Here is a 48,524-nt window from a genome sequence, read left to right as displayed (position 1 = left end):
GGGATGACCTGTCGAAGATATTTCATATCGGCACCAAAAACATTCCCTGCCAACATACCCCACAAGACATTCATGAATGGTCCAGAGAGTATCTGAACCATTGCAGCGAAGTCCTGGCCACACCGACCCCGGACACCCGACTCGCGGAACGCCTGGCAGGCGAGCTGATTTGGCTGCCGAAACCTGCATGCCTACCGGAAGGCTCTCTGGCAAACACCCTGATTGACCGAAAAACCTGTCGAACCTTCACAGGTAATTCCCTCTCACCTGAAGAGGTCAGCGCACTGCTCTACTTGTCCCTGGGCTACTTGCGCGAACGGGAAGATGACGTCGATGAAAGCATCGCTGAAGGACTTGGCGCCCGGCGTACCAGTCCATCCGGGGGCGGGCTGAACGCCTGTGAAGGGTTCCTGTTTGTACAAAATGTCAGCGGCCTGGAACCCGGGCTCTATGCCTACCATCCCACCGAGCATGCGTTGAGCTTCGTCAATCCACTGCCCAGCAGGCCGTTGGGGCAACTGCTGTGCGGGCAACACTTCATTAATAACCTGCCGGTGGGCCTGTTCATCACCAGTCGATTCGACAAGCTGTGGTGGAAATATGAACACTCTCGCGCCTATCGGATGGCCTACGTTGAAGCCGGGCATATTTCCCAGACCTTCCAGTTGGTGGCCACCGCACTGGGATTGAATACCTGGCTGACCGGAGCGCTAACGGACGATCAGGTCGAAACGCTGCTGGGCCTTAATGACAGCGCAGAACAGCCTTTGTTTTTTGTCGGTTGCGGCAAGAGCAACGGCGACGTGATGTGCAAGGAGCTCAAAGCGCTGCTGAGCCCTCAAGACTTACGACCATGACCGGCTCACTTATTGACCAGGTATCGCATCCCGACGGATGGGCCGAGCGTTTCACCCTCGGTGACTGGAATAGCCGGGCGACCGTGCGAACCAGCAAGCACACCTATTTATTAGCGCCGGATGTTGAACAGCAACTGGAAACCCGGCACTGGTTTCCGCCAGCCTTCCTGCCGTATCTGAATCATCCGGCAGTCAAGGAAGCCGGCCGGGAAATCGCTCATCGCCTGTCGGCCAATCATCTGGTGTATTTCCTCGACTACACCACCTTGCTCGAACACCGCATCGTCAACCGGTCTGTCGAAACCATCGTCCATGGCGAACTCGGCGTGTGCATTCCCCAACGGATGAAAAAGGCCGCGCTGCAGTTGTACACCGACGAGGGGTATCACGCGCTGTTTTCCAATAGCCTCGCCGAGCAGATTGCCGCTCACTACGGCATGGTCGATCGGCCGGTCATGCCGCAGCGAATCACCCGACTGAACGCCCTGCTCGACCCTACGCCCGACAGGCACAAGCCACTGGCCTGGTTCCTCATCGGCTTCGTCTCCGAGACGATCATTGCCAAGGATTTGCTCGAAATCTGTCGAGACGCTTTGGTGCGCGGCGTTCAGGAAATGCTCAGGGACCACCTCACCGACGAGGCGCGACACAGTCGCTATTTTTCCGAGGTTTTTCATCATCTTTGGCTGCACCTGAACAGCGCCCAACGCCTGTTCTGCGCCGGACTGCTGCCGGAGATCATTCGGGTCTTCTTTGAGGTCGATGAGCGTTGGTTGAGGGCAAGCTTTCGCAGTGTCGGCCTCAGGGAGACAGCCTGCGCAGAAATCATCCAAGGGCTGTCCGAGACGCAAGCCTGCATGCAACGCGCCCGCTCCGGTGCCAGCGCCACGCTGAGCGCCTTGAATAAAGCAGGGTTCTTCGATCTGCCCACCAACCGGCAACTCTTCACCAAGGCAGGATTTTTTGATGAATGAAGGACACGATGCAACCCACAGCAATAAACCTCGGGTCATGGTCATTCTGTTGATGACCATGACGCTCTTGGGTGTTTTCCCCCTCGATGTGGTGCTGCCATCCTTTCCCGATCTGGCTGACTACTTTCAGACCTCGGCGTCCGCAATTGCCCTGTCTGTCAGCGTGTTCGCCATCGGTCTGGCAATGGCTGTGGTGCTGGTCGGGCCATTGTCGGACAGCTGGGGGCGCAAGAGGCTGCTGCTGGCAGGCATCGCCATAGCGGTGTTTGGTGCGGTGGGTTGCCTGGTTTCCAGCGAATACAGCTGGTTTCTGTTCTTTCGCGTGATCCAGGCGGTGGGATGCGGGTCTTTCGTATTGTCGCAGGCACTGGTTCAGGATTTGTTCGTCGGCAAAGAACAGGAACGTATCCGCATCTGGATGGTGACGGGCGGCGGGGTGTTCATTTCTATTTCGCCCCTGCTGGGGACCTGGTTGCAGTTGCAATTTGGCTGGCAAGGCAGCTTTTATGTGTTTATCACACTGGCTGTCATTGTCTGGCTTAAGGTTTTTTTTCTGCTCAAGGACAACTCGAAACGTCATACGGCATCGCAAGGACATTTTTTCAGCGCTTATTGGCGGGTGTGTTCGGATCTGCGCTTCATGGGTTATTGGCTCATTTCAGCCTTGGCCTTTGCCTGCCATTTTTCGTTCATCGTCGTTTCACCGATCATTTTCATAGAGCGTCTGGGGCTTTCCCCCTACGAATTTGCCTGGGCACTATTGTTGTATGGCGTGGCCTACGTGATTGGGGGGATCATCGCCAGCGCCCTGCATCGGTGCTTGCAGGCCAACACACAGATTGTGATTGGTTTGGGGCTGATCGCCTTATCAGGCCTGGTCATGCTGTGGTTGGCAGAGCAATTCGGTCTTTCTGCTGTCGCGGTGCTGATCCCCATGCTGATTTGCACGGCAGGCACCACCATTGCCAGGCCTATCGCCAATTCCAAAGCCATGACTCTCTACCCACAGAACGCCGGAACATCGACCTCGGTCGGCGGCGTGCTGATTTTCCTGTGCGGTGGCGTGATCAGCGTGGTGATCAATCTCGCGCACGACGACCTGACCACGGCGCTTGCCTTGTGCTTCCTATCCTTGAGTGCCGTGGGTCTTGGCTTGAATGGCGTGATCACACGGCGCCATCTGGCGCTGAAGGTGGATTGACACCTGCCAGTCGTCATCTCGCCTGCTCCGTCTGTACCGGATCAACGCTTCCCGGCATTCCCTCCTGACGCCAGCCGTGTAGAATCGCGACATTCATCGCCAGTCATCCCCCGGCGGGTTTATGAGCTCAAGCTGAAGCGCGCGGCGATCCCGCAAAGTTATCGGCAACTTCCGGACACACGGCCATTTCTGAGTGTTCCAGACGTCAATAGAAGCTCACTTCCCTTTTGATACCTGATTAGCCGCCCGGAGTGCTTCATGCCTGATTACCGCTCGAAAACATCCACCCACGGCCGCAACATGGCCGGTGCCCGCGCATTGTGGCGCGCCACGGGGATGAAAGATGACGACTTCAAAAAGCCGATCATCGCCATTGCCAACTCGTTCACCCAGTTCGTACCGGGCCACGTCCACCTCAAGGACCTGGGCCAACTGGTCGCCCGCGAAATCGAACGCGCTGGCGGTGTCGCCAAAGAATTCAACACCATCGCCGTGGATGACGGCATTGCCATGGGCCACGACGGCATGCTGTATTCACTACCGAGTCGCGAGATCATCGCCGACTCCGTCGAGTACATGGTCAACGCCCACTGCGCCGATGCCATCGTCTGCATCTCCAACTGCGACAAGATCACCCCTGGCATGTTGATGGCCGCTCTGCGCCTGAACATTCCGGTGATCTTCGTCTCCGGCGGCCCGATGGAAGCCGGCAAGACCAAACTGGCCAGCCACGGTCTCGACCTCGTCGACGCCATGGTCATCGCCGCCGACTCCAGCGCTTCTGACGAGAAAGTCGCTGAGTACGAGCGCAGTGCGTGCCCGACATGCGGTTCGTGCTCTGGCATGTTCACCGCTAACTCAATGAACTGCCTGGTCGAAGCCCTGGGCCTGGCATTGCCGGGTAACGGTTCGACCCTGGCCACCCATAGCGACCGCGAGCAATTGTTCCTGCAAGCCGGCCGCACCATCGTCGAGCTGTGCAAGCGTTACTACGGCGAGAACGACGAGTCGGTACTGCCGCGCAACATTGCCAACTTCAAGGCGTTCGAAAACGCCATGACGCTGGACATCGCCATGGGCGGCTCCACAAACACCATCCTGCACTTGCTGGCTGCGGCCCAGGAAGCCGAGATCGATTTCGACCTGCGCGACATCGACCGTCTGTCCCGTCACGTTCCGCAACTGTGCAAAGTCGCGCCGAACATTCAGAAGTACCACATGGAAGACGTGCACCGCGCCGGCGGGATCTTCAGCATCCTCGGCTCGCTGGCCCGTGGCGGCCTGCTGCACACCGACCTGCCGACCGTGCACAGCAAGACCCTGGCCGAAGGCATCGCCAAGTGGGACATCACCCAGACTGACGACGAAGCCGTGCATCACTTCTTCAAGGCTGGGCCGGCAGGCATTCCGACGCAAACCGCGTTCAGCCAGTCGACTCGCTATGAAACCCTGGACGACGACCGTGAAAACGGCTGCATCCGCAGTGTCGAGCACGCTTATTCGAAAGAAGGCGGCCTGGCCGTTCTGTACGGCAACATCGCGCTGGACGGCTGTGTGGTGAAAACCGCTGGCGTCGACGAATCGATCCACATCTTCGAAGGCAACGCGAAGATCTTCGAAAGCCAGGACAGCGCCGTGCGCGGCATCCTTGCCGACGAAGTGAAGGCCGGCGACATCGTGATCATCCGTTACGAAGGCCCGAAAGGCGGCCCGGGCATGCAGGAAATGCTGTACCCGACGTCCTACCTGAAATCCAAAGGCCTGGGCAAAGCCTGCGCCCTGCTCACCGACGGCCGCTTCTCTGGCGGCACCTCGGGCCTGTCCATCGGCCACGCTTCGCCAGAAGCAGCTGCCGGCGGCGCAATTGGCCTGGTGCAGGACGGCGACAAAGTGCTGATCGACATTCCGAACCGCTCGATCAACCTGTTGATCAGCGACGAAGAAATGGCTGGGCGTCGTGCCGAGCAGGATCAGAAAGGCTGGAAGCCTGTGGAAAAACGTCCACGCAAGGTGACCACCGCACTGAAAGCCTACGCCCTGCTGGCGACCAGCGCCGACAAGGGTGCCGTGCGTAACAAGGCGATGCTCGACGGGCTGTAAGCGTCAATCGCAGAAATAAAAATGCCCCGCCAAGTGCGGGGCATTTTTTTGACCATAATCCCCCAAACACTGGAGATCAACTGTGGGAGCGAGCCTGCTCGCGATGGCGCAGGGTCAGTCAACATCAATGCTGAATGACACACCGCATTCGCGAGCAGGCTCGCTCCCACATTTGGATTTTTGGTGTTTACTGGATTTCTTCCGGCTTCACGATCACCCAGTTCTTGTCCGCCGTAACTTCCAGCCCTTCCTGGGCCTGGGCCGCAGCGTTCTTGGCCATCATGCCGTTAATCTGGGTCATGTATTTGTCTTTGCGGTTAACCCACAAGTGGATGCCGCCCTTTTTCACGTCGACGCTGTGGAACAGCATGTAGCCGTCGCTGCTCGGGGTGTCGCCGCCGACCAGCACCGGCTTTTTCCACTGATCGATGTAGGTCAGGATCGCCGCCTGTTTACCAGCCATCCAGGTCGCCGGGGTCCACAGGTACGGGGTCAGTTCGAGGCCAAGGTTAGCCTTCTCGTCATACTTGCCCGCGGTGATCTGTTTGCGCGCGGTGGTCAGCTCGCCGGACTTCGGGTCCTTGAGCAACAGGCTCACGCCGATGACGTTCTGCGGTTTGACGTTGTAGCCGTACTTAGGATCGGAGGCGACCATACGCACCAGTTCTTCGGAGGCGGCGGTCATCACGTAGACCTCGATGCCGTTCTCCATCAGTTTGTTGTACAGCTCGGTCTGGCCGGTGAAGACTTTCGGCGGGTTGACGTCGAGTTTTTTGACCACGTCGCCTTCGTAATAAGTGGCCGGTACCGGTTTGCCTGACGCCATCAACTCGTCGACATAACCTTTGAGCTCCTTGAGCGTGAAGCCGGAAAACACTTGGGCGACCCATGGGTAGCACACCATGTCGTCGAGTTCGCAGAGGCGGTAGTAGTAACTGAACAGGCTTTCCTTGTGGTCGGCGGTGTCTTTGAACGGAATCAGTTTCAAGGAGGGGTCGAGCTTCTCGCGGGTGATCAGGCCCTTGTTTTCCATGAACGGCAGCAACGACTCTTCCAGGTCGTAGCGGTAACTGGTGTTGTCCATGTCGAACACCGCGTAGTTACCTTTGTTGGCGTTGGCGGCAATCATCGCGTCCAGCGCCTTGGCCTGATCGGCCGGCCAGTGTTTCAAGTCGGTGGCGAATGCCTGGCCGGCAAGACCCAGGCAAAGTGCTGCAGCCAGTAATTTCGGTGCGAATTTCATCGACATGTTTCTCCTTATTAAAAGTCCCTGAATGTGAATGACATCCACGCTAACAAATCAGTGTGACAAGCCTCGCCTGCCAGCGACCGCTACCGTACCTATCGCGCCAGCCGCATCCCTGACAGCGACACCGGCTTATTCCAAAAACGACAGACATCCTCTGTTTTTGATATTAATTCATTAGATATCAAGCTGTTAGGCTTGCCGGCTCGCGGCTGCCCCAGAAGGTAGCTGGCACATGTCTGATCGGAGTTTTTATGAATCTGCCGCTGATCCTCAATCTGCTGGTGTTCCTTGCCCTGCTGTTTGGCCTGGCAAAAACCCGCCACACCACATGGAGCCTGGCGAAAAAAGTCCTGCTCGCGCTGGTGCTGGGCGTAGTGTTTGGTGTGGCGCTGCACACCGTTTATGGCACCGGCAATCCGGTATTGAAAGCCTCGATCAGCTGGTTTGATCTGGTGGGCAACGGTTACGTGCAGTTGCTGCAAATGATCGTGATCCCGCTGGTGTTCGCCTCGATCCTCAGCGCCGTGGCCCGACTACACAACGCATCGTCCTTGGGAAAAATCAGCTTCCTGACCATCGGCACACTGCTGTTCACCACCACCCTGGCGGCGTTGATCGGCATCGGTTTGACCAACCTGTTTGGCTTGACCGCTGAAGGCCTGGTGGCCGGCACCCAGGAACTGGCGCGCCTGCAAACCATTCAGTCTGATTACGCCGGCAAGGTCGCCGACCTGAACGTGCCGCAGCTGCTGCTCTCGTTCATTCCGCAAAACCCGTTTGCCGATCTGGCTCGCGCCAAGCCGACCTCGATCATCAGCGTGGTGATTTTTGCTGCGTTCCTCGGGGTCGCTGCCTTGCAATTGCTGAAGGATGACGTCGAGAAAGGTCAGAAAGTGATCAACGCCATCGACACCCTGCAAGCCTGGGTGATGCGTCTGGTGCGTCTGGTGATGAAGCTGACCCCGTATGGCGTACTGGCACTGATGACCAAAGTGGTCGCGGGCTCCAACCTGCAAGACATCATCAAACTCGGCAGTTTCGTGGTGGTGTCCTACCTCGGTCTTGGCCTGATGTTTGTGGTTCATGGCGTGTTGGTGTCGGCTGCCGGGATCAATCCGCTGCGCTTCTTCCGTAAGGTCTGGCCGGTGCTGACGTTTGCCTTCACCAGTCGTTCTAGCGCGGCGACGATTCCGTTGAGTATCGAAGCGCAGACCAGCCGTTTGGGCATCCCTCAGTCCATCGCGAGTTTCGCCGCGTCGTTCGGCGCGACCATTGGCCAGAACGGTTGTGCCGGTTTGTATCCGGCGATGTTGGCGGTGATGGTGGCTCCGACCGTGGGCATTAACCCGATGGACCCGCTGTGGATTGCGACGCTGGTGGCGATTGTGACGCTGAGCTCGGCCGGTGTGGCGGGTGTGGGCGGTGGCGCAACGTTTGCCGCGTTGATCGTACTGCCGGCCATGGGGCTGCCGGTGTCACTGGTGGCGTTGCTGATTTCGGTCGAGCCGCTGATTGATATGGGGCGTACGGCGCTGAACGTCAGTGGTTCGATGACGGCCGGGGCGATTACCAGCCAGATCATGCAGCAGACGGATAAAGAACTTCTGGGTGCGGATGAGCATGCGGAGTTGGCTCACGCTTAAATTCTTTAGCGTCTGATCTGGCCTCATCGCCAGCAGGCTGGCTCCCACAGGGGATTTGGGTGATTACACAATCCGTGTTTCACCTCAAACTCACAATGGGAGCCAGCCTGCTGGCGAAGCTTTTAGGCTTTTTCCCAGACTTCGAAATTGTACGCCGGCTTATCGCCTTCAGCCGGATTCGGCACATTCGACACCAGTTTCCACTGGTTCAAATCAAACTCCGGAAACCAAGCATCCCCTTCCGGGCTCAGCGCCACGCGCGTCAGGTACAACCGATCCGCCTGAGCCATCCCCTGCGCATACAACTGCGCGCCGCCAATCAGCATCAGCTCATCCACGCCCTGCTCCTTCGCCCAGGCTTCGGCGCGAACCACGGCTGCTTCCAGCGACGGATAGACTTCCGCGCCTTCCAGCATCAGGCCCACCTGACGGCTGACCACGATGTTCAACCGGCCCGGCAGCGGTCGCCCGAGGGAATCCCAGGTCTTGCGACCCATGATGATCGGCTTGCCAAGGGTGGTAGCCTTGAAGTATTTGAAATCCCCCGGCAAGTGCCAGGGCATGCTGTTGTCGACGCCGATCACACGGTTTTCACCGAGGGCTGCGATCAGGCTGAGGGGGAGTGATTTAGTCATGCCGACGAGGATACCAGAGCCATCCGTACCCCGATAAGCGCCACAGCGGTTATGCTCACAGCTCAATGGAGCGACGGGATGGCGCGTGACTGAACTGACTGGATTGCAAAACCTCTGGCTGACCGAAACCGTGCGCCTGCGTGAAGAGCACGCCGGTCCCCTGGAAGATCTGGAAGCCAACCGGCTGGCCCGCAGCGCCGGCGGTGACCTGCCGACGCGGATTCAACGTCGGGCCGTGTGGCTGGCCGAACGCGATGGTTTGGCCAACGCCCTCCAGCATTGGTTACAAGGCGCGCGTTTGGCGCTGCTCGTGATGGCGGTGCTGGCCGTGGTCAGCGGCGCCGGTCTGGCCTTTGCCGCGATGGGCGACGGACAGTTCCCGGTGAACGTATTCTGGGCCTTGGGCAGCCTGCTCGGGCTGAACCTCATTCTGTTGCTGAGCTGGGCGTTGGGCCTGGTCCTCGCCGGCGAACAGGGCGCCACCCTCGGGCGCTTATGGTTGTGGCTCAGCGAAAAACTCGCCCGCGATGCCAAAGCCGCGCAACTGGCCCCGGCGCTGCTGCTGTTGTTGCAACGACAGAAACTCAATCGCTGGGCCATCGGCACGCTGGTCAACGGCCTGTGGCTGCTGGTGATGCTCAGCGCCCTGGCGATTCTGCTGACGTTGATGGCCACCCGGCGTTACGGCTTCGTCTGGGAAACCACCATTCTGAGCGCTGACACCTTCGTCGCCATGACTCAGGCCCTCGGCGCGCTGCCAGCCCTGCTCGGCTTCAGTGTGCCCACCGTGGAGATGATCCGCGCCAGCGGCGATGCCGCGCTCAACATCGAAAGTGCCCGACAGGCCTGGGCTGCATGGCTGGTGGGTGTCCTGCTGATCTACGGGGTACTGCCGCGTCTGCTGCTGATGCTGTTTTGCCGATGGCGTTGGAAAACCGGCCAGGCGAAACTGCATCTGGATCTGAACCTGCCCGGCTATGCGCAACTGCGCGAACGATTGATGCCCACCAGTGAACGCCTCGGCATCAGTGATGCTGCGCCGCAGGAGCTGCATCGTGTGGAACGCGGTGTCACTGATCAGCAAAGCGACGGAGCGCTGCTGGTCGCCGTCGAACTGGATGACCAACGTCCGTGGCCGCCGCAACTGCCGAAAACCGTGAGCAACGCCGGCGTTCTCGACAGCCGTGAATCGCGCAATCGACTCCTCGAACAGTTGACCCGCTTTCCACCCGCGCGCCTGGTCATCGCTTGCGACCCCCGTCGCTCACCGGACCGTGGCAGCCTCGCGCTGATCGCCGAACTGGCGCGCAATGCAGCGGCCACCCGCGTCTGGCTGCTGCAAGCACCACCCGGCGAAGCGCTGGATGCCGAACGGTTGGGCGACTGGCATATAGCGTTGCAAAACCTGGAGCTGCCGTTCGCCGATTGTGCGCCGCTGAACTGGCTGGAGAGCGGTCATGACTAATGCCTGGAAGGCACCGTTGAAGCTGGCCGTGGTCGGCCACACCAACGTCGGCAAAACCTCATTGCTGCGCACGTTGACCCGTGATGTCGGTTTCGGCGAAGTGTCCCATCGCCCCAGCACCACCCGCCACGTCGAAGGCGCGCGATTGTCGGTGGATGGCGAGCCGTTGCTCGACCTCTTTGACACACCCGGCCTCGAAGACGCCATCGCCCTGCTCGACTACCTCGAACGCCTGGAACGTCCGGGCGAGCGCCTCGACGGCCCGGCCCGCCTGGCCAGGTTCCTTGAGGGCACTGAAGCCCGGCAACGCTTTGAGCAGGAAGCCAAAGTGTTGCGGCAACTGCTCACCTGCGACGCCGGCCTCTACGTGATCGATGCCCGCGAACCCGTGCTGGCCAAGTACCGCGATGAATTGGAAGTGCTGGCCAGTTGCGGCAAGCCGCTGCTGCCGGTGCTTAATTTCGTCAGCAGCGCCAACCACCGCGAGCCGGATTGGCGTGAAGCGTTGGCGCGTCTGGGCCTGCATGCACTGGTGCGCTTCGACAGCGTCGCGCCGCCGGAAGATGGCGAACGTCGCCTCTATGAAAGCCTCGCTTTGTTGCTGGAAAATTCCCGTGAACAGCTTGAGCGTTTGATCGCCGATCAACAGGCTCAGCGCCTGGCCCGCCAGCAAAGCGCGGTGCGGCTGATTGCCGAGTTGCTGATTGATTGCGCCGCCTGCCGACGCAGCGTGGCCAGCGAAGCTGCGCAGGAACAGCACGCCATCAGCGAACTGCACAAAGCCGTGCGCCAACGGGAACAACGTTGCGTTGAAGCGCTGCTCAAGCTGTACGCGTTTCGCCCGCAAGATGCCGCGACCAGTGATCTGCCGCTGCTCGATGGCCGCTGGGGTGATGATCTGTTCAACCCGGAAACCTTGAAGCAGCTTGGTGTACGGGTCGGCAGCGGGATCGCTGCCGGCGCGGCAGCCGGGGCCGGGGTCGACTTGCTGGTGGGCGGCCTGACCCTGGGTGCGGCAGCACTTGCCGGCGCGATTGCCGGCGGCGCACTGCAAACCGCACGCAGCTATGGCAGTCGATTAATGGGCAAGATCAAAGGCCAACGAGAACTGACCATTGATGACAGCGTGCTGAGGTTGTTGGCATTACGTCAGCGCCAACTTCTACAGGCGCTGAATGCGCGCGGGCACGCGGCAATGGACAGCATTCAGGTCGCCACACCGCAGGACAAGACCTGGCGCGAAGGCAAGCTGCCTGAAGCCCTGAACAAGGCTCGGGCGCATCCGCAGTGGTCGTCGCTGAATTCGCAGGCGAAGTTGAATCAGGCGGAAAGGCAGGAGCAGATTGAGGTGTTGGCGCAGCAGTTGTAAAGCCTGGAGCCTTGCGTTGATTGCACTTGCCCCATCGTCGGAACGCCGCCCGGAGCCGGCTCGCTCCCACATTGGATTTGTGCACGATGCATATCCCTGTGGGAGCGAGCCTGCTCGCGAAGGCCACGACTCGATCTCAAGCTTCGATCACCACCAGCCAACCTTCAAAAACTCGCGCACCAACGAACTGACCCGTCTTCGATCCGTGCGATTCCCCCGGCCATCGTTGTCCACGTCAGAACTCAACACCACCTCATACGCCCCGTCGTTATCCAAGTCGTGAACGGCCGCCTTATACGCAATCTTTTCCCCGTCATGGAAGTGCAGCCTCACGGTTTCCGGAGTGCCGTCACCAGAGCGGTTATCCGCGAAAATCCGCAGATGTCGCTCCTCACCATCCCCCACGTTGAACCAGGTACATTTCAAGTACGTCTTGCCGAAGTTACTGAGCCATCGGCGCTCCGTGTCCGTGGCTTCACGCAACCAGCGATCGTTCTGGAAAAACCGGTAAAGCATGGTTCCGGCCTGCCCTTGACCCGTCAGGTCCTGCGCAATCACTTTCAAGTAACGCGCCCGGGGGCTTACTTCCATTTGAACTTGAGGTAGGTACCACTCAGCAACGACACCAGTTCACGGTCTACAGCATCCACGTCGCCATCGTTATCCACATCGAAGTGAATCGACCAGTCGAGGGTGCCGTTGTTATCGGTGTCGTAGGCAGACGCGGTGTAAGCCAGGGTCTTGTCCGTCGGTTTTCCAGTCCCTTCGTGAAAGTGCAAACGTACGGTATCCGAACTGCCATCCCCTGCGAAATCTTCAGCGAAGATCTTCAGATACCGTTTCGTCGAAGCGCCGGGATTGAACCAGTCAAGCCTGAGGCAGGCATTGGCGAAGGTCTTCAGCAGGCGCTGGTCCACGCTGTTCTCTTTACCGTCGTTTGTGACGTCGCCCATTTTGTAATCGACTTTGCCATCGGCATCGAAATCCAGGGCGAAGGCCTTGTTGATCAGGACATCGTCGCCAGGCGTGCAAGCTGTTTCATAGAACTGCAGCAAAACCGAGTCGGCTCGACCGTTGCCGACCCGGTCCTGAACGGTGACTTTCAAATAGCGCATGAGCATTCCTTGGCAATAAAAGAAGCTCAAACACTAGCGGCTCGAAAACCTCATAGCCATGGCGCAACTTCGCCGCAGCCAGTAGGGATTTTCGCTAAACACCCGCAGCAAGGAGTGTCTCTGTTGAAGGAAACTTGCTCTTGGCTAGCAGCACCGAGGCTTTAGTCTTCAACACCTCAAGATCAATCACCGGCACCCCACTCTCCTTCGCCAGCTCATCCCACTGGCGCATGCGCAAACTGACATCGCACAACGGATCACGCTCGAAGGCTTCAGCCTCGGCAGGCGCCATCACGCCGCCCTGATACTCCAACGTGCGGCGGCTGGCTTCGCTCAATCGCGCGTAGTACCCAGGCTCCTTCAACGTCAGATAACGCTTGGCCTGCACGTGGTACTCCACCAGTCGCGCCATGCGTTCGCTGAAACCGGCGCGGCGCAAGTAGTCAGCGCCCAGGCGCTCGTGGCTGACCACGCCGAAGCCGCCCATGTTCTCGGCACCGTCTGCGCAGATGTGTCCGATGTCATGAAAGAACGCGGCCAGCACCACTTCATCATCGAAGTCTTCGGCCATCGCCCGTTGCGCCGCCTGGGACATGTGTTCGATCTGTGACACTGGTTCGCCGATGTAGTCGCTGGCGCCAAAGCGTTCATATAGACCGAACACCTCGGCAATCACCTGTTCGTGGTTGCCCATCAACGCTCTCCCAGCAAAGTCGCGACGTTACGCTCGGCCATTGCCGGCCCGACGCTCATGCCGACACCGGTGTGCATCAGAGCAATACTGACACCCGGCATCGGGCGCAGGAACGAAAACGGCCCCGGGCCCCGTGAGCCATAAACCCCCTGCCAGCGTTCGAGCACTTGCACCTTGCAGCCCAGCGTCTGCTCGGCCAGTTCAATCATCCAGTTGTCCACTTGCTCGGCGTTGAACGGCGAGGCATCGCTGCCGTAGTGGTGGGAGTCGCCGATGATCAATTCGCCATAGGGTGTCGGGCTGATCAGCAAGTGAATACCGTTGTCATGCAGATGCGGCTCGTCTCGCAGAATCTGCGCCTGCACCGCCGCCGCTTCCGGCAGATCGGCAAAGGCGCCGTAGTGCACGCAGCTCAAACCGGTGAGCAACGCATGTTGCAGGTCGAGGTTGATCTGCGGGCGGGCGCGTAGCATTTGTAGACGACAGATTTGCGGGTTGAGCGCGGCAATCGGCTCGGCCAGCAACGTCTGATAATCGTGGCCGGAGCACACGATGATTTGCTCGGCACTGAAGGTGCCGGCGGTACTGTGCAAGCAGCCCGGTTCGATGTCGCGGACCAGCGTCGAAAAATGAAAGGTCACGTCGAGTTCGCGGCGCAGGTAGTCGATCAGCTCCGGAATCGCCTCGCGGGAATACAGTTGCTGATCGTCCATCCCGTGCAGTGCGGCCCGGTGATGGCTGAACTGGCCGCCGTACAGATCACGCAGAGCAGCACCGCGCAGCAACTCGACACGGTAACCGTGCTCCACGGCGCGGCCGGCGCAAAACGCCTCCAGCAGCTGTTCTTCCGCTTCGGTGCGGGCAAACAGGTACGAACCGTTGCGTTTGAGTTTCAGGCCGGCGAGTTGCGCCCATTGGCCCCAGATCTCTCGGCTGGCCTTGGCCAGTTCAAGCATCGGGCCCGGTGGCTGGCCGGTGACGAGCGCTTGGCCGAAGTTGCGCACCGAGGCGCCCAAGGACGTTTCGCTGCGTTCGAAAACGGTTACTTTGAGACCGCGCCTTGCGGCGGCGTAAGCGTGGGACAGACCGAGGATGCCGGCGCCTACGATCAGCAGGTCGTTGTGTTGTGTCATGAAGTTACCCCAATGATCGTTCCCACGCTCCGCGTGGGAACGATCGGTGTCAGTTACTTGGCAGCCACTTTCTCGGACTTGCCGTCATAGCGCTTGCGCCATTCAGTGAGGATTTCGTCGCGGTTCTTGGAGGCCCAGGCAAAGTCGTTCTTGATCAAACGCTGCTCATAATCGGCAGGCAATTCGGTCTGCGGCTTGGCGATACCTGGCTGGGCGAGTACAGCGAAGTTCTCTTTGTAGAGCTCCATTGCCGCCGGGCTTGCCGAGAAGTCAGCCAGTTTCTTCGCCGCGTCTTCATGCGGTGTGCCTTTGATCACGGCAGTCGCTTCGATCTCCCAGCCCAAGCCTTCTTTCGGCAGGATGATGTCCAGCGGCGCGCCCTGGCGCTTCAACTGAACGGCTGGGTATTCAAAGGAAATACCGATCGGGAATTCGCCGGCAGCCGCCAGTTTGCAAGGCTTGGAACCGGAGTGAACGTACTGGCCGATGTTCTGGTGCAGACCGTCCATGTACGCCCAGCCCTGCTTCTCGCCGAAGGTTTGCAGCCAGGCGCTGACATCGAGGAAACCGGTGCCAGACGAGGCAGGGTTGGGCATGACGATCTTGCCTTTGTATTCAGGCTTGGTCAGGTCTTGCCAGCTCACCGGTTTGGTCAAACCCTGCTTCTCGGCTTCGACAGTGTTGAAGCAAATAGTCGCGGCCCAGACGTCCATGCCAACCCACGCTGGCGGGTTGGCGGCATCGCGGTAGTTGCCGCCGATTTTACCGAGGTCCTTCGGCGCGTAGCTTTGCAGCATGCCTTGCTGGTCAAGAATCGCCAGGCTCGAAGCGGCCAGGCCCCAGACGGCGTCGGCTTGCGGGCGGGCTTTTTCGGCCAGCAGCTTGGCGGTGATGATGCCGGTGGAATCGCGCACCCACTTGATCTCGACGTCCGGGTTGGCCTTTTCGAAGGCTTCTTTGTAGGTCTTCAGTTGCTCGGCTTCGAGGGCGGTGTACACCGTCAACTCGGTTGGCGCCGCGAAGGCGTTCAGGCTGAAAGCGGTGAGAACAGCAGCGGCCAGGGCCAGGGGCTTGAACATGATCTTTTCCTGTTTTTGAGTTGAAGGACTTTCGGTTTTAGGAGCAGCGAATCAATTGCCGGGCGCTGTTTGCCGCCAGGCCTGGGAGCGGCGCAGCAAACCGCGCGAAGCCCAGGCCAGCAGCAGCGACACGCCCGCCGAGGTGATCAGAATCAGGGTCGACATCGCCGCCGCGCCGCCGACGTTGCCGGCGTCGTCCATGTTCAGCACCGCCACCGCCGCGAGGATGGTGTCGGGGCTGTAGAGGAAGATCGCCGCCGAGACGGTGGTCATGGCCGAGACGAACAGGTAGCGCACGATGTCCAGCAGCGCCGGCAGGCAGATCGGCACGGTGACCCGCAGGTAATGCCGGTACAGCGGCGCCTTGAGCGACAGCGCGGCGGCTTCGAACTCGGCGTCGAGTTGACGCAGCGCGGTGGTGGCGGTCATTTGCGCGGTGGTCAAATAGTGAGCAATGGTGCAGACCACCAGCAGGGTCATGGTCCCGTAGAGCACATGCAGCGGGTTGCCGCTGAGGTTGAAGAAGAAGACGTAACCCAGGCCCAGCACCAGTCCTGGTACCGCCATCGGTACGAAACTGAGCATGCGCAGTGTCAGATTCAGTCCACGCTGGCCCTTGGTTTTTTCCATCAGGTACGCGCCGGTGAAGATCAGCACGCTGCCGATCAGCGCCGTGCACAGGGCCATCTTCACGCTGTTGCCATAGGCCAGCCAGCCGCCGCCTGCCGTGTCGTTGAACTGGTAATGGTTGAGCGACAGCGACAGGTTGTACGGCCAGAACTTGACCAGCGAAGAAAATATCGCCATGCCGAACACCAGCAGCAACGCCGCGCAGATCAACAACACGATGCCCAGATAGCAGCCATCGCGCAGCTTTGATGGAGCGGGATTGAAGACTTGGGCACGGCCGCTCATGGAATCGCCCTGACGTCGACGCAACCACGCATCAACGCCGAAGCTGAACAGCGCCGGAAGCAGCAGGACCATGCCGATCAACGCACCACGACCGAATTGCTGCTGACCGACCACGGCTTTGTAGGCTTCCAGCGCCAGCACTTGATAATCGCCACCGACCACCACGGGCACGCCGAAGTCGGTGATAGTCAGGGTGAACACCAGGCAGAACGCGGCGAACACGGCCTGGCGCGTCGCCGGCCAGGTGATGCTGCGAAAGGCTTTCGCCGGACTCGCACCCATGCTGGACGCGGCATCGAACAGCCTCGCATCCGCCAGGGACAGCGCCGACAGCAGAATCATCAAGGCGTGTGGAAAGGTGTAGATCACCTCGCCCAGCACAATGCCCCAGAAGCCGTAGATATTGTCTGAGAGCAGACCGCGCAACATGCCCTGGTTGCCAAACAGGTAAACCAGCGCAATCCCCGGCAGCATCGACGGCGCCATCAATGGCAGCAGCGAAATCCCGCGCCAGATGCCCTTTCCCGGAATCAACGTGCGCTGCAGGGCGTAGGCAAACAGATAAGCCAGCGGTACGACAATTGCCGCAACGCTGAGGGAAACCTTGAGACTGTTACCCAACAGCCAGTGAAAGTTCTCGCTGGTCACCAACTCTCGCGCCGCAACCAGACCGCCGCCCTGCCCGGCTTCTGAACTGAACCCACGCCAGAAGATCGCCAGCAATGGCATCAACACGGCGACGCCAAGCAATACCAGCAACAGGACTTTGCCGCCCACCACGAACACCCGGTCGCCGATTTCAGCGCGGGAGGTCTGCCGAACCTGCTTGTGCGGTATCGGCAGCGCGATGTTCGCGCCCATCAGGCAAACACCTGCAGGCTGCGCGGCGGCAAGGCGACCATGATCTGCTGGGCGCCGAGGCGCGGCATGGCTTCAGGTGCCAACTCCGCCAGCAAGGCGTGACCCGGCAGTTGATCGAGTTCGAAGCTCATGCGGCAACGGTTGCCAAGGAAGGTGATCTCGCGAACCTTGGCCGGGAATAGGTTTTCCTCATGCACCAGCGGATTGACGTTGATCGCCTCCGGGCGGCAGAACAAACGGCCCGACGCGGTTTTCGCGCTGCCATCGGCCAGGCGCATGTTCAGCCCGCCGACCTGGGCGTGGCTGTCGCTGCTGCGCTGGAACGGCAACCAGTTGCCCTGGCCGACGAACTCCGCCACAAAGGGTGTTGCCGGGCGGTCGTAGATTTCCTGCGGTGTGGCGTACTGCTCGACCTTGCCGTTGTTCATCACGGCGATGCGGTCGGCCATCAGCATGGCCTCGTCCTGATTGTGCGTGACCATCAGGGTAGTGATGCCGAGGTTGCGCTGCAGTTGGCGCAACTCGGTGCACAGATGCTCGCGAACCCGGGCGTCGAGCGCCGACATTGGTTCGTCCAGCAGCAGTAACGAAGGCGCTGGTGCCAAGGCTCGGGCCAGGGCGACCCGTTGCTGTTGCCCACCAGACAATTGGCCAGGATATTTTTTCTCACTGCCAATCAGGCCGACCAGCTCCAGCATCTGACCGACACGCTTGCGCACTTCGTCACGACCACTGCCAGCGAGGCCGTAGGCAATGTTCGCTTCAACAGTGAGATTGGGAAAGAGCGCGTAGGACTGAAAGAGAATGCCGTAGTCCCGCGCCTGAGGTGCGAGGTGGGAAACGTCGCGATCCCCGAAGCACAACTCGCCGCTGTCCTGCTTTTCCAGTCCGGCGATGCACCTCAGCAAGGTAGTCTTGCCACAACCCGATGGGCCCAGCAGACACACCAGCTCTCCGGCCGCCACGTCGAGGGAAACGTTATCCAGCGCGGTAAAGGCGCCAAAGCGTTTCTGCACGCCGCGCACCTTCATCGGGGCGCCGGGGTTGGTCAGGGCAGTTGCGATCAAGTGGTTCATGGACAGGCCTCATCAAGCAGATGAAGGCCATCCTAGGGATGTAATGAGTCCGTCATGTGGCAGTGAGGCAAAAACCGCTGATAGTGGTATTCAGGGATTTGGGTTCGAGTTTTGTGTTGTTTGATCTGGCGCCTTCGCGAGCAAGCCCGCTCCCACATTTGACCGAGTCTTTGGATAAGAACACGGTTGAATGTGGGAGCGGGCTTGCTCGCGAAGAGGCCAGAACAATCAGCACACATCTCAGGCCGGAGCCATTTCCTGCGCCAACCCCAGAAACGCCGCCGGCAACCGCGCGCCTTTGCGCTCCTTGAGGCAATACAGGTACTCGGGAATCTGCGGCGCATTCTCGATGGTCAGCACCCGCAGTTGCGGATCATGCGGTACTTCCTGCCGGGCAATGATGCTGATACCGATGTTGCGCAGCACCGCCTCTCGAATCGATTCACGGCTGCCAATTTCCAGCAGCGGCCCGAAACTCACCCCGGCGCTGGCCAGCAACTCTTCGGTCAATCGGCGCGTGGTCGAGCCCGATTCACGCATCAACAACGTATGCCCGGCCAACGCACTGAGCGGTACATGGTCATGAACCGCCAGCGGATGATTGCGATGCACGGCCAGCACCAGCGGATCGCTGCCAAGCACCCGGCGAATCAGTCGCGCATCGTCCAGCAACTGCGACGACGCCGCGACATCCACCCGGTAATCCTCCAGCGCTTCGAGCACTTGCTGGGAGTTGCCGATTTCTACCGACACTTCCACCTGCGGCAAGCGCTCGCGGAAGGTCTTCACCAGATCAAGGATGTAATACGGCGCCGTGGCCGCGATGCGCAACGTGCCCTGGACCTGACCGCTGTTGCGCAGGAAAAACTCGATGTCGGCTTCCTGCTGCAACAGTGCCTTGACCATCGGCATCAGCCGCGCGCCTTCATCGCTGACGCTGAGCCGGCGGCCGCCCCGGTAGAACAGCTCAACTGAGTACTGACTTTCCAGGTTGCGGATCTGCGTCGTCACCGTGGGCTGGCTCAGGCCGAGCTTCTTCGCCGCCAGGGTAATGCTGCCCAGACGGGCCACCATGTAAAACGCCTTCAGCTCGGCACTCAGCACACCCGCTCCTCATCGCTTATTTGCGCAGCAGGCGCAAACCGTTGAACACCACCAACAGGCTCACGCCCATGTCGGCGAACACCGCCATCCACATGGTGGCGATCCCGGCGAAGGTTACCCCAAGAAAGATCGCCTTGATGACCAAAGCGAGAGCGATGTTCTGTTTCAGGATGCTGGAGGTCTGGCGCGACAAGCGGATGAACGCCGGAATCTTGCGCAGATCGTCGTCCATCAGGGCGACATCGGCGGTTTCGATGGCGGTGTCGGTGCCCGCCGCAGCCATGGCGAAACCGATTTCGGCCCGGGCCAGTGCCGGTGCGTCGTTGATGCCGTCACCGACCATGCCAACGTTATGACCCTTAGCATAAAGGGCTTCGATGGCTTGCAGTTTGTCGGTTGGCAACAGATCGCCTCTGGCCTCGTCGATGCCGACTTGCGCGGCAATTGCTTGAGCGGTGTGGACGTTGTCGCCGGTGAGCATCAGGGTTTTGATGCCCAGATCGTGCAGTTGCTGGATCGCTTCGCGGCTGGACTCCTTGACTGTGTCCGCCACGGCGAATAGTGCCAACGGGCCGGAGTGATCGAGCAGCAACACCACGGACTTACCCTGTTTTTCCAGGGCAAACAGTTTCTCTTCCAGCGCCGGCGAGCAGAGGTTCAGTTCTTCCACCAGGCGATGGTTACCCAAGTGGTAAGTCTGGCCATTGATGTCGCCGCGCACACCGCGACCGGCCAGCGCTTCGAAGTTATCCACAATCAGCGGTGCAAGTTGTTTATCCACAGCCGCGTTGGCGATGGCCAGCGATACCGGGTGATCCGAACGACCGGCAAGTGCAGCGGCAATCGCTGGGGCGGATTCGTCAGCCATGGGGTCGAGCGATAAATAATCGGTCTGCACCGGTTTACCGTGGGTGATCGTGCCGGTCTTGTCCAAGGCCAGGTAATCGAGCTTGTAACCGCCCTCCAGATAAACGCCGCCCTTCACCAGAATCCCTTTGCGCGCCGCTGCCGCGAGGCCGCTGACGATGGTCACCGGGGTTGAAATCACCAATGCACACGGGCATGCGACCACCAGCAACACCAGCGCACGGTAGATCCAGTCGAACCAGGCGGCCCCCATGAACAGCGGAGGAATCACCGCGACGGCAAGGGCCAGGATGAATACCGCTGGCGTGTAGATTTTCGAGAAGCTATCAACGAAACGCTGGGTCGGTGCCCGCGCGCCTTGGGCCTGTTCTACGGCATGGATGATCCGCGCCAGCGTCGAATTGTTGGCGGCCGCGGTCACGGCATATTCCAGAGACCCAGCCTGATTGATGGTACCGGCGAACACCTTGTCGCCAACGGTTTTCTCCACCGGCAGGCTTTCGCCAGTGATCGGCGCCTGATCGATGGTCGAACTGCCCGAGACCACTTCACCGTCCAGACCGATCCGCTCACCGGGCCGTACGCGCACCCGCGCACCGAGTTCGATGGCTTTGACGTCTTGTGCGGCCCAACTGCCGTCAGCCAACTGCGCCGTGGCCTGTTCCGGAGTCATCTGCATCAAGCCGCTGATGGCATTACGCGCACGGTCCAGGGATTTGGCTTCGATCAACTCGGCCACGGTAAACAGAAACATCACCATCGCCGCTTCCGGCCACTGCCCGATCAGGATCGCGCCGGTCACAGCGATGCTCATCAGCGCGTTGATGTTCAGGTTGAGGTTTTTCAGGGCGATCCAGCCCTTTTTGTACGTACTCAGCCCGCCGCTGAGGATCGAGACCAGCGCAATGATCGCCACCACCCAATTGGGCGCGAAATGGGTGAAGTGGATCACTTCGGCGGCCAACGCCCCCACACCGGACAGCGCCAGTGGCCACCACGGTTTTCTCTCCGGCGCTGGAGCGGGCGCTTCAACGCCCTGCTCCAGCGGCTCGGCAACCATGCCCAGCGACTTGATCGCCTCGATGATCGGCGCCGTACTCGGCAGATCGTGGGTCACGCCCAATACCCGGTTGATCAGGTTGAATTCCAGTTGCTGCACACCCGCGAGCTTGCCGAGTTTGTTCTGGATCAGCGTCTGCTCGGTCGGGCAGTCCATCGCGTCGATGCGAAAACTGTTCAGCCGCGCACCTGCGGTTGGCGTTTCGCTCAACGTTATCAGCGACGGCGCCGCCACTTTGGCAGAACAGCAGGAATCACCGTGGCCGCCATGCTCATGCTTCTGTAAAGGCTGCAGCTTGTGGCTGTGATCGTGCTCAGCCTTGGGAATGTGAGTGTGTCGGGAATCGCTCATCAGGTCGCGTCCATGAAGGTGCCTGTTGCCAAGTAAAGACCCTGTAGCCACTATAGGGTCAAGCACCTATTGGGAGATTGCCGTCATGAAGATTGGAGAACTGGCCAGACTCACCGACTGCGCCGTGGAAACCATCCGCTACTACGAGCGCGAAAACCTGCTGCCAGAACCGGCCCGCAGCGACGGCAACTACCGCGTCTACACCCAGGCCCACGCCGAACGCCTGACCTTCATCCGCAACTGCCGCACGCTCGACATGACGCTGGAAGAGATCCGCAGCTTGCTGGCCTTGCGCGACAGCCCGCAGGATCAGTGCGAAAGCGTAAATGCGCTGATCGACGAACATATCCACCACGTCAAAGCGCGGATCGATGGATTATTGGCGTTGCAGACACAACTGCTCGACCTGCGCCAACGCTGTGGCGAAGGGCCGGATATTGATCAGTGCGGGATTTTGCAGCGGCTGGAAGTGAGTGGTGGGGTTGTGGCGACGGAAGTTGAGCATTCCCATGTCGGCAGGAGTCATGGGCATTGAGTCAGTCGCCCACTCAGGCGCTTATATCAATTTAAGTTCCAGGGTGCCTCGGGAACCCATGCCGTAGGCAATCCCCGGCACCATACCTGAACCCAGAAAAACGCTGCAGAACAAGTGAATCGAATGACCACGATGCGCCTGATAGACAGAAGGCTCAATCCGAAACTTCAGCGGTGATTCCGGGCTGACTGCCAATTTGCGCTGATAGTCTCTACAAGGACCGACATGTGCATCTGTCCAATCACTGCGCGAGGTCATTTCGATGGCGTTGTTGGTTCGAAGGTTTTCAATGTGAGGGATGGTCAGGATGATGCCGTCGGGATGTTGATCGATCTTCAAAACTCCCTCCGATACACCTTCAATAAAAATCGGGCTGGTTTGAATCAGTGTCGGGGCCAACGTCATGAACAACGAGCCAGAAGGCAAAGCGCTCGCCCCTCTTTCGATCACAAAAATAACCTCGACCGTCTCCTCCCCTTCAAACCGGCGGGCAATCTCATCAGAAATCACATAATACAAATTGGTGAATTCCACTACTGACCGGGATGGCGATGTGTAACGCTTCCCTGTATCGCCTAGCGCCTGCCATTGCACCCGAACCTTGTCACCGATCTTGAAATCAAATTCGTTTACTGCCACAACCACGCGAAGCGAATCGACGAAGATGGGGGCTCCCGAAAGTAACTCCATGGGCACCACACATCCCCATGGGGCGAGGCTCGGAATGAAATGAATGAGGCCAGACCGCGCTTCACAACAAATCAGCGGGGGGTTCAAAACGGTGCTTGATCGCTTGCTCGGAAGGCCTGATTGTTTCTCGCAGAAGCCCGCCGTTCCATTGGGCAATGTAATCGTCATGAAGAGACTCCAGAATAAAAAAAGGGTGTTGGCTGACCCAAGCCTAAATGGCCTCGTGATCAGTCAAACACCCTCTCGCTTATTCACCTACTGTCATAAATGACAGTCAGCTAGACCTTTTTCTAATCAAAAATGCCCACTGGCCAAACTATCAAACCGCCATTGGCGCGGTCATTGGCGCGTGATGCTGATAACCCTCAAGCGAGAAATCGCCCGGCTCGATCAACTCCAGCCATTCCGGCTGATATTCACCCGTCTTGGCAAACTCCGGCACACGGTCGCTGATCACCAGTTTCGGCATCGGGAACGGCTCGCGCTTGAGCTGTTCGTTGAGCATGTCCAGGTGGTTTTCGTAGACGTGGGCGTCACCGATGAAATAGGTGAACCAGCGCGGCGTGTAGCCGGTCAGGCGACCGATCAGGCTCAGCAGTGCGGCGCCTTCAGTGAGGTTGAACGGAGTGCCAAGGCCCAGGTCATTGGAGCGGATGTAGAGGGTCAGGGAAATTTCCTTGGTCTCGACATTCGGGTGGAACTGGTACAGCAAGTGGCACGGCGGCAGGGCCATTTCATCGAGTTGGGCGACGTTCCAGCCGTGGAACAGAATGCGGCGGCTGCCCGGGTCCTTGATGATGGTGTCGACGCACTGACGGATCTGGTCGATTGCCTTGTACAGCACCACGTAGGCCTGACCGTCTTCTTCGCCCTCAGCGATCTGGCGGTAGCCTTGGCTCAGTGTCTGCTCGATGGCGGCCTGGTTGCTGACCGGGATCTGCTTGTACGCCGGCCACTTGCGCCATTGCACGCCGTAGATCTCGCCGAGGTCGTCGTCGCCCTGACGGAACGGGTTGGCCAGCCACTGCGCATTTTCGTTGGCGTTCTGATCCCAGACCTTGCAGCCCAGCGCGCGGAATTCGGCGGCGTTGTTCACCCCACGCAGGAAACCACACATCTCGCCGATGGCCGATTTGAAGGCCATCTTGCGCGTGGTGATCGCCGGGAACCCTTCCTTCAGGTCATAACGCAGCATCGCGCCCGGAAAGCTGATGGTGTTCACGCCGGTGCGGTTGGCTTGCTTGGTGCCGTTCTTGATGACGTGGGCGACCAGTTCGAGATATTGCTTCATGAGTTACCTGTGTCCTTGAACCCGAGGCCCAAGCCCCGGGATCGAATTTTATACTGCCGTCGCGGGTGCCGCCGGGGCGCGGTGATACGCCAGCCAGATCAGGAACAGCCCACCGACGATCATCGGTACGCAGAGCACTTGGCCCATGGTCAGCCAGTTCCAGGCCAGATAGCCCAGTTGCGCGTCGGGTACGCGGACGAATTCGACGATGAAACGGAAGATGCCGTAGAACAGCGCGAACATCCCGGACACCGCCATGGTTGGCCGCGGCTTGCGCGAGAACAGCCAGAGAATGGCGAACAGCGCTACGCCTTCGAGGGCGAACTGATATAGCTGCGACGGATGGCGTGCCAGTTGTGCCGGATCGGTCGGGAAGACCATTGCCCACGGCACGTCAGTCGCCTTGCCCCACAACTCGGCGTTGATGAAATTACCGATACGCCCGGCGCCCAGGCCAATCGGCACCATTGGCGCGACAAAGTCCATCAGCTGGAAGAACGACTTGTTGTTCTTTTTACCAAACCACAGCGCCGCCAGCATTACACCGATGAAGCCGCCGTGGAACGACATGCCGCCCTTCCACACTTCGAAAATCAGCGCCGGACTGGCCAGGTAGGCGTGCAGATCGTAGAACAGCACGTAACCCAGACGGCCGCCGACAATGACGCCCATCGACATCCAGAAGACCATGTCGGAAAGTTTCTCCTTGGTCCAGGTCGGGTCGAACCGGTTCAACCGGCGAGACGCCAGCAGCCAGGCGCCGCCAATGCCGATCAGGTACATCAAACCGTACCAGTGGATTTTCAGCGGACCGATGGCCAGGGCCACCGGGTCGATCTGCGGGTAAGGCAGCATTGCGACTCCTCGTTAGTTGAAACCAAAATTCCCGGGCGACGCTGCCACCTCAGGATTAAGCCAGGATTGCGCCGTGCGTCAGAGCAAGAAGTTCAAGCCAACGCAGAACAGCAAAGCGGCAAACAGTCTTTTCAGCAACTTCGGCGACAGCTTATGGGCCAATCGCGCACCGAAGCGGGCGAAGACCATGCTGGTCAGGGCAATGCCCAACAGCGCCGGCAAATAAATAAAACCGAGACTAAGGGCCGGCAACAACGGATCGTGCCAGCCCAGAATCATGAAACTTAATGCACTGGCCAACGCGATGGGCAGACCACAGGCCGATGAGGTGGCCACTGCTTGCTGCATCGGCACACTGCGCCAGGTCAAAAACGGCACGGTCAACGAGCCGCCGCCAATCCCGAAAATCGCCGAGGCCCAGCCAATCACGCTGCCCGCCACGGTCAGCCCGAGTTTACCCGGTACCGTTCGGCTGGCTTTGGGTTTGACGTCGAGCGCCAGTTGCGCGGCGATGATCAAGGCAAAGACGCCGATGATCTTCTGCAAATTCGGGCCGGAGATCGCTTCGGCGGTCAGCGCACCGAAACCGGCGCCGATCAGAATGCCGACAGTCATCCAGGCGAAAATCGGCCAACGTACCGCGCCACGACGCTGGTGCTCGCGGACAGCGTTGATCGACGTAAAGATAATCGTCGCCAGGGACGTGCCGACCGCCAAGTGGGTCAGGATCGACGTGTCAAAGCCCTGCAAGGTGAAACTGAATACCAACACGGGGACGATGATGATCCCGCCACCCACCCCGAACAGCCCGGCCAACACACCTGCGCAGGCGCCCAGCGCCAGATAGAGCAGAAATTCCATGCCTGCATTCCACTCTTCACCCAAAACCGGAGCGGCATGGTAACGGATGCATGGCCTCGGGCTCCACTGGATGGCGATGGATACCCGCGCGATGTCTGCGTAGAGTGGGCAAAAAACACACAGGGACCACCTTATGTGCCTGATTGTCTTCGCCTGGCGACCCGGCCACGCCCAGCCCTTGGTCGTGGCGGCCAACCGCGACGAGTTCTACGCCCGCCCGAGCCTGCCTCTGGCGCAATGGCCCGAAGCGCCACAGGTTTATGCCGGCCGAGACCAGGAAGCCGGCGGCACCTGGCTCGGTATCGGCGCCAACGGGCGCTTCGCCGCGCTGACCAACATCCGTGACCCGCATCAACCGCCGTCGCGTAAATCGCGGGGGGAGTTGGTGGCAGGGTATTTGTTGGGCGACCAATCGATAAATGACTATTTGAACGACGTTGTCGGACGTTCACTGGAATATGCCGGGTTTAATCTGTTGATCGGCAATGCCAGCGAACTGTGGCATTTCAATGCACGAGAGTCGGAGGCGGTGATGCTGACACCCGGTGTTTATGGGCTGTCGAATGCCGGCCTGGATACACCGTGGCCGAAATTGCTCAAGGCACGGGCGGCGCTGGAGGAAGTGTTCGGAGACCCACAGCCCCAGGCGTTGCTGGCGTTATTGGCGGACTCGCAGACGGCGCCGTTTACCGAACTGCCGGACACCGGGGTTGGGCTGGCGACCGAGACGTTGTTGTCGAGTGTGTTTATTGCCAGCCAGAGTTATGGGACGCGGGCGAGTACAGCTTTGATTGTTCAGGCGGATGGGTCGCGGCATATGGTCGAAAGGAGTTTCGGGCCGTATGGGGGGCATCTTGGGGAAGTGGAGATCAGGGTTTAGTTTTGTGTTGTATGGACTGGCCCCATCGCGAGCAGGCTCACTCCCACAGGGGATTTGCGTCGATCACAGATCCAATGTGGGAGCGAGCCTGCTCGCGATGGGGGCATCAGCCTTTTAGAGGGTCTTGGCCGAAGCCGGATTGATCATCCGCGCCAAACCAAGATTCTTCAGCGCCAGTTGCAGCGAGCTGTGGATAACTTGCGGATTGTCGATGGTCATCAATTCCGCGAGCAAATCCTTGGCCTTGCTCAGGTTGATCTGACGCAGCATCCACTTCACTTTCGGCAGGTTGGTGGCGTTCATCGACAGGCTGTCGAAGCCCATCGCCATCAACAGCACCGCCGCTGCCGGGTCGCCGGCCATTTCACCGCAGATACTCACAGGCTTGCCTTCGGCATGCGCATCACGCACCACGTTCTGCAACGCCTGAAGCACCGCCGGGTGCAGGTAGTCGTAAAGGTCGGCCACCCGCGGGTTGTTACGGTCCACGGCCAGCAGGTACTGGGTCAGGTCGTTGGAGCCGACTGACAGGAAGTCCACTTGCCGCGCCAGTTCCTTGGTCTGATACACAGCAGCGGGAATCTCGATCATCACGCCAATCGGCGGCATCGGCACGTCACAGCCTTCGTCGCGCACTTCACCCCAGGCCCGGTGGATCAGGTGCAGCGCCTCTTCCAGTTCATGAGTACCGGAGATCATCGGCAGCAGAATGCGCAGGTTGTTCAGGCCTTCGCTGGCCTTGAGCATCGCGCGGGTCTGCACCAGGAAGATTTCCGGGTGGTCGAGGGTGACGCGAATGCCGCGCCAGCCGAGGAACGGGTTGTCTTCCTTGATCGGGAAGTACGACAGTGACTTGTCGCCGCCGATGTCCAGGGTACGCATGGTCACCGGTTGCGGATGGAAAGCGGCCAATTGCTCACGGTAGATCGCCAGCTGTTCCTTTTCGCTCGGGAAGCGCTGGTTGATCATGAACGGAACTTCGGTGCGGTACAGCCCGACGCCTTCGGCACCGCGCTTCTGCGCTCGCGCTACGTCCGCCAGCAGGCCGGTGTTGACCCATAACGGCATGCGGTGACCATCGACGGTGATACACGGCAGATCGCGCAGTGCATCCAGCCCGAGGGACAGTTGTTTTTCTTCCTCGACCACTTCAGCGAACTGCTTGCACAGCACTTCACTCGGGTTGGTGTAGACCTCGCCGTGGTAGCCGTCGACGATCATCTGGATGCCGTCGACTTTCGAATACGGCAAGTCGACCAGGCCCATCACCGTAGGGATGCCCATGGCGCGCGCCAGGATGGCCACGTGGGAGTTGCCGGAACCGAGGACCGACACCAGACCCACCAGCTTGCCTTCCGGCACCTCGCCGAGCATCGCCGGCGTCAGTTCTTCGCTGATCAGAATAGTGTTGTCGGGGTAAACCAGGGTTTGCTGACGCTCTTCCTGCAAATAGGCAAGCAAGCGGCGACCGAGGTCTTTGACGTCCGAGGCGCGCTCACGCAAGTAGGCGTCATCCATCAGTTCGAAACGGTTGACGTGTTCGGTGACCACCTGACGCAACGCACCCTGAGCCCACTGACCGGTCTTGATGACGGTGGTGATTTCGCTGCCGAGCGAGGCATCGTCGAGCATCATCAGATAAACATCGAACAGCGCACGCTCTTCAGGCCGCAACTGGTTTGCCAGCTTGGCGGACAAGGCACGCATGTCGGCGCGCACGCCTTCGATGGCGGTCTTGAACAGCCCGAGTTCAGCTTCGATGTCGACGATGGTTTTATCGGGCACCACGTCCAGATCGGCAGGGGGCAGCATGACCACCGCCGTACCGACCGCCGCACCCGGCGAACCCGGGACGCCGACGAACTTGGCTTCCTGAATGCCCTTGCCTTGACGGCCCAGGCCCCGGATCGAACCAGTGGCCTCGGCGTGGGCGATTACGCCGGCGAGCTGCGCGCTCATGGTCACGAGGAAGGCTTCTTCACCTTCATCGAACTGGCGGCGTTCTTTTTGCTGAATAACCAACACGCCGACGACGCGACGGTGGTGAATGATCGGCGCCCCGAGGAAGGAGGCGTAGCGCTCTTCGCCAGTCTCGGCGAAGTAACGGTAGCGCGGGTGATCCGCGGCATTTTCGAGGTTCAGGGGTTCTTCACGCGTGCCGACCAAGCCGACCAGACCTTCATTGGGTGCCATGCTGACTTTGCCGATCGAGCGCTTGTTCAAGCCCTCAGTGGCCATCAGCACGAAGCGGTTGGTCTCAGGGTCCAGCAGGTAGACCGAGCAGACCTGGCTGCCCATGGCCTCTTTGACGCGCAACACAATAATCCCCAACGCCGCCTTGAGATCCTTGGCGGAGTTAACTTCCTGGACGATCTTGCGCAGCGTATTGAGCATGGCTCGGGGTCGAACTCCGTCGTCAGTCGCGCGTTAAAAGGCGCGGGGCAAGCTCTTTGAGAGCGCGTCGATACACCTCGCGCTTGAATGTCACCACCTGGCCCAACGGATACCAATAGCTGACCCAGCGCCAGCCATCGAATTCCGGTTTACCGGTCAAATCCATCCGCACCCGCTGCTCGTTGGAGATCAGGCGCAGGAGAAACCATTTCTGTTTCTGGCCGATGCACAGCGGTTGGCTGTGGGTACGGACCAGTCGTTGCGGCAAACGATAGCGCAACCAGCCCCGGGTGCAGGCGAGAATTTCAACATCTTCGCGCTCAAGACCCACTTCTTCGTTCAACTCGCGGTACAAGGCGTCTTCCGGCGTCTCCTGGGGGTTGATCCCACCCTGAGGAAACTGCCACGCATCTTGATTGATACGGCGAGCCCATAGCACCTGTCCGGCATCATTCGTGAGAATGATCCCGACATTGGGGCGGAAACCATCGGGGTCGATCACGGCAACAACCTCGCAAACGCATGTCGCCGCATTGTTCCACAAAGGTTGTGAAAGCAGCAACGCGCCGACCGACCTTATGTGCACTCTTGTGAAAAGTCCGTATTCTGGGCGCCTTTCTACAGACTTTTCAGCGAGTAACTGCAATGCGTCTGGCTTTATTCGACTTGGACAACACGCTGCTGGGCGGCGACAGTGACCACGCCTGGGGCGATTACCTGTGTGAGCGTGGCTTTCTCGACGCCGTCGCCTACAAGGCACGCAACGACGCGTTCTATCAGGAATACCTGGCCGGCAAGCTGGATAACGCCGCCTACCTGAACTTCTGCCTGGAAGTTCTCGGCCGCACCGAGATGGCCACACTGGATCAATGGCACCTGGATTACATGCGCGATTGCATCGAGCCGATCGTGTTGCCCAAGGCCTTGGCGCTGCTGGCCAAACACCGCGAGGCAGGCGACAAACTGGTGATCATCACCGCGACCAACCGCTTCGTGACCGGGCCGATTGCCCAGCGTTTGGGGGTTGAGACCTTGATCGCCACCGAGTGCGAGATGGTCGATGGCCGTTATACCGGGCGCAGCACGGATGTTCCGTGCTTCCGGGAAGGCAAGGTCACAAGGTTGAATAGTTGGCTGGAAGAGACCGGGTATTCGCTGGAGGACAGTTATTTCTATAGCGACTCGATGAATGATTTGCCGTTGTTGGAGCAGGTGACTCATGCCGTGGCGGTGGATCCGGACCCGAATTTGCGCGCTGAAGCCGAGAAGCGTGGCTGGCCGGTGATTTCGTTGCGCGACTGATATCGCCTGTAGCAGCTGCCGAGGTACGAGGCTGCGTTGCGGTCCGCAGGACCGCCCATGGGGCCGCTTCGCAGCCCATCGCAGCCTCGTACCTCGGCAGCTGCTACAGATTCCGCGCTAAACCGGCTTGGCACCCATCAACCCCGCAATGGCGACAAAGCAGACAAAACTGAACAACGCCAAGGCAAAGGTAAATTTCCCCACCCCACCCGGCACCTTGCGCAACCTATTAAGCCGCACCAACAGCCAAAACCACGCCAGCGCCGCCACCGTATAAAGCACACTCGAAGCCAGCAACCACGTCTGCCCCAACGACCAGCCCACCAGATGCACCATCCACCAACCCGTGAACGGCATGCTTAGCAACGCAAGGCCCATCAGCAGCCAAACGAACACCCGTGGCCGCTGCAGCGTGCGTGCCCCGGCAGTCGCATCGCCACTACGCCGCGTTTGCCAAACCCATATTCCCAAGCCCAGCGCACAGCCCAACAATATTGCCGTCGCCGCGGTGTGTGCCATTTTCAGGGCAGCTAACGTTTCCATTGTCCGATTTCCTTATGACCTGCCCATCAGCTTAGCCACTCAGCCAAGAAACAGCTTATAGGCCGGGTTGTCGCTTTCGTCCCAGTACGGGTAGCCAATTTCTTCCAGCGCCGCCGGCACCAGATGACGTTCGTCGTGCGGTACTTGCAGGCCCGCGACCACTCGACCGTCCGCCGCACCATGGTTGCGGTAATGGAACATCGAGATATTCCAGCGCCCGCCCAACTTGTTGAGGAAGTTGAACAACGCACCCGGACGCTCAGGGAATTCGAAGCGCAGGATGACTTCATCGACCACGTGGGCCGCACGACCACCGACCATGTGGCGGATGTGCAGCTTGGCGAGTTCGTTGTCGGTCAGGTCCAGCACCGGGAAGCCCTGCTCTGTCAGGCTCGCCAGCAGCGCACTGCGCGGATCGGTTTCCGGGTGCGTCTGCACGCCCACGAAGATGTGCGCTTCGCTGCCGGTGTTGTAGCGGTAGTTGAATTCGGTGATCTGGCGCTTGCCGATGGCTTCGCAGAAGGCCTTGAAGCTCCCCGGTTTCTCGGGGATGGTCACGGCGATGATTGCTTCGCGCCCCTCACCCAGTTCGGCGCGTTCGGCGACGTGGCGCAAACGGTCGAAGTTGACGTTGGCACCGGAGTCGATGGCCACGAAGGTATGGCCGGTGATGCCGTTTTGTTCAACGTACTTCTTGATCCCGGCCACACCCAGTGCGCCGGCCGGTTCGGTGATCGAGCGGGTATCGTCGTAGATATCCTTGATCGCCGCACAGATCTCGTCGGTGCTGACGGTGATCACGTCATCGACATGGTCTTTGCAGATGTCGAAGGTGTGCTGACCGATCTGCGCCACTGCCACGCCGTCGGCGAAGAGGCCCACGGTCGGCAATACCACGCGCTCACCCGCCGCCATGGCGGCTTGCAGGCAATTGGAATCGTCCGGCTCCACACCGATGATCTTGATTTCCGGGCGCAGGTATTTCACATAGGCCGCGATGCCGGCGATCAGCCCGCCGCCGCCCACCGGAACGAAGATCGCATCCAGGCGCCCGGGGTGCTGACGCAGAATCTCCATGGCCACCGTGCCCTGCCCGGCAATGGTGTGGGGATCGTCGTAAGGGTGGATGTAGACGTAGCCTTTTTCGTCGACCAGTTTCAGCGAGTAGGCCAAGGCTTCCGGGAACGAATCTCCGTGCAGCACCACTTTGCCACCGCGCGAACGCACGCCTTCGACTTTGATTTCCGGGGTGGTCTTGGGCATGACGATGGTGGCTTTGACACCCAGCACTTTCGCCGCCAGGGCCAGGCCTTGCGCATGGTTGCCCGCTGAAGCCGTCACCACGCCGCGAGCACGTTCTTCATCGCTCAACTGGGTCAACTTGTTGTAAGCGCCGCGTATCTTGAACGAGAACACGGGCTGCAAGTCTTCACGCTTGAGCCAGATACTGTTGCCCAGCCGCTCGGAGAGCTGGCGGGCAGTCTGCAATGGGGTTTCTACGGCAACGTCATAAACGCGCGATGTGAGGATCTTTTTGACGTACTGTTCGAGCATCGGAAAGCATCACTGAGCGGGTTGGGCAGGGCCAAGGAGTCTAACCCGGCTTTTAGGCGGGCGACCACACTAAACAGGTGGTTTTAACCCTCCACAGGCGATGGAGATCCATTGTGGTGAGGGGCTTGTCGGAATGCCGCACCACCCGTTCGGCTGCGAAGCAGTCGTAAAATCTGCTGATGAGGTCTGTCTGAAAGAATGCAGGGGGAGCGCTTCGCGCTCCAACGGGGGCAAGCCCCCTCGCCACAGGCAAGCCCCCTCGCCACAAAATCCCGTTCTCACTGACATACCGTCGCACCGGCCAATCGGACAATGACCTTCCCCGCCCCGAAGCCTATAATGCCGGCCTTTCGTCCCTCTTCGGCACCTCGGAGCCCGCATGAACCAGGATCAACTCAAACAGGCAGTGGCTCAGGCCGCCGTCGACTTCATCCTCCCGAAACTCGACGACAAGAGCATCGTTGGGGTCGGCACCGGCTCCACTGCTAACTGTTTCATTGACGCCCTGGCCAAGCACAAAGGCGCGTTCGACGGTGCGGTCGCCAGCTCGGAAGCCACTGCCGCCCGTCTCAAGGGCCACGGCATTCCGGTGTATGAGCTGAACACCGTCAGCGACCTGGAGTTCTACGTCGACGGCGCCGATGAAAGCGACGAGCACCTGAACCTGATCAAGGGCGGTGGCGCAGCCCTGACCCGCGAGAAGATTGTTGCCGCCGTGGCCAAGACCTTCATCTGCATCGCCGACGCCAGCAAACTGGTGCCGGTGCTCGGTGAGTTCCCGCTGCCGATCGAAGTGATCCCGATGGCCCGCAGCCACGTGGCCCGCGAGCTGGTGAAGCTGGGCGGCGACCCGGTTTACCGCGAAGGCGTGCTGACCGACAACGGCAACATCATCCTCGACGTGTTCAACATGCAGATCACCAACCCGGTTGAACTGGAAAGCCAGATCAACGCGATTGTTGGCGTGGTCACCAACGGTCTGTTCGCGGCGCGTCCGGCGGATCTGCTGTTGCTGGGCACCAGCGAAGGCGTAAAAACCCTGCGCGCTGAATAAACCAGACACAACGCAAAACCTGTGGGAGCGAGCCTGCTCGCGATGACGGACTATCAGTTGATCTCAATGTCGACTGATACACCGCAATCGCGAGCAGGCTCGTTCCCACAGTGATTTTGGGGTGTCGGTCAGGGTTGTGGTGGTTTTTTGAAGACGTAGAACAGGTTCGGCTCGCTGACGAGGTACATCGTGCCGTCGTCGTCCATGGCGATGCCTTCCGCTTGCGGCACGGTCTTTTGCAGGCCTTGGCGCCCTTTTCTCAGTGACATCGTGCTCAACGGTCGCCCGTCCACATCCAGCTCCAGAATCAGCCGCGACTCGTCAGACAGCGCCAATAAATGGCCGCTGCGCTCGTCGTATTGCAGGCTCGACAGGTCTCGCACGAACATCCCGGCATCGCGCCTGGGGTTGTTCACCACGTGCACGGCGTAGGATTTCTCCGGGTTGTAATGCGGAAAACCCTGCACTTCGTAGATCAGCATCGGGTCGCGCTCCTTGGCGACGAACAAGCGCTTGCCCACCGAATCGTAAGCCAACCCTTCAAAGCCTTTGTTGCTGCCCATGTGTACGCCGAGGGTCATCTGCTCGGCGTCCGCACCGTCGAGGAAGGTGGTGTCCTGCTCCAGATGAATCTTGATCAGTCGCTGCTCGCTCTCATCCGTGATCACGTAGGTGTCGGGACTGATAAATTCCACCGCCTCCGGGTCGCCAAAGCCAATCAGCGCCACACGCCGCAGGATCTTGCCCTCAAGGGACAGTTCAATCAGCTCGGAGTTTTTGTTGGTGACGGTGAACAGGCTTTTGCGCACCGGATCGAACGTCAACGCCGAGACGTTATCGTCAAGCCCGTCGATCACCCGTGCTTCGATGTCCACCCGGTATTGATCCAGGCCGATGGATACACTGCTCTGCGGTTGCCAAAGGGTATACAGGTTGAACCAAGCACGTTCGAACAGGCGCATGTATTGGGCGACCGCAACCAGCATGATCAGCGCAATTATTGAAAGGATCAAAACGAGGGGTTTGGGACGGGCAAGTCGGCGCATTCAGGCAAGCTCAAAAACAAAACAGGCGGATGAAATATCACGCCTGTATGAACTCAAGCTTAATGGCCAGTGGCTTTCGACCACAACTGTGCGAGTGTTGCGACCTACTTCTGCTTTTCGAAGCGGTAGAACAGGTTTGGCTCACTGACCATGTACAGCGTGCCCGCTTCGTCCAGCGTCACGCCTTCGGCCCGTGGAATGGTTTTCTTCAGGCCGTTGAATCCGCTGAGCAAGGTCATGAAGCTGACCTGCTCGCCCTTCTCGTTCAGTTCCAGCAACAAGTGGGAATCGGCAGACAGCGCCAAGGTGTGACCGGTACGCGGATCGATGGCCAGGGCCGACAGGTTACGCATATCCAGTTTGTCACTGAGCAGTTTCTGCTTGTCGCCCTTGAGCACCGGGCTGCCGTCACTTTTCCAGCTGAACAACGCTGGCGGACGCTCCTCACCGAGCAGTATCTGCTGATTGCGCGGGTCATAGACGACAGCTTCGAAGGCCTTGTTCTGGTCCTTCGAAGGGCCGAGGTCGTACTTCGGGAAGTCGGCGATGTTCAGCTCGCGAGTGTCGGCATCGACCTTGACGATGGACAGGATGTGTTCGCGCTCATCAACAATGGCCAGCAGACCATTGCCCATCACTGTCACACCTTCCGGGTTGCTCCAACCCACCAGCGGCATCTTGCGCAACACGTCGCCCTGCAACGACAACTCGACCAGGAACGGATTTTTACCCATCACCGAAAACAGGGTTTTGGACTGCGGATCGTAAGACAGGTCCGAGGCCTCGTCCTTTTCCATGCCCGGAAGCAGCTTGGCATCAATTACTGCCCGGTAATCCGGCAGCCAGACACTGGCTTGACGCTCGGCCGGGCTTTCGAAACGCTCATGCAACCAGAGCATGCCGCGGTCATCCCAATGCATCGCAAACGCCACGCCGTAGGCAATCGCGGCAACCAGCAGCAGCCAGGAATACCAACGCAAGGCGAAGCGGGAACGTCGAGCAGTTTTGAAGGTGGGCAGAGGTGGGGTGGCCATCGAGGGATACGTTCCAGAAATTCAGGCTAGGGGTAATAGCATAATTGGGACCGGCTCAGACGCCGCAAGCGCCGGAATTATCCAGAGAACATGTGAAAAAAACGGGAAATGCCGGGGTTACCTGAACCATGATCGTTCCCACGCTCTGCGTGGGAATGCATCCCGTGACGCTCCGCGTCACATCCCGAAGCGGACGCAGAGCGTCCATGGCGGCATTCCCACGCAGAGCGTGGGAACGATCATGTCAGGGTTTTGCGCGGGACTTAACGCACGCTGCTGGTAAAGCTGCTCGCACCTGGCAGTTCGATCACCAGTTCATCACCGACATTCAACGGACCAACGCCGACCGGCGTACCGGTAAGGATCACGTCACCGGCCTGCAGCGAGAAGCAGCCGGCCATGTGCTGGATCATCGGCACGATCGGGTTGAGCATCGCGCTGCTGTTGCCATCCTGGCGTACTTCACCGTTGATGGTCAGGCGAATGCCGATGTCGGTCAGGTCCGCAAAGGTACTGCCAGACACGAACGGCGCGATCACCGCCGCGCCATCGAACGACTTGGCGATTTCCCACGGCAGTCCTTTGGATTTCAGTTCGGCCTGCTTGTCGCGCAGCGTCAGATCCAGCGCCGGGGCGAAACCAGAGATGGCATCCAGCACTTCTTCACGGCTCGGCTTGGTCGACAACGGTTTGCCGATCAGCACCGCGATTTCTGCTTCGTAATGCACCGAACCGCGCTCGGTCGGAATGGCAAAACCGCCTTCCAGCGGCACGACACAACTGCCGGGCTTGATAAACAGCAGCGGCTCGGTAGGCACCGGGTTGTCCAGTTCCTTGGCGTGTTCGGCGTAGTTGCGGCCAATGCACACCACTTTCCCCAGCGGGAAATGAATGCGCGTGCCGTCGACATACTGGTGCTGATAGCTCATTTACCGACTCCTGGTTCGTGCTCTTAACATTTGAAAATCAAACAGCAAAGATCTTGCCCGGGTTCATGATGCCGTTCGGGTCGAACACCGCTTTGACTGCTTTCATGTACTCGATCTCAACCGGGGAACGGCTGTAGGTCAAATAATCACGCTTAGTCATGCCCACGCCGTGTTCAGCGGAAATCGAGCCGTTGTACTTCTCGACAGTTTCGAACACCCACTTGTTGACGGTCGCGCACTTGGCGAAGAACTCGTCCTTGCTCAGGTTATCCGGCTTGAGGATGTTCAAGTGCAGGTTGCCGTCGCCGATGTGACCGAACCAGACGATTTCGAAGTCCGGGTAATGTTCGCCGACGATCGCGTCGATTTCCTTGAGGAATGCCGGAACTTTCGACACGGTGACCGAAATATCGTTCTTGTACGGCGTCCAGTGGGAAATGGTTTCGGAGATGTACTCGCGCAGCTTCCAGAGGTTCTGCAACTGGGTTTCGCTCTGGCTCATCACGCCGTCCAGCACCCAGCCCTGCTCGACGCAGTGCTCGAAGGTTTCCAGGGCGTGGTTGGCCACTTCTTCGGTGGTCGCTTCGAATTCCAGCAGCGCGTAGAACGGGCAATCTGTTTCGAAGGGCGCCGGGACATCGCCGCGCGCCATGACTTTGGCCAAGGCTTTATCAGAGAAGAATTCGAAGGCAGTCAGGTCCAGTTTGCTCTGGAACGCGTGCAATACCGGCATGATCGAGTCGAAATCAGCGGTGCCGAGAACCATTGCAGTGAGGTTTTTCGGTGCACGGTCCAGACGCATGGTCGCTTCAACCACAAAACCGAGGGTGCCTTCAGCGCCGATGAACAGCTGACGCAGATCGTAGCCAGTGGCGTTCTTGATCAGGTCACGGTTCAGCTCCAGCAAATCGCCCTTGCCGGTGACGACTTTCATGCCAGCAACCCAGTTACGGGTCATTCCGTATCGAATGACCTTGATCCCGCCGGCATTGGTGCCGATATTGCCACCTATCTGGCTGGAACCTGCCGAAGCGAAGTCCACCGGGTAGTACAGGCCTTTTTCTTCAGCGACGTTCTGCAAATGCTCGGTGACCACGCCCGGCTGACAAACGGCCGTGCGGTCAGTGAGGTTCACGTCGAGAATCTGGTTCATGTAGTCGAACGAAACGACCACTTCGCCATTGGCGGCTACCGCAGCGGCGGAAAGCCCGGTACGACCGCCGGACGGCACCAGCGCCACCTTGTGTTCATTGGCCCAACGGACAATGGCTTGCACCTGCTCCGTGGTCTTGGGGAACACGATAGCGGTCGGGGCCGGGGCGAAATGCTTGGTCCAATCCTTACCGTAGGCATTCAGGGAGTCGGCATCGGTCAGCACCTTGCCAGGCTCAACCAGGGTCTTCAGCTCTTCAATCAAGGCAGGATTGGTCATCGACAGAACTCTCGAACAATTCATGGTCATCCTGAGAACGCTTCACGTCGCAGGAATGAGTGTTTAGCGGGGTGCATATGCTAGCATACCGACCCCGCAGCATAGTGCCCAACGGCCATTCTGCGGTGACGGCATTTTTGCCGGCCGGGTCAGCGTCTGCTGGCTATTTCCTGCCATTTTTCTCCGGGATACAGGTTTACGCAGATGAGCAAGACTTCTCTCGATAAGAGCAAGATCAAGTTCCTTCTTCTCGAAGGCGTCCACCAATCGGCTGTCGACGTTCTCAAGTCGGCGGGCTACACCAGCATCGAGTACCTCACTGGTTCTCTGCCGGAAGCCCAGCTGAAGGAAAAGATCGCTGATGCGCACTTCATCGGCATTCGCTCCCGCACTCAACTGACCGAAGAAGTCTTCGATCACGCGAAGAAGCTGGTCGCTGTCGGCTGTTTCTGCATCGGCACCAACCAGGTTGACCTGAACGCTGCCCGCGAGCGCGGTATTGCAGTGTTCAACGCCCCGTACTCCAACACCCGCTCCGTTGCCGAGCTGGTGCTGGCCGAAGCGATCCTGCTTCTGCGCGGCATCCCTGAGAAGAACGCTTCCTGCCACCGTGGCGGCTGGATCAAGAGCGCGGCCAACTCCTTCGAGATCCGCGGCAAGAAGCTGGGCATCGTCGGTTACGGCTCGATCGGTACTCAGTTGTCGGTTCTGGCTGAAGGCCTGGGCATGCAGGTGTACTTCTATGACACCGTGACCAAGCTGCCACTGGGTAACGCCACTCAGGTCGGCAACTTGCACGAGCTGCTGGGCATGTCCGACATCGTCACCTTGCACGTTCCGGAAACCGCTGCCACCCAGTGGATGATCGGCGAGAAGGAAATCCGCGCCATCAAGAAGGGCGGCATTCTGATCAACGCTGCTCGCGGCACCGTGGTCGAACTGCAAGCCCTGGCGGACGCGATCAAGGACAAGCACCTGATCGGCGCGGCCATCGACGTATTCCCGGTGGAGCCTCGCTCCAACGAAGAAGAGTTCGAAAGCCCGCTGCGTGGCCTGGACAACGTGATCCTGACCCCACACATCGGTGGCTCCACCGCCGAGGCGCAAGCCAACATCGGTCTGGAAGTGGCAGAAAAACTGGTCAAGTACAGCGACAACGGTACCTCCGTATCGTCGGTGAACTTCCCGGAAGTGGCCCTGCCGGCTCACCCTGGCAAGCACCGTCTGCTGCACATCCACGAAAACATTCCGGGTGTGATGAGCGAGATCAACAAGGTGTTCGCCGAAAACGGCATCAACATCTCCGGTCAGTTCCTGCAGACCAACGAGAAAGTCGGTTACGTCGTCATCGACGTCGACGCCGACTACTCGGAAATCGCCCAAGAGAAACTGCAGCACATCAACGGCACCATTCGCTGCCGTGTGTTGTTCTGATAGCGACTTGAGCGACAAAAAAAGGAGACCTTCGGGTCTCCTTTTTCATGGGTTCGACTAAGGTTATTTAACGTTGACGGTGATCTTCTCCGACACGATAGGTGGATCAAACGGCATGTGATTGCTGTCACCCAGTTCCAGCTGCAAGGTGTGTTTGCCTGGGGTCAGCTTTACTTCAGCCTGGGTCTGCGCCTTGCCGAAGTGCAAGTGGTTGGCATCGCTTGGGATCGGCACACCGGCGGCCGGCAGCTCATCGACGTCGATCAGCAAGTGGTGATGGCCGGTGTTCTTGGTGACATCGCCCGCTGGCGCCAGCGCGATGTTCTCGACAGCGAACTTGACGACGACGGTTTGCGGTACGGTGGCTCCGTCCGCGGGAGAAACGATGGACACTTCTGCACCTTTGGGAGCCGGGGTAGCAGCCGTTGCAAGCACCGAAACTCCCATCAACAGGCCAGCCAATGCTGCTCGTGACATAAACGTTTTCATTCTCTTCTCCAGTTTTTCCGTAAAATTCGCGTGACCATGACAACTTCATGGTCAATCGTTGTCGAAGGCACTCGACAACCATAGCAAAGCGAGCCTGAATCAGAGCATCGCGATAATGAATTCAAAGGAGTGACCATGCGCTTCCTGCCTGGCCTGATCTGCTTGCTACCCCTTCTGAGCCCGTTGGCTCATGCCGAACTGATTGACGACATTAACGACCGGGGCGAACTGCGTATTGCGCTTGAGGCCAATACACCGCCCTTCAATTTCAAGGATGAAGGCAAACTCACCGGGTTCGAGGTCGAGCTGGGTCAACTGCTGGCCAATGAGCTCGATGTCCGGGCCGACTTCGTCGTCACCGATTCGGGCGATCTGTTCACCGGCGTTGAAAGCGGCAAGTACGACGTCGCCATCAATCACATAGCAATGACTCCGGATCTGAAAGATCGTTTCGACTTCAGCGAGCCTTACATTCAAACCAATACGCAACTGCTCGCGCAGAAAGAAGAACCTCGCTCAATGCTGCTGGTGCAGTCGTTGACAGCCGAGAAGCCAGACGCTGCCTCACCCGTGAGCCTGGCGATTCCGTTTCAGAAAGGTAACCCGGCGTTCCACGCCAGCCTGGAAAACGCGCTGAAGCGTATCAAGGACGACGGCCGGTTGGCAGCGCTGGAGAAGAAGTGGTTTGCGGCGGATGTGAGCGTGGCGCCGAAGCCCTGAGACACTACAGATCTAAAAGTCAGTGATAAACCTGTGGGAGCGAGCCTGCTCGCGATAGCGATGGACCAGTCAGCAGAGATGTTGAATGTTAGTCCGCTATCGCGAGCAGGCTCGCACATTGATTTTATGTAGGGCGTCAGTTCTGCGCGGCCAATGCTGCAGCGGCTTGCGGCAACTCCAACTCGCTGAAGACGAGCACGCCATTGCGCTTGAGCAACGCCGCCGTCACACCTTCGCCCGCAACCTTCACGCCACTGAAGCTTCCGTCATACGTCAGCAAATTCCCGCAAGACGGGCTGTTGGCCTTGAGCACAGCAATGCGAATGCCGTGCTTTTGCACCAATTCCAGCGCCTGATAAGCCCCCGACAGAAACTCGGCACTGACATCGTCGCCCTCGGTGGTGATCACGCGGGCCTGACCATCCAGCACTTCACCACCCTGCCCGCCGGGAATTTCCGCCGCAGCCCTGGGCGTCGGCAAGCCGCCGGCAACCTCAGGGCACAAAGGTACGACCCGACCTTCATCCAGCCACTGCTGGAGCTGATCGAATGGCCCGCTGGCCCCGCCGTCGTAACGGACGCGGTGGCCCAGCAAGCAGCGGCTTACCAGAATCTTTTGCATGATCAGAACGGCTCGTTTCCTCGTCGCCGGAACCAGCCGGTCAACGACAGGCGATCCCGGGTGGCGGGCAGGACTTCGTGAGGCACCTCGCCCGACAGGAACACCACCAGGCTTCCGCCGGTGGGCACGACATCGTGTTCGACACCTTCTTCCAGATACATGCGCAACTGACCGCCGTGCTCGGGCAACCACGCGTCATTGAGGTACACCACTGCCGAGACCATGCGCCGGTCGTCATCGCGGAAACGGTCGACGTGCTTGAGGTAGAACGCACCCGGTGGGTACAGCGCGAAATGGCTTTCGAAATCTTCCAGGCCTAGAAACAAACCGCGATTCATTGCTTCGCGCAGGCTGTCCATCAATGCCAGATAGCTGTCGCACGCTTCGGCCTGGCCGGGATCAATCCACTGGATATGGTCGCCACGAATCCCCTCGCGAACTTCCGATGACGGCCCTCGGCCCACGGCGGCAGGGGCCAGTTCACCCTCGGCCGCACGTTTACGGCACTCAGCCGCCAGCGCTCGGGTCAGATCCAGAGGCAGGAAAATATTCTGCTGCGACCAGCCGCATTCAGCCAGGTCGTCAACGATACGTAACAGCAGTGGGTGATCCGAGGGTATTTGCATGCCGCGCATAGTATTCCTGTGCCTGAAAATCCGACAGAGCCACGCAGCGGGTTGATACGAATTCTCGACAAGTGCGGATGCCACACGGAGAATAGTCGCCTGCTGACAGGAGTCCCTATGCGCCGGTTGCTTTTTTCACTGTTGATGCTCTGTGTTTTGCCCGCCTGGGCAGACGGCCACGACCAGTTGTACAAAGTCGCCGGCTGGCCAGAGCAACGTGCGCATTTCAGCGACGCGCTAACGGCCGCTCAACAACGTTACGAAAGCAGCCTGCCGCCGGCGGTGTTTCAAGCGCTGGTCACCAACAGCAATCAGCGTTTTGCTCCCAAGTCCGTCGATCAGCGCGCCGAAGCGCAATTGCGCAAGAGCCTCGCCGATCCCAAACCTGCACTGACGTTCTTTCAATCGCCCTTGGGCAAAAAAGTCGTGGCTGCCGAATTGCTGGCAACCCGTCGCGACCAACTGGCGAAGAACGCCAAGGGCCTGCCGAAGATTCAGGCCAGCGACGCCCGTCAACTGATTATCGGCCACCTCGCCCAGGCCCTGCCCGCTCGCGAGGCGGGGGCTGAAGTCAGCCTGGCGATTGCCGGGGTCGCGGCCGACAGCCTGAGTTCAATGATCCCCGGCCTGCTGGGGGGCGGTCAGGCGCAAGGGATGTTGAACGGTCAGCGTCAGCGCTTGATGGACCAGATCGGCAGCGACCTGCACAACACGTTGCTCTATGTCTATCGCGACCTCTCGGATGACGAACTGGAAGAGTTCGCCACGTTTGCCGAGTCCACCGAGGGCCAGGCTTATTATCAGGCGGCGCTGGCGGCGATTCGGGCGGGGTTGGCGGTGGGGCAGAATACTTCGAACCTCACTCAGTAATTTTTGGCGCTTGGTCAATCGTCATCGCGAGCAGGCTCGCTCCCACAGTTGAAATGCATTCCCCTGTGGGAGTGAGCCTGCTCGCGATGGGGCCATCAAAGTCGCTAAAGATTCCGGCCCTTGATCCGCTTGGTCAAAAAACCGAAATACTCCTCGCGCATCACCAGCGTCTCATTCGCCAGATGATGCCGCGCCTCTGGCAACATCAACACCTGAGGCCGATCGAACTTGGCCTTCAATACCCCAAGGTTATGCTCCCAATCCACCGTCATGTCCGCCTGCCCCTGCACGATCAGCGGCCGACGCGGGCTGTTCGGTGCGGCCTCTATTTGCTTGATCCAGCGCGCCAACGCCCCGACCCACGCCGTTGGCAGACGCTGCGGCTGCAAAGGATCGGCCTGCAGGAACGGCAAGAAATCAGGGTCGTTGGAGTTCTCGCTGAAGCGCCGGGCGATGGCTTTGACGAATGGTTTGAGCAGGTAATAACTGAGCTTTGACCAACCCCAGGCACGCGGCCTGACCAAGGGTGAAAGCAGGATGACCTGGCCTTGCGCAGGGCTGTTCGCGCCTTGATTGAGCACATGATCGATCACGATCGCCCCGCCCGTGCTCTGCCCGCACAGGTGCCATGGCTGCGGCAGTTCGATGGACAACGCCTCGGCGAACAACCCCTCCAGCGTGTCCTGGTATTCAGCGAATTCCTTGATGCTCGCCCGCTCGCCGCTGGACAGACCATGTCCCGGCAGGTCACAGGCAATCACGGCGAACCCCTGATCCAGCGCCCACTCGATCACATGGCGGTAGAGCCCGGTGTGATCGTAGAACCCGTGGAACATAAACAACGTCGCCTTCGCCCGCTCCGGCCACCAGAACTGACTGACCAATTCATAGCCATCGATCTCGAAACGCCCCAGCCCTGTGCGCAACGCACGACCTGGAAAATCCAACCCGTAAAAGTGTTGATACGCCATGGCCTCGGTCGAAAGCGCCTGCCTTTCGGCCAATGGCCGCAGGCTGGCGCGCAAATGATCGGGGGTAAAAGTGGCAGACATGAATGATTCCAGAGCGTTAAACAGACTTTATGGGCCCTGTGATATTCATCTGTCGCAGCAAGCATGGCAAGCTAGCCGACCTTCGAGGATCCACACCCATGCGTCCGGCCTACCGCACCCCACTGCTTGCCAGCCTGCTCGCCCTCGTGTGTGCCGGCGTTTTGTGGGCCGCGTATGACTGGTTTCAGGGGCGCTACTTGCGCGCGTTCAGCGAACACACAGCACTGTTTTCCGGCGATCCGTTGCGCCTGCCCGTCGACCTTGCCGGCCCCGGCGCCATTCGTCTCGTGCACTTCTGGGACCCGGCCTGCCCGTGCAACGTCGGCAATCAACAACATTTGAGCGAACTGGTTGAGCGCTATGTGCCGCAGGGTGTTGAGTTTTACGCCGTGCAAAAACCCGGCAGTCATGGCCAGCTACCCTCCACGCTGAGTAGCCTGAAAAGCATCAATGTGCTGCCGGGCGCCGAACAGATTCCCGCCAGCCCGGCTGTGGCGATCTGGGACCGCAGCGGCAAACTGGCCTATTTCGGTCCGTACAGCGAAGGCCTTACCTGCAATTCGAATAACAGCTTCATCGAACCCATTCTGCAAGCACTGAGCGAAGGTCGCGCAGTGAGCGCAACCCATACGCTGGCCATCGGTTGCTACTGTCCGTGGCCGGTGGACGTGAAGTAAGGCATTCCAGACTTTTGCAGGACCGCGACGCCCGACACAGAGGGTCTGTGTTACATGTTTGCAGCCCACACGGGCGGCAATCCAACAAGAACAAGGAGTCACCATGAAACGCGTCCTGACCGTACTTGCCTCGCTGCTCGTCGTGCTCGCCATCGGGATTGGCGGGTACGTATACAGCAAGCAGCCGACGCGCCAGGGCCAGGTGGAGTTGCAGCGCCTGCAAGGTTCAGTGACCGTGCGTTATGACGAGCGCGGCGTACCGCATATCCGCGCGGAAAACGAAATCGACCTCTACCGCACCCTCGGCTATGTGCAGGCCCAGGACCGTTTGTTCCAGATGGAAGCCATGCGGCGCCTGGCCCGTGGTGAACTGGCGGAAATCCTCGGCCCGAAACTGATCGACACCGACAAACTGTTTCGCAGCCTGCGCATCCGCGAACGTGCCGCGAGCTACGTGGCTGCGCTGGATCGGCAGTCGCCGGCATGGAAGGCCCTGGAAGCCTATCTGGACGGGGTCAATCAATATCAGGACACGCACGCGGCACCCGCCGAGTTCGACGTGCTGGGCATCCATAAACGCCCGTTCACGGCTGAAGACAGCATCAGCGTCGCCGGTTACATGGCGTACAGCTTCGCCGCAGCGTTTCGCACTGAACCCTTGCTGACGTTCGTGCGCGACCAATTAGGACCCAACTACCTGAACGTCTTCGACCTCGACTGGCAGCCCAAAGGCGTGCTGGCCAAGGAACAGTCCAATTCGTCGTCGGCATTGTCCGCCAACGATTGGAAAGACCTGAACGCCCTCGCCCGCCTGAGCGAACAGGCGCTGGCCGACAATGGCCTGCCACAATTCGAGGGCAGTAACGCGTGGGTGATTTCCGGCAACCGCACTAAAAGCGCCAAGCCACTGCTGGCGGGCGACCCGCATATTCGCTTTTCGGTCCCGGCGGTCTGGTACGAGGCGCAACTCTCGGCGCCGGGCTTTGAGCTGTACGGCCACCATCAGGCACTGGTGCCGTTTGCATTTTTGGGCCATAACCAGGATTTCGGCTGGAGCCTGACCATGTTCCAAAACGACGATCTGGACCTGATCGCCGAGAAGACCAACCCGGACAACCCCAATCAGGTCTGGTATCGCGGCAACTGGGTGGACATGCTCAACACCGAGCAACAGATCGCCGTGAAGGGGCAGGAAGCGGTCAAGCTGACGCTGCGTCAATCACCTCACGGGCCGATCATCAACGACGCACTTGGCACGGCGGCCGGCAAGACACCGGTGGCCATGTGGTGGGCGTTCCTTGAAACACCAAACCCGATTCTTGAAGGCTTTTACCAGCTCAACCGCGCCGACACATTGGCCAAGGCGCGCACCGCTGCCGCCAAGGTTCAGGCGCCGGGGTTGAACATTGTCTACGCCAACGCCAAGGGCGACATCGGCTGGTGGGCCTCTGCGCTACTGCCCAAACGCGCGGCGGGGGCGAAGCCCGGTTTCATCCTCGATGGCAGCACCAGTCAGGCGGACAAGGAAGGCTTCTACCCCTTCAGCGCCAACCCGCAGGAAGAAAACCCGGCACGCGGCTACATCGTCTCGGCCAACTTCCAGCCGCTGTCGCCGACCGGCATGGAAATTCCCGGCTACTACAACCTCGCCGATCGTGGTCAGCAGCTCAATCACCAGCTCAGCGACAAAAATGTGAAATGGGACATCGACGCCAGCAAGAAGCTGCAACTGGGCACCACCACTGCCTACGGTCCCCGTCTGTTGGCGCCGGTGCTGCCGGTGCTGCGTGAAGTCGTGAGCGATCCCGCCGAACTCAAGCTGGTGGAACAGCTGGCGCAGTGGAAAGGCGACTACCCGCTCGACTCCACCAGCGCTACGCTGTTCAATCAGTTCATGTTCAACCTGGCCGACGCAACGATGCACGATGAGCTGGGGAATGATTTCTTCGAGACCTTGCTCTCGACCCGGGTGATCGACGCCGCACTGCCACGGTTGGCTGCCACGCCCGACTCACCATGGTGGGATAACCGCCACACCCTCGACAAGGAAACCCGGGGCGATACGGTCAAGGTGGCCTGGCAAGCGAGCATCGCCCACCTCAAGACCACCTTGGGCGCGGATTCGGCGCAGTGGCAATGGGGCAAGGCGCACACCCTGACCCATGGTCATCCACTGGGCATGCAGAAGCCGCTGGATCGGATCTTCAACGTCGGGCCGTTCGCCGCGCCCGGTACGCATGAAGTGCCGAACAACCTCTCAGCCAAAATAGGCCCGGCGCCCTGGCCGGTGACGTACGGCCCGTCGACGCGGCGCCTGATCGACTTTGCTGACCCGGCTCACAGCCTGACCATCAACCCGGTCGGCCAGAGCGGCGTACCGTTCGACAGCCACTACGACGACCAGGCTGAGGCGTATGTCGAAGGGGTTTACTTCGAGGCGCATTTCAATGACGAAGAAGTCACGGCCAACACGCACAGCACGTTAAAGTTTTTGCCGGCTCGGGCTGAGCCTTAGATTTTGGTGCCTTGACTACCGTTATCGCGAGCAGGCTCGCTCCCACAGTTGACCGGGTTGCCCAGGCGGTCGCGGTCTAATGTGGGAGTGAGCCTGCTCGCGATGGGGCCCTGACAAACAATGGAAACTCCTGCTCAAACCATCGCTGAAAAATTCAGCCTGAACTGCTGTGGTGTTACCCCCAACCTGCGGTTGAACACACTGCGCATGTGCTGGGCATCACGAAATCCACATTGATAAGCAACGGTCTTGAGCGGCGAATGCGTGCTCTCCAGCAGTACCCGCGCCGCATCCACCCTCGCCCGCTCGACGAACTCCGCCGGGGTGATTTTTGCTTCCTTGGCGAACACTCGGGAAAAGTTGCGCGAGCTCATGTTGGCCGCAATGGCCAGGTCAGCGAGGGTCAGGTCGCCGGTGAGGTTGGCCAGCACGTAGAGCTGAACCATCGCCACGACCGACGTAGGTTCGGCGTGGGGCATCAGAAACGGGCTGAACTGCGATTGCCCGCCCGAACGCTGAGTGAATACCACCAGACGCTTGGCCACGTTCAACGCGACGTCCGGCCCGTGGTCCCTGGCCAGCAAGTACAACGACAAGTCGATCCCCGCGGTGACACCGGCCGAGGTATAGAGCTCGCCGTCCTGCACGTACAAGCGATCCGCCTCGACCCGGGTCGACGGACACATTTGTGCCAGCGCGGCAGCGTCGCCCCAGTGGGTCGTCACGGTTCGCCCCTCAAGCAGTCCGGCCCGGGCGAGAATGAACGCGCCGTTGCAGATTGAGCCGAAGCGTTGCGCGCGGGCGCAGGCACCCCGCAGCCAGGCATCGAACGCGCCGCCAAAATCCATGAACGGCAACTGCGGCCCACCCGCCACCAGCAGCAAGTCATACGCCTCCAGCGCCTCGCTGAAATGCGTATGGGCATTGAGCGACAAACCGTTGGAACACGACATGACTCCGCGCCCGACGCCGATCACCTCCAACCGATAGTGGTCTTGCGGCTCGAGAAAACGATTGGCTTCAGAAAACACATCCATGGGACCGGTGACGTCCAGCGACTGAACGCCGGAGAAGATCACGATGGCGATGGTTTTACTCATGGCTGGAAACGCCCTCAATTGTTAGCCATTACACGACCTGTAGCAGCAGCCTCGCAGGCTCGGCAGCTGCTACAGGTCCATCAAACTTAGCCAATCCACATGCAACAAGCGAGGTTGGCGCGATATGCAGGTTCATTGGCAAGGATCGCAGCCATGGATCGATTGTCCGGTTTTGGGGGGCGGAACAGACTTGTTCCATCAGCGCCGCCACGGCGTTCCCCGCGAGGACAGCACCATGAGCAGCAACATTGCCGGCATCAACATCCCCGAC

The 48,524-nt window shown here is 59.6% G+C and carries 45 protein-coding genes; 16 read left to right on the top strand and 29 right to left on the bottom strand.

The features are described 5' to 3' along the window. The 4 genes from AC1DRJ_RS01670 to ilvD form a co-directional block, all read left to right on the top strand. The coding region (locus tag AC1DRJ_RS01670) for a SagB family peptide dehydrogenase (RefSeq protein ID WP_477800514.1) at positions 1 to 857 on the top strand (857 nt) is incomplete at its 5' end. After that, positions 854 to 1,831, top strand: coding sequence for a diiron oxygenase (locus tag AC1DRJ_RS01665; RefSeq protein ID WP_477800513.1), 978 nt, complete (start codon positions 854 to 856; stop codon positions 1,829 to 1,831). The genes AC1DRJ_RS01670 and AC1DRJ_RS01665, both read left to right, overlap by 4 nt. Beyond that, the gene (locus AC1DRJ_RS01660; protein ID WP_477800512.1) at positions 1,824 to 3,032 is read left to right on the top strand and encodes a multidrug effflux MFS transporter; all 1,209 of its coding nucleotides are present in this window, start codon (positions 1,824 to 1,826) and stop codon (positions 3,030 to 3,032) included. Before AC1DRJ_RS01665 ends, AC1DRJ_RS01660 begins: the two co-directional genes overlap by 8 nt. 258 nt (positions 3,033 to 3,290) lie before the next feature. After that, positions 3,291 to 5,132 (top strand): dihydroxy-acid dehydratase, encoded by a 1,842-nt coding sequence (gene ilvD, locus AC1DRJ_RS01655; protein ID WP_477800511.1) that lies wholly within the window; start codon positions 3,291 to 3,293, stop codon positions 5,130 to 5,132. A gap of 187 nt (positions 5,133 to 5,319) precedes the next feature. On the opposite strand, the gene AC1DRJ_RS01650 is transcribed toward ilvD, so the two are convergent. Continuing rightward, positions 5,320 to 6,375, bottom strand: coding sequence for an HAD family hydrolase (locus tag AC1DRJ_RS01650; RefSeq protein WP_477800515.1), 1,056 nt, complete (start codon positions 6,373 to 6,375; stop codon positions 5,320 to 5,322). Positions 6,376 to 6,632: 257 nt separating this feature from the next. On the opposite strand from AC1DRJ_RS01650, the gene AC1DRJ_RS01645 reads away from it, so the two are divergent. Further along, complete coding sequence (locus AC1DRJ_RS01645; protein ID WP_477800510.1) at positions 6,633 to 8,024, top strand: L-cystine transporter; 1,392 nt, start codon at positions 6,633 to 6,635, stop codon at positions 8,022 to 8,024. A 122-nt stretch (positions 8,025 to 8,146) separates the two neighbouring features. Here the strand turns inward: AC1DRJ_RS01645 and AC1DRJ_RS01640 are convergent, their stop codons facing one another. After that, positions 8,147 to 8,659: a dihydrofolate reductase gene (locus AC1DRJ_RS01640; protein WP_477800509.1), complete on the bottom strand. Its 513-nt coding sequence runs from the start codon at positions 8,657 to 8,659 to the stop codon at positions 8,147 to 8,149. A gap of 85 nt (positions 8,660 to 8,744) precedes the next feature. Here AC1DRJ_RS01640 and AC1DRJ_RS01635 point away from each other — a divergent pair, with 85 nt between their 5' ends. Together AC1DRJ_RS01635 and AC1DRJ_RS01630 are read left to right on the top strand one after the other, a co-directional pair. Further along, positions 8,745 to 10,124, top strand: coding sequence for a DUF2868 domain-containing protein (locus AC1DRJ_RS01635; RefSeq protein WP_477800508.1), 1,380 nt, complete (start codon positions 8,745 to 8,747; stop codon positions 10,122 to 10,124). Then, a complete protein-coding gene (locus AC1DRJ_RS01630) occupies positions 10,117 to 11,493 on the top strand; it encodes a GTPase/DUF3482 domain-containing protein (protein ID WP_477800507.1) in 1,377 nt (458 codons plus the stop codon). The genes AC1DRJ_RS01635 and AC1DRJ_RS01630 overlap by 8 nt, the downstream gene beginning before the upstream one ends. 147 nt (positions 11,494 to 11,640) lie before the next feature. On the opposite strand, the gene AC1DRJ_RS01625 is transcribed toward AC1DRJ_RS01630, so the two are convergent. From AC1DRJ_RS01625 to AC1DRJ_RS01585, 9 genes are all read right to left on the bottom strand, one after another. Next, positions 11,641 to 12,084, bottom strand: a complete 444-nt coding sequence (locus tag AC1DRJ_RS01625) for a hypothetical protein (RefSeq protein ID WP_477800506.1) — start codon at positions 12,082 to 12,084, stop codon at positions 11,641 to 11,643. Then, on the bottom strand, positions 12,075 to 12,608 hold the full coding sequence (locus tag AC1DRJ_RS01620) for a hypothetical protein (RefSeq protein WP_477800505.1): 534 nt from the start codon (positions 12,606 to 12,608) through the stop codon (positions 12,075 to 12,077). The genes AC1DRJ_RS01625 and AC1DRJ_RS01620 overlap by 10 nt, the downstream gene beginning before the upstream one ends. 94 nt (positions 12,609 to 12,702) lie before the next feature. Continuing rightward, on the bottom strand, positions 12,703 to 13,302 hold the full coding sequence (locus AC1DRJ_RS01615; RefSeq protein WP_477800504.1) for a phosphonate degradation HD-domain oxygenase: 600 nt from the start codon (positions 13,300 to 13,302) through the stop codon (positions 12,703 to 12,705). Next, on the bottom strand, positions 13,302 to 14,435 hold the full coding sequence (locus AC1DRJ_RS01610; protein ID WP_477800503.1) for a TIGR03364 family FAD-dependent oxidoreductase: 1,134 nt from the start codon (positions 14,433 to 14,435) through the stop codon (positions 13,302 to 13,304). The genes AC1DRJ_RS01615 and AC1DRJ_RS01610 overlap by 1 nt, the downstream gene beginning before the upstream one ends. Positions 14,436 to 14,488: 53 nt before the next feature. After that, the gene (locus tag AC1DRJ_RS01605) at positions 14,489 to 15,514 is read right to left on the bottom strand and encodes a putative 2-aminoethylphosphonate ABC transporter substrate-binding protein (protein ID WP_477800502.1); all 1,026 of its coding nucleotides are present in this window, start codon (positions 15,512 to 15,514) and stop codon (positions 14,489 to 14,491) included. A 51-nt stretch (positions 15,515 to 15,565) separates the two neighbouring features. Continuing rightward, on the bottom strand, positions 15,566 to 17,290 hold the full coding sequence (locus AC1DRJ_RS01600) for a putative 2-aminoethylphosphonate ABC transporter permease subunit (RefSeq protein WP_477800501.1): 1,725 nt from the start codon (positions 17,288 to 17,290) through the stop codon (positions 15,566 to 15,568). Beyond that, positions 17,290 to 18,366, bottom strand: coding sequence for a putative 2-aminoethylphosphonate ABC transporter ATP-binding protein (locus AC1DRJ_RS01595; RefSeq protein WP_477800500.1), 1,077 nt, complete (start codon positions 18,364 to 18,366; stop codon positions 17,290 to 17,292). Before AC1DRJ_RS01595 ends, AC1DRJ_RS01600 begins: the two co-directional genes overlap by 1 nt. A gap of 240 nt (positions 18,367 to 18,606) precedes the next feature. Further along, complete coding sequence (locus AC1DRJ_RS01590; protein WP_477800499.1) at positions 18,607 to 19,470, bottom strand: LysR family transcriptional regulator; 864 nt, start codon at positions 19,468 to 19,470, stop codon at positions 18,607 to 18,609. A gap of 16 nt (positions 19,471 to 19,486) precedes the next feature. Next, positions 19,487 to 21,748, bottom strand: a complete 2,262-nt coding sequence (locus AC1DRJ_RS01585; protein ID WP_477800498.1) for a heavy metal translocating P-type ATPase — start codon at positions 21,746 to 21,748, stop codon at positions 19,487 to 19,489. An 85-nt stretch (positions 21,749 to 21,833) separates the two neighbouring features. Here AC1DRJ_RS01585 and cadR point away from each other — a divergent pair, with 85 nt between their 5' ends. Next, positions 21,834 to 22,283 (top strand): Cd(II)/Pb(II)-responsive transcriptional regulator, encoded by a 450-nt coding sequence (gene cadR, locus AC1DRJ_RS01580; RefSeq protein WP_477800497.1) that lies wholly within the window; start codon positions 21,834 to 21,836, stop codon positions 22,281 to 22,283. 21 nt (positions 22,284 to 22,304) lie between these two features. Here the strand turns inward: cadR and AC1DRJ_RS01575 are convergent, their stop codons facing one another. From AC1DRJ_RS01575 to AC1DRJ_RS01560, 4 genes are all read right to left on the bottom strand, one after another. Next, positions 22,305 to 23,141 (bottom strand): hypothetical protein, encoded by an 837-nt coding sequence (locus AC1DRJ_RS01575; RefSeq protein ID WP_477800496.1) that lies wholly within the window; start codon positions 23,139 to 23,141, stop codon positions 22,305 to 22,307. Positions 23,142 to 23,292: 151 nt separating this feature from the next. Continuing rightward, a complete protein-coding gene (locus AC1DRJ_RS01570; RefSeq protein ID WP_477800495.1) occupies positions 23,293 to 24,264 on the bottom strand; it encodes a thymidylate synthase in 972 nt (323 codons plus the stop codon). Between the two features lie 48 nt (positions 24,265 to 24,312). Further along, positions 24,313 to 25,119 (bottom strand): prolipoprotein diacylglyceryl transferase, encoded by an 807-nt coding sequence (gene lgt, locus AC1DRJ_RS01565; RefSeq protein ID WP_007945558.1) that lies wholly within the window; start codon positions 25,117 to 25,119, stop codon positions 24,313 to 24,315. 78 nt (positions 25,120 to 25,197) lie between these two features. Continuing rightward, entirely contained in the window at positions 25,198 to 25,980 is a 783-nt protein-coding gene (locus AC1DRJ_RS01560; RefSeq protein WP_477800494.1) for a sulfite exporter TauE/SafE family protein, read from the bottom strand. 133 nt (positions 25,981 to 26,113) lie between these two features. Between AC1DRJ_RS01560 and AC1DRJ_RS01555 the strand changes: the two genes are divergently transcribed. After that, positions 26,114 to 26,860, top strand: coding sequence for an NRDE family protein (locus AC1DRJ_RS01555; RefSeq protein ID WP_477800493.1), 747 nt, complete (start codon positions 26,114 to 26,116; stop codon positions 26,858 to 26,860). 114 nt (positions 26,861 to 26,974) lie between these two features. Here the strand turns inward: AC1DRJ_RS01555 and ptsP are convergent, their stop codons facing one another. Both ptsP and AC1DRJ_RS01545 read right to left on the bottom strand, forming a co-directional pair. Further along, the gene (gene ptsP / locus AC1DRJ_RS01550) at positions 26,975 to 29,254 is read right to left on the bottom strand and encodes a phosphoenolpyruvate--protein phosphotransferase (RefSeq protein WP_477800492.1); all 2,280 of its coding nucleotides are present in this window, start codon (positions 29,252 to 29,254) and stop codon (positions 26,975 to 26,977) included. Positions 29,255 to 29,276: 22 nt separating this feature from the next. Beyond that, a complete protein-coding gene (locus AC1DRJ_RS01545) occupies positions 29,277 to 29,756 on the bottom strand; it encodes an RNA pyrophosphohydrolase (RefSeq protein WP_007945562.1) in 480 nt (159 codons plus the stop codon). A 143-nt stretch (positions 29,757 to 29,899) separates the two neighbouring features. Here AC1DRJ_RS01545 and AC1DRJ_RS01540 point away from each other — a divergent pair, with 143 nt between their 5' ends. After that, positions 29,900 to 30,556 (top strand): histidinol-phosphatase, encoded by a 657-nt coding sequence (locus tag AC1DRJ_RS01540; RefSeq protein ID WP_477800491.1) that lies wholly within the window; start codon positions 29,900 to 29,902, stop codon positions 30,554 to 30,556. A 117-nt stretch (positions 30,557 to 30,673) separates the two neighbouring features. On the opposite strand, the gene AC1DRJ_RS01535 is transcribed toward AC1DRJ_RS01540, so the two are convergent. Both AC1DRJ_RS01535 and ilvA read right to left on the bottom strand, forming a co-directional pair. Beyond that, the gene (locus AC1DRJ_RS01535; RefSeq protein ID WP_477800490.1) at positions 30,674 to 31,099 is read right to left on the bottom strand and encodes a DUF2269 domain-containing protein; all 426 of its coding nucleotides are present in this window, start codon (positions 31,097 to 31,099) and stop codon (positions 30,674 to 30,676) included. 39 nt (positions 31,100 to 31,138) lie between these two features. Continuing rightward, the gene (ilvA, locus tag AC1DRJ_RS01530; RefSeq protein WP_477800489.1) at positions 31,139 to 32,653 is read right to left on the bottom strand and encodes a threonine ammonia-lyase, biosynthetic; all 1,515 of its coding nucleotides are present in this window, start codon (positions 32,651 to 32,653) and stop codon (positions 31,139 to 31,141) included. A gap of 379 nt (positions 32,654 to 33,032) precedes the next feature. Between ilvA and rpiA the strand changes: the two genes are divergently transcribed. Beyond that, positions 33,033 to 33,707 carry a ribose-5-phosphate isomerase RpiA gene (rpiA, locus tag AC1DRJ_RS01525; RefSeq protein WP_477800488.1) on the top strand — a complete coding sequence of 225 codons (675 nt, stop codon included), beginning with the start codon at positions 33,033 to 33,035 and terminating at the stop codon, positions 33,705 to 33,707. Positions 33,708 to 33,835: 128 nt separating this feature from the next. On the opposite strand, the gene AC1DRJ_RS01520 is transcribed toward rpiA, so the two are convergent. From AC1DRJ_RS01520 to AC1DRJ_RS01505, 4 genes are all read right to left on the bottom strand, one after another. Further along, positions 33,836 to 34,753, bottom strand: coding sequence for an SdiA-regulated domain-containing protein (locus AC1DRJ_RS01520; RefSeq protein ID WP_477800487.1), 918 nt, complete (start codon positions 34,751 to 34,753; stop codon positions 33,836 to 33,838). Positions 34,754 to 34,857: 104 nt separating this feature from the next. Beyond that, positions 34,858 to 35,787, bottom strand: a complete 930-nt coding sequence (locus AC1DRJ_RS01515) for an SdiA-regulated domain-containing protein (RefSeq protein ID WP_477800486.1) — start codon at positions 35,785 to 35,787, stop codon at positions 34,858 to 34,860. Between the two features lie 263 nt (positions 35,788 to 36,050). Next, positions 36,051 to 36,716 carry a fumarylacetoacetate hydrolase family protein gene (locus AC1DRJ_RS01510; RefSeq protein WP_477800485.1) on the bottom strand — a complete coding sequence of 222 codons (666 nt, stop codon included), beginning with the start codon at positions 36,714 to 36,716 and terminating at the stop codon, positions 36,051 to 36,053. A 37-nt stretch (positions 36,717 to 36,753) separates the two neighbouring features. Next, on the bottom strand, positions 36,754 to 38,148 hold the full coding sequence (locus tag AC1DRJ_RS01505; RefSeq protein ID WP_477800484.1) for an FAD-binding oxidoreductase: 1,395 nt from the start codon (positions 38,146 to 38,148) through the stop codon (positions 36,754 to 36,756). Positions 38,149 to 38,352: 204 nt separating this feature from the next. On the opposite strand from AC1DRJ_RS01505, the gene serA reads away from it, so the two are divergent. Further along, entirely contained in the window at positions 38,353 to 39,582 is a 1,230-nt protein-coding gene (serA, locus tag AC1DRJ_RS01500) for a phosphoglycerate dehydrogenase (RefSeq protein ID WP_477800483.1), read from the top strand. A gap of 63 nt (positions 39,583 to 39,645) precedes the next feature. On the opposite strand, the gene AC1DRJ_RS01495 is transcribed toward serA, so the two are convergent. Next, on the bottom strand, positions 39,646 to 40,071 hold the full coding sequence (locus AC1DRJ_RS01495; RefSeq protein WP_477800482.1) for a DUF4399 domain-containing protein: 426 nt from the start codon (positions 40,069 to 40,071) through the stop codon (positions 39,646 to 39,648). Positions 40,072 to 40,206: 135 nt separating this feature from the next. Between AC1DRJ_RS01495 and AC1DRJ_RS01490 the strand changes: the two genes are divergently transcribed. Then, on the top strand, positions 40,207 to 40,791 hold the full coding sequence (locus tag AC1DRJ_RS01490; protein WP_477800481.1) for a transporter substrate-binding domain-containing protein: 585 nt from the start codon (positions 40,207 to 40,209) through the stop codon (positions 40,789 to 40,791). Positions 40,792 to 40,927: 136 nt separating this feature from the next. On the opposite strand, the gene AC1DRJ_RS01485 is transcribed toward AC1DRJ_RS01490, so the two are convergent. Together AC1DRJ_RS01485 and AC1DRJ_RS01480 are read right to left on the bottom strand one after the other, a co-directional pair. After that, positions 40,928 to 41,413: a 2-thiouracil desulfurase family protein gene (locus tag AC1DRJ_RS01485; RefSeq protein WP_477800480.1), complete on the bottom strand. Its 486-nt coding sequence runs from the start codon at positions 41,411 to 41,413 to the stop codon at positions 40,928 to 40,930. A gap of 2 nt (positions 41,414 to 41,415) precedes the next feature. Beyond that, positions 41,416 to 42,048 carry a 2OG-Fe(II) oxygenase gene (locus tag AC1DRJ_RS01480; protein ID WP_477800479.1) on the bottom strand — a complete coding sequence of 211 codons (633 nt, stop codon included), beginning with the start codon at positions 42,046 to 42,048 and terminating at the stop codon, positions 41,416 to 41,418. A gap of 108 nt (positions 42,049 to 42,156) precedes the next feature. On the opposite strand from AC1DRJ_RS01480, the gene AC1DRJ_RS01475 reads away from it, so the two are divergent. Further along, positions 42,157 to 42,909 carry a DUF2059 domain-containing protein gene (locus tag AC1DRJ_RS01475; RefSeq protein ID WP_477800478.1) on the top strand — a complete coding sequence of 251 codons (753 nt, stop codon included), beginning with the start codon at positions 42,157 to 42,159 and terminating at the stop codon, positions 42,907 to 42,909. A gap of 104 nt (positions 42,910 to 43,013) precedes the next feature. Here the strand turns inward: AC1DRJ_RS01475 and bipL are convergent, their stop codons facing one another. After that, positions 43,014 to 43,961, bottom strand: coding sequence for a phospholipase BipL (gene bipL, locus AC1DRJ_RS01470; protein ID WP_477800477.1), 948 nt, complete (start codon positions 43,959 to 43,961; stop codon positions 43,014 to 43,016). Positions 43,962 to 44,059: 98 nt separating this feature from the next. Here bipL and AC1DRJ_RS01465 point away from each other — a divergent pair, with 98 nt between their 5' ends. Further along, complete coding sequence (locus tag AC1DRJ_RS01465; RefSeq protein ID WP_477800476.1) at positions 44,060 to 44,638, top strand: DUF6436 domain-containing protein; 579 nt, start codon at positions 44,060 to 44,062, stop codon at positions 44,636 to 44,638. 103 nt (positions 44,639 to 44,741) lie between these two features. Further along, positions 44,742 to 47,153, top strand: a complete 2,412-nt coding sequence (locus AC1DRJ_RS01460) for a penicillin acylase family protein (RefSeq protein WP_477800475.1) — start codon at positions 44,742 to 44,744, stop codon at positions 47,151 to 47,153. 134 nt (positions 47,154 to 47,287) lie between these two features. On the opposite strand, the gene AC1DRJ_RS01455 is transcribed toward AC1DRJ_RS01460, so the two are convergent. Continuing rightward, on the bottom strand, positions 47,288 to 48,253 hold the full coding sequence (locus AC1DRJ_RS01455; protein WP_477800474.1) for a GlxA family transcriptional regulator: 966 nt from the start codon (positions 48,251 to 48,253) through the stop codon (positions 47,288 to 47,290). Between the two features lie 28 nt (positions 48,254 to 48,281). Next, positions 48,282 to 48,524: hypothetical protein (locus tag AC1DRJ_RS01450; protein WP_477800473.1), on the bottom strand; the 243-nt coding region annotated here is incomplete at its 5' end.

Source organism: Pseudomonas sp. P5_B2, from assembly GCF_056400445.1.
This window is presented reverse-complemented; position numbering and strand designations above follow the sequence as displayed.

Bases quoted from the DNA above. Each gene is read 5' to 3' on its own strand.
- lgt (WP_007945558.1), bottom strand. From the start codon at position 25,119: ATGCTGCCTTACCCGCAGATCGACCCGGTGGCCCTGGCCATCGGTCCG.
- AC1DRJ_RS01595 (WP_477800500.1), bottom strand. From the start codon at position 18,366: ATGAACCACTTGATCGCAACTGCCCTGACCAACCCCGGCGCCCCGATG.
- AC1DRJ_RS01600 (WP_477800501.1), bottom strand. From the start codon at position 17,290: ATGGGCGCGAACATCGCGCTGCCGATACCGCACAAGCAGGTTCGGCAG.
- AC1DRJ_RS01620 (WP_477800505.1), bottom strand. From the start codon at position 12,608: ATGCGCTATTTGAAAGTCACCGTTCAGGACCGGGTCGGCAACGGTCGA.
- AC1DRJ_RS01585 (WP_477800498.1), bottom strand. From the start codon at position 21,748: ATGAGCGATTCCCGACACACTCACATTCCCAAGGCTGAGCACGATCAC.
- AC1DRJ_RS01575 (WP_477800496.1), bottom strand. From the start codon at position 23,141: ATGACGATTACATTGCCCAATGGAACGGCGGGCTTCTGCGAGAAACAA.
- cadR (WP_477800497.1), top strand. From the start codon at position 21,834: ATGAAGATTGGAGAACTGGCCAGACTCACCGACTGCGCCGTGGAAACC.
- bipL (WP_477800477.1), bottom strand. From the start codon at position 43,961: ATGTCTGCCACTTTTACCCCCGATCATTTGCGCGCCAGCCTGCGGCCA.
- ptsP (WP_477800492.1), bottom strand. From the start codon at position 29,254: ATGCTCAATACGCTGCGCAAGATCGTCCAGGAAGTTAACTCCGCCAAG.
- AC1DRJ_RS01560 (WP_477800494.1), bottom strand. From the start codon at position 25,980: ATGGAATTTCTGCTCTATCTGGCGCTGGGCGCCTGCGCAGGTGTGTTG.
- AC1DRJ_RS01460 (WP_477800475.1), top strand. From the start codon at position 44,742: ATGAAACGCGTCCTGACCGTACTTGCCTCGCTGCTCGTCGTGCTCGCC.
- AC1DRJ_RS01475 (WP_477800478.1), top strand. From the start codon at position 42,157: ATGCGCCGGTTGCTTTTTTCACTGTTGATGCTCTGTGTTTTGCCCGCC.
- serA (WP_477800483.1), top strand. From the start codon at position 38,353: ATGAGCAAGACTTCTCTCGATAAGAGCAAGATCAAGTTCCTTCTTCTC.
- AC1DRJ_RS01490 (WP_477800481.1), top strand. From the start codon at position 40,207: ATGCGCTTCCTGCCTGGCCTGATCTGCTTGCTACCCCTTCTGAGCCCG.
- AC1DRJ_RS01540 (WP_477800491.1), top strand. From the start codon at position 29,900: ATGCGTCTGGCTTTATTCGACTTGGACAACACGCTGCTGGGCGGCGAC.
- AC1DRJ_RS01510 (WP_477800485.1), bottom strand. From the start codon at position 36,716: ATGAGCTATCAGCACCAGTATGTCGACGGCACGCGCATTCATTTCCCG.
- ilvA (WP_477800489.1), bottom strand. From the start codon at position 32,653: ATGCTCGAACAGTACGTCAAAAAGATCCTCACATCGCGCGTTTATGAC.
- AC1DRJ_RS01465 (WP_477800476.1), top strand. From the start codon at position 44,060: ATGCGTCCGGCCTACCGCACCCCACTGCTTGCCAGCCTGCTCGCCCTC.
- AC1DRJ_RS01455 (WP_477800474.1), bottom strand. From the start codon at position 48,253: ATGAGTAAAACCATCGCCATCGTGATCTTCTCCGGCGTTCAGTCGCTG.
- AC1DRJ_RS01640 (WP_477800509.1), bottom strand. From the start codon at position 8,659: ATGACTAAATCACTCCCCCTCAGCCTGATCGCAGCCCTCGGTGAAAAC.
- AC1DRJ_RS01610 (WP_477800503.1), bottom strand. From the start codon at position 14,435: ATGACACAACACAACGACCTGCTGATCGTAGGCGCCGGCATCCTCGGT.
- AC1DRJ_RS01660 (WP_477800512.1), top strand. From the start codon at position 1,824: ATGAATGAAGGACACGATGCAACCCACAGCAATAAACCTCGGGTCATG.
- AC1DRJ_RS01645 (WP_477800510.1), top strand. From the start codon at position 6,633: ATGAATCTGCCGCTGATCCTCAATCTGCTGGTGTTCCTTGCCCTGCTG.
- AC1DRJ_RS01505 (WP_477800484.1), bottom strand. From the start codon at position 38,148: ATGACCAATCCTGCCTTGATTGAAGAGCTGAAGACCCTGGTTGAGCCT.
- AC1DRJ_RS01495 (WP_477800482.1), bottom strand. From the start codon at position 40,071: ATGAAAACGTTTATGTCACGAGCAGCATTGGCTGGCCTGTTGATGGGA.
- AC1DRJ_RS01630 (WP_477800507.1), top strand. From the start codon at position 10,117: ATGACTAATGCCTGGAAGGCACCGTTGAAGCTGGCCGTGGTCGGCCAC.
- AC1DRJ_RS01480 (WP_477800479.1), bottom strand. From the start codon at position 42,048: ATGCGCGGCATGCAAATACCCTCGGATCACCCACTGCTGTTACGTATC.
- rpiA (WP_477800488.1), top strand. From the start codon at position 33,033: ATGAACCAGGATCAACTCAAACAGGCAGTGGCTCAGGCCGCCGTCGAC.
- AC1DRJ_RS01665 (WP_477800513.1), top strand. From the start codon at position 854: ATGACCGGCTCACTTATTGACCAGGTATCGCATCCCGACGGATGGGCC.
- AC1DRJ_RS01520 (WP_477800487.1), bottom strand. From the start codon at position 34,753: ATGCGCCGACTTGCCCGTCCCAAACCCCTCGTTTTGATCCTTTCAATA.
- AC1DRJ_RS01605 (WP_477800502.1), bottom strand. From the start codon at position 15,514: ATGTTCAAGCCCCTGGCCCTGGCCGCTGCTGTTCTCACCGCTTTCAGC.
- AC1DRJ_RS01555 (WP_477800493.1), top strand. From the start codon at position 26,114: ATGTGCCTGATTGTCTTCGCCTGGCGACCCGGCCACGCCCAGCCCTTG.
- AC1DRJ_RS01535 (WP_477800490.1), bottom strand. From the start codon at position 31,099: ATGGAAACGTTAGCTGCCCTGAAAATGGCACACACCGCGGCGACGGCA.
- AC1DRJ_RS01570 (WP_477800495.1), bottom strand. From the start codon at position 24,264: ATGAAGCAATATCTCGAACTGGTCGCCCACGTCATCAAGAACGGCACC.
- ilvD (WP_477800511.1), top strand. From the start codon at position 3,291: ATGCCTGATTACCGCTCGAAAACATCCACCCACGGCCGCAACATGGCC.
- AC1DRJ_RS01625 (WP_477800506.1), bottom strand. From the start codon at position 12,084: ATGGAAGTAAGCCCCCGGGCGCGTTACTTGAAAGTGATTGCGCAGGAC.
- AC1DRJ_RS01515 (WP_477800486.1), bottom strand. From the start codon at position 35,787: ATGGCCACCCCACCTCTGCCCACCTTCAAAACTGCTCGACGTTCCCGC.
- AC1DRJ_RS01650 (WP_477800515.1), bottom strand. From the start codon at position 6,375: ATGAAATTCGCACCGAAATTACTGGCTGCAGCACTTTGCCTGGGTCTT.
- AC1DRJ_RS01615 (WP_477800504.1), bottom strand. From the start codon at position 13,302: ATGGGCAACCACGAACAGGTGATTGCCGAGGTGTTCGGTCTATATGAA.
- AC1DRJ_RS01485 (WP_477800480.1), bottom strand. From the start codon at position 41,413: ATGCAAAAGATTCTGGTAAGCCGCTGCTTGCTGGGCCACCGCGTCCGT.